We start from the raw sequence: 57,671 nt of genomic DNA on the forward strand, positions 1-57,671 counted from the left end.
ATAAATCTGTTGATTCTACAATAGGGAAACGTATTTCTTGATAACCAAATGAAGCTACTGTTTCACGTAATGTTGCTTCTAGTTTCTGCCAAATTTGTGTATCGCCTGGCAGACAATCGTTCATACCACGTACTGCTTGGATTTGTTTAGCCACTGTCGGTCCTAATTCATTTGTTACTGATAAATAATAAAACGCTGAAAATAATAATACGCGTTAAAAACAAAAGAGCCGAATTATAAACCAAATTCGCCTCTTCTTCTAGCTAGTGATCACAAGCGGAAGTTATTACTCAACTATTTTCACGTCAATAAGCGCTTGCTCATCTTTTGCTTTTACAAAATCACGTATTTGCGCTTCTAATTGCTCAGCAATATTTGCATTATCGATACGTGTTTTTTGACGTTCACCGTTAATGTATAAACCTGAACGTTTATTTGCACCAGCCAATCCTAAATCACTTACAAGTGCTTCACCTGGGCCATTTACAACACAGCCTATCACTGAAACACTAATTGGTGTGATGATATCTTCTAAATTTTCTTCTAGTTGATTCATTGTTTTAACAACATCAAACTCTTGTCTTGAACAACTTGGGCAGGCAATAAAGTTAATACCGCGAGAGCGAATTCGTAGTGACTTTAAAATATCAAAACCCACTTTTATTTCTTGTACTGGATCAGCAGCAAGTGAAATACGTAAAGTATCACCGATACCTTCAGATAATAACATGCCTAAACCAACAGCCGATTTCACGGCGCCAGCTCTAAAACCTCCGGCTTCTGTTATACCTAAATGTAAAGGTTGGTCTATTTCTTTAGCAAGTAATCTATAAGCACCCACAGCTAAAAATACATCTGATGCTTTTACTGAAATTTTAAATTTATCAAAGTTAAGACGCTGTAATATTTCAACATGTCGCATTGCTGATTCTAATAATGCTTCTGGTGTGGGTTCTTTATACTTTTCTTGAATATCTTTTTCTAGAGAGCCGCCATTTACACCAATTCGAATTGGAATATCATGCGTTTGTGCGGCATCAACAACTGCGCGAATACGATCTTCTGAACCAATATTTCCCGGATTAATACGTAAGCAATCAACACCGTATTCAGCGACTTTTAATGCGATACGATAATCAAAATGAATATCCGCAACTAATGGCACATCCACTTGCTGCTTGATGCTTTTAAAGGCTTCTGCTGCAGCCATAGTAGGCACTGATACACGTACGATATCTGCACCTGCATTTTGGATATCTTGGATTTGTTTTACAGTGGCATCAATATCCATGGTATCTGTATTTGTCATTGACTGCACAGCAATCGGTGCACCATCACCAATTGGCACATCGCCTACATAAATTCGGCTGGATTTTCTTCTTTTGATAGGTGTTTCAGAAAACATAATATACTCAGTCTATTTATAGCGATAAAGGAAGTTGGAATTTAGCTAAACGGTTAGTAGGAAAACTAGAGGTATCTACAGTTTCACCATCTAATTCTATTTCTACTAATTGATGTTTGCCTAATACCACTGAAAAAGGTGCAACACCATTAACAGTCATAACATAACCCGATTTTTTAACGCCAAAAGCAACACGCTCACTTGTTGCATCAAAAATCTCAACCCAACTATCTCCAGAGAAGCGCATAATGATTTTACTTACGATAAGTTCATTTTTAACTTCTTCTTGATTAACTTGCTCTGTAGTAATAGCTGTTTCAGGTACTATCTCTGAAATACTCTCATCTTTTTTTTCTTCTGAAATTGAATCTGTAGCAGGGGTACTTACTTTTGCAATCTTAAAATCCATTACAGGGTTATGTGCTTTTACTGCTGTGATCTCTTCTTTAGTCGGAATAACATTGCTTTGTTCAACTATTGAAGTTAATTTTGGCTCTGTCGTAACTGAAACCGCATCCGTTACTTCCTGAGTATTCAAGTTCATATCCACTTCAGGAGAATTAATGACAGCTTCATCTTTAGAGTTTTGATTTTGCCACCATAAAATGCCTGAAGACCCAAGAACGATGCTTAAAACGATATAACTTACTATCATTAAGCGACTATCATGGGTTTCTTTTTCAAAGCGGTTAGAAAAGCTCTGCATTTCCTTTTCTTTTGAGTTATGTGTACTTGATTGATAACTCTGCATCACTTCATTTTCGTCTAGGTCTAACAGTTTGCAGTAAGATTTAATATAACCTTTTACAAAAATTTCAGGCCCTAAGTTTTCATATTGATTATTTTCTAAATCAATTAATTGAGATTCATCTAAATTTAATTGGCTTGCCAAAGACGCTATGGAGATATTAGCCGCTTCACGGCCTTTTACTAATATATAGCCTAAATTTGGTTTGGCTTGCTCTTGATCCTGCTCTATTGTTTTATCTGTCATAATATGTAAGTTTTTGGATCCACTAATAAAATTTTATTGCTTGGTGCTAAATATACATTTTCTTCTAAAGCATTCCATTCTAGTAACTTCTTCATCAGAATATTGTATTTTACTGAAATGCTAAACAAAGTATCACCTTCAATCACTTGATGATATATGTTTGGATTGTTCAAATAGATTTTGGTTCCTTTATAAACCTGATCTGACTCTGATAATTTATTCCAATGTAATAAACTTTGTAATTTAACGTTATATTTCACTGAAATACTAAATAAGTTCTCACCACTTTTTACAATGTGAAATGGTATTTCAACTTCAGTGATACTGCGATTTTTAAAAGCGACTTGCTGCTTTATTAATTTTGCTTTGTTTGTATTTTCTGCTTTAGTCGGCTCAACTGATGCTGTTGATTCATCAATCTTTAACTTTTCAACTAATACTACAGCCTCAGGTTTAATATTCGAACGCTCTTTTTTTATTTCAGCAATTAAAGGCATCGACTTTTGAGTTGGTGCCTTATTTGTAAATTTAGTCTCTTGATTAGGCGTTTGTTTCACTTGTGCTGTATTAGGTGCTTTTTTCTTCTTAATAATTTTTATTTTTGGTTTGTCTTTTCTAGATAGAATATCTTTTTGTAATTTTCTTAACTCACTTTTACGGTATTGCTCTTTTAATTGCTCGAATTCACTAGATGATGTTTTACGTTCACGTAAAATTCTAGCTTCTAATGAAGTTGTATAAGTTTGTTCAATTGTTTGCGATAAAGTGCGTGCTTGCTCAATATGCCCCATACTCGACTCTATTAGATAAGATAATAATAAAGATCGAGATGATATGCGCCCTGCTGCACCATAACGTTTGAGCGTCATTTGTGCTTTATGTAAATCACTTTTAGCATAATAAAAAGCAGATAAGTTAATTAATGAAGAGCCTCTCATTGGGCTATGTTTTACAGATGACTCTAAGTATTCTTCTACGTTATCAAAATCATCGGCTTTAATTGCACATAAAGCTAAATTTTCATAACTTTCTGCCACTCTTAAGTAACTTGGAATTTCAATGGCACTTAAAAAATTGTCAACAGCATGATCATACTCACCAATATCACATAAAAAAACACCATAATTATTAAGTGTATTTGCATCATTGGGTGCTAAGGTGAGTGCTTTTTCGTATGACTCTTTTGCTTTGTTAGGTTCACCTACTGATTGATAGAAATAAGCGGTTGTATAATGCACTTCTGGTAAATTTGGAGAAAATAGATTGGCTTTTTCTAAATTATATTTAGCTTGGGCGCTGTCACCCATCGATAGGTATTTTAAAGCTAAAGATATGCGTGTACGTGCTGCTTGAGTATTATCTACTTTTTTAGTGATAACTGGTTTTTTACTGCCATCGTATGTGTTTTGAGTCACACACCCCGATAAACAAAGTAAAATCACTGTATATAATGAAACTTGACGCATATAAACTTCCTTATTAATAAACAAGACGATCAAATCAATCTAAACTGGCTAAGGTAAACGATTGAGGTTGGCTCGTTTATCAAAAAATACTTATAAGTAACCATTTCTTATAATGAAAGCATAGTTTACAGAAAAGTACCTTAACTGCATTACTTTTTGTCATTTAGTTAACACCAAATAGCGCTACTAAATGACTAAAAATAGTTTTCTATATTATTTTGCTGGCATTACCTTAACGGCAATACCGTTATCATTTTGCATTCTCTTTTTCATGATTCGTTTAGTACGATCTTTTACATCACCCACTAATTGACCACATGCTGCATCTATATCATCACCACGTGCACGACGAACAATACAGGTTATACCTGCTGCCTGTAGTACTTTAGAGAAACGGTCAATTCGACTATTGCTCGAACGACCATAATCATTACCTGGGAATGGGTTGAACGGAATTAAATTAACTTTTGAAGGCGTACCTTTAAGTGTTTTAACTAATTGATGTGCCTGATCTGTACTATCATTAATATGATCTAGCATAACGTATTCAATCGTTACGTCTTTATTTGCTTTTGAACCATCAATATAACGACGACATGCAGCTAAAAATTCATCAATAGGATATTTTTTATTGATTGGTACTAATACATCACGTAATTCATTATCCGGCGCATGCAATGAAATCGCTAAAGCAACATCAATTTTTTCTTTTAAGATATCAAGAGCAGGGACAACACCTGAAGTACTGATAGTCACACGGCGTTTAGATAAACCAAAACCCCAATCATCCATCATCAATTCCATTGCTGGCACTACATTGTTCAGATTAAGTAATGGTTCACCCATGCCCATCATAACAACATTCGTTACAGGTCTATTTGTGCTATCTGCGTGTAAACCAACATCTTTAGCAACACGCCATACTTGACCGATAATTTCAGATACTTTTAAGTTTCGATTGAAACCTTGTTGCGCAGTAGAACAAAAAGTACATTCCAGAGCACAACCAACTTGTGAAGAAACACAAAGCGTTTTACGTTCCTTTTCAGGTATCCAAACAGCTTCAACTTCTTGGCCGCCATCTAAAATTAACGCGTATTTAATTGTGCCATCGCTTGCAACTTGCTTCTCTGATATTTCAGGTGCACGAATTTCACACTCTGCTTTTAAGCGTGCTTTAAGCTTTTTATTGATATTGCTCATTTCATCAAAGTTATCAACACCAAAATGGTAAATCCATTTCATTACTTGATCGCCACGGAATGGCTTTTCGCCGTATGATTCAAACAGCTCACGCATGCCTTGTCGGTTTAAATCAAGTAAGTTAATTTTAGCTTTTGTGGTATTCATGAAGACCTCTACCATAATGACGACTTTAATGTTTTTAATGAGTAAATGTATAAAACTTATCTACTTTATAAATAACTCAAAACCAATAATTTATTTATAAAAAAGACAAGAAAAGGGCATAAAGCCCTTTTCTACAATCCGTGTAGTGTATTGCAACCTAAGCTGCTACTACAAAGAAACTATCTAGTGCGAGCACAAATTTCTTCGTCAGCGAAGAAGTAAGCGATTTCACGAGCAGCAGATTCTAAAGCGTCAGAACCGTGAGCAGCATTTTCGTCGATGCTATCAGCAAGATCTGCACGGATAGTACCAGCTAGTGCTTCAGCTGGGTTAGTAGCACCCATGATTTCACGGTTTTTAAGAACAGCGTTTTCGCCTTCTAAAACTTGAACCATAACTGGACCTGAAGTCATAAATGAAACTAAAGCGCCAAAGAAAGGACGTTCTGAATGCTCAGCGTAGAAACCTTCAGCTTTCTCTTGAGAAAGGTGAACCATTTTAGAAGCTACGATTTTAAGGCCAGCAGTTTCGAAACGGTTATAGATTTGACCGATTAGGTTTTTTGCTACTGCGTCAGGTTTGATGATTGAAAAAGTACGCTCTAAAGCCATCTTATTTGCTCCAATAAATTAAAAGAATATGGTTTATACAAATGGAAGACCATCCGTATATTAGTGGGCGCGAATTATACGCGATAAAATGCAAAGATCCTATCTTAATTGTCGAAATTATATTCAAATAGCACTATCTCATAGAAATATTTAAAAAATATGACGACTAAAGGTTTTAATCTAATTCTGTTTTGCTCAAAAACATGATCCAGATCAAAAGCAGCTTGTTGCTGTTTTTATAAAATGCCGCGTTTTTATCATTATCAATTAAATAATCCATGCAACTGGTTTGTACCCAGTTCTATGTATGAGGTTTTACAATGTCATCTATTCTTACTCCTGAAAACTCTCCAAGCTTATTTACCCCTGAACTTTTATCTCCAGCTGGCAGCTTAAAAAACATGCGTTATGCATATGCTTATGGTTCAGATGCAGTATATGCAGGACAGCCACGTTATAGCTTACGCGTAAGAAATAATGAATTTAATCTAGAAAATTTAGAGATCGGCATTAATGAAGCTCATGATTTAGGTAAAAAACTATATGTTGTTTCAAATATCGCACCTCATAATGCAAAAATAAATACATATATGCGTGATATTGAACCTGTTGTAGCAATGAAACCAGATGCACTTATTATGTCTGACCCTGGCCTTATCATGTTAGTGCGTGAAAAGTACCCTGATATGCCAATTCACTTATCAGTTCAAGCTAATGCAGTTAATTACGCCAGTGTATTATTTTGGGCAAAACAAGGTGTTGAAAGAATTATTTTATCTCGTGAGTTATCACTTGAAGAAATCGCTGAAATTCGTCAACAATGCCCAAATACAGAACTTGAAGTATTTGTTCACGGTGCTTTATGCATGGCTTACTCTGGTCGCTGTTTATTATCAGGCTATATTAATAAACGAGATCCTAACCAAGGAACTTGTACTAACGCTTGTCGTTGGGAATATGATGTTAAGCCCGCCAAAGAAAATGAAACAGGCGATATAGTACATAAAATTGATCCAAATGCTGTGATCCCAACGTTAGGTGCGGGTGAACCAACGAAAGAAATCTTCATGTTAGAAGAGCAAGGCCGCCCTGGTGAGTATATGCCTGCATTTGAAGATGAGCATGGCACTTATATCATGAACTCAAAAGATTTACGTGCAGTACAATATGTTGACCAATTAACTAAAATGGGTGTGCATAGCTTAAAAATTGAAGGTCGTACTAAATCCTTTTATTATGTTGCACGTACAGCCCAAGTTTACCGTAAAGCGATAGATGATGCTGTTGCTGGGCGCCCTTTTGATCCTAGTTTATTAGGTAATTTAGAAAATTTAGCGCATAGAGGTTATACGGAAGGCTTCTTGAAGCGCCATGCACATCAAGATTATCAAAACTACGATTATGGCCACTCTGTTTCAGAGCAACAACAATTTGTAGGTGAAGTAATAGGTCGCCATGATAATGGTTTAGTAGAAATTGACGTTAAAAATAAATTCTGTACCGGTCATTCATTAGAGCTTATGACACCACAAGGCAATGTCAGCTTTAAGTTAGATCATATGGAAAATAAAAAAGGTGAATCTATTGATGATGCAAAAGGCTCTGGTCATATCGTAAAAATTCCATTACCTGAAGATATCGATTTAGATAAAGCTATTTTATTAAGAAATTTAGATGAAGGCCAAGATACACGTAACCCATTTAAGCAGGCTAAAGCTGTTTAGGAGTACTTAAGGTGGCTTTATTAATAAATAACAAGTGCATCAACTGTGATATGTGTGATCCTGAATGTCCAAATCAGGCTATCACACTCGGAAAAGAGATCTTTGAAATAGATCCCGACAAATGTACTGAGTGTGTAGGCCATTACGATACGCCAACATGCGTAAGTGTTTGTCCAATTGATTGCATAAAAAAAGACCCTAATAATGTAGAGTCTTTAGATCAGTTAGCCGAAAAGTTTATTCGACTGACTCAAGGTTAAAAAGCCTAATTTATACGCGGAGTTATACCATTAACTCCGCGCGAGTAAACTCCCGCCTACAATTTGTTAATCTAATAGCGCTTTTAATTTATCTTCTTTTTTCAATAAATCTTGGTACAAAGCAAATTGATTTTTAGCCCGATCTAAATTATGCCCAGCACGTTTTATGCTGAAGTAATTATCACCATCGAGATAATCAGTTAAAAAACGTACACCTATCATTAAACACATCACTTTAGCACCAACCCAAAAGCTTTGTTTTTCAGCTTGAGTGATTAAGTTTTGTAATGGTGTGACATAGCCTTCAACAATCGCTGCAAAAATATCTTCACGAATAATGACATTATCTAAGTTTGTTGAATCTTCTTCTTCAGGCGAACAAAATGTACGTACCATATCGCCAAAGTCGAATAACCAATAACCGGACATGCAAGTATCTAAATCAATAACCGCTTTTGCATTGTGCGCTTTAGAGCAAAAAAGCATATTATTGATTTTTGTATCATTGTGACATGCTCTCAGTGGTAATTGAGACTTTAAAGTTTCAAGCTCATCAATTAATGCATTTTGACTCAAGCAAAAATCGACTTCTTCTTTTGCGCTCTTCAAACGATCACATTTATCTAAATTAGCGACTTCTTTTAAAGTGTCTACTCGCTTGGCTAAATGGTGAAAATCAGGAATAACTGAGAAAAGTTGTGTTGCATCAAAATCTTCTAATGCTGCTGCAAACTGCCCAAAAGCATTAGCAGCGATTTTGGCTTGCTGAACATTGGCAACAACATCTTCACTATAGCTGCCACCAATAAACTCTAAACCACGCCAGCTATCACCTTTTATATCAATCAAATAGTCTTGATTTACAGTTGCAACATGTTTGATGATTTCAAGATCGTAATTATTATCTTGTTTTTTATTTGTTAAGTGTTTTTCAATTAATCTCGCATTATTAACTAATTCATTTGGCTGTGGAAAAACATAAGTATTTAATTTTTGCACTACTACAGGCGCATTCGCGCTTTGAAGTAACAAAGTGGTATTAATATGACCATTGCCTATTGGCTTTATGGTAACTTGGCAATCTAAATTATTATTTAGTCCAAAATGCTCTGATAATATATTTGCTTGTTCTGTGTACATTATTTATTACTCTGGCAGCTGTCTATACTGCCTCCCTTGAAAATCTGATTAAGCTTTTTGGTGATATCACTTAGCTCAGAACGATAGGTCATTCCTAACCAAGACTCGTTAGCACGTAATACCGTTACTTTTTTTTGCTCAGTATCTATGGCTTTTTGTATTTGATTCGGTAAATAATACTCTTTTTGGACAGCGCTGTCATATTTTGATAGAAACTCAACAAAACCACGTTCTAAGTAGTCAAATAAAGTCTCATCAAATCCCCAAATTGTCATCGATGCTAAGCTTTCAGTTGATATGGCTTCTCTTACCTGAGTGTGATTTAATCCTGAAAGTTTATTTTCTTGATACGTGATCTCTAAAAATTCGTTTACTTGTTGTAAATGCTTATTTTCATCCACCTGACAAATACCACGATTAACACCACCATGCTCAGATAAAGTATCTAAAATAGGATAACCAACTAAGCTCCATTGCGAGTTATTATTTGGTCTATCGGCTAACAATTCATTTGCTAATAATTGATATGCCGATTTGCCATAATAATCATCCGCAGTGATCACAATAGCCTTACCGGATACATAAGGTTTAGCGGATAATAACGCATGACCCGTTCCCCAAGGTTTTATGCGCTCTACAGCTAAATGTTTAAAGTCTAGAGGAATATTATTACGATCTTGAATGGCTAATTTTACATTTAAGCCTGTTGGTAAGCGGGGTAACACATCCTGCTCTATTTCTGTTTTAATGTTTTCATTTATCACAAGTACAAGATGCGTAATACCTGCTTTTACTGCATCACAGATGCTCAGTTCCATAATTGTACGATCGAGCCCTACAATTTCAGCTAATTGCTTAGACCCACCAAATCGTGTGCCAAGCCCTGCTGCTAATATCACTAAGGTAAGTTTTTCTTGTTTTGTTGACATTCAAACATTCATCAAAAATATAAAATATAAGCTTTAATTTTACCTAGCTTTATTTTTGATTACTATGAATTCAATCAATCTATATTGTTTATTCTCTTACTTCGTCAATCCAAGCCTGCTGGATCGCTTCAAGCACCCTTTCACCACAATGTTCCGGGTCATCATCAAATTCATCTAAATTAAGTACTAATTGCCTTAACTCTGTAAATCTAATTTTAGTAGGATCTTGCTCTGCGTATTTATCACAAAGTGATTCAGCAATGCCAAAAGAATCAGTCCAATGTAAGCCCATTGTTTATGCCTTTTTGTTTCTAGCGCTTACTATAAAAGTAGTATTTTAAATACCTTAGAGCAATAAAAAAGCCAATAACATGACAATTATTGGCTTTTATTAATAATGTTTGCTCTAAAATTAAAGCTAATCTTTAAAAGTATTGCTTACTGTTTCTATATAATCTAGTGCTTCACTAATTTCATGGGCATTTTGTGCAACGATATTAGCATTATTTAGGCTCTCTTCACTCAGTTCGTTAACTGTACGTACATTATGATTAATATCATCTGCAACAGCACCCTGCTCCTGTGCAGCCGTTGCAATTTGAGATGAATAATCTATTACCTCATTCATCATTTCATTTATTTGAGCCATTAATTGTTGTGAACTTGATGTCGAGTCATTACATTCTTTGGCTTGCAATACGTTCTGCTCCATAACTGCAGTCCAATTTTCAATTGTTTTTACCATTGAGCTAATAGAGGATTGAATTTCTTCACTTGATTTTTGTGTTCTTGTTGATAAAGACCGTACTTCATCAGCTACAACCGCAAAACCTCTGCCTTGCTCGCCTGCTCTAGCGGCTTCAATTGCAGCATTTAAAGCAAGTAAATTGGTTTGTTCTGCTATGCCATTAATTTCATTCATCATGTCATTTACTTTACTAATTTCAACTTTTAAACCATCCGCAGAAGAAGCGGTAGATAATACATCTTCAGATAATTTTTCTATTTTTTGAGAACTAGTTTCTATCAATTGATTAGCTTCAACACATATACTTGATGTTTCTTCGACTTTATTTAGCGTTTCAGCAGAGTTTTGTGCGATTTCACTTGTTGATGCAGCCATTTGATCCATCGCTGCGGCGATTTGGTTTAATTCACACTTTTGATTTTCGATACTTTCTTGCGCTTGATTTGAAGTAGAATCTAATTTGTGCCCTACTTGTTGTAAGTTTTTGCTTAAATCGACAAATCGACCCAATATGGTTCTCACTTTTGCTTGATGTAACCCCAAGTGAAAATTAATCACAGAAGTCATGCCTTTACCAGAATATATAAAGCGACTTACACTATCAAAATCGTTTTGCAATTGTGATATTTTTTGCGGAGTTTGAACCAGTTCACCTCTGAAAATTATCGCTAATATAACTAAAGAAAATATAAACACTCCCATCGCTAAAAAACCGAACTGATAGGCAAATAAAAAGCTTAATAAACCTATAACACTTAAAGAGATTATCTGCTTTTTACTAGTAGTTAACTCTGAAACCCCACTTAAATCACCTTTATTAATTTTATCATATGCTTTTTGCGCTGTTTGCTTTAATTGCTCACTAGGTTTCACTCTGACGGACTGATAGCCTGTCACTTTGCCATTTTCAATAATCGGTGTTACATAAGCATCAACCCAATAATAGCGTCCATCTTTACATTTATTTTTTACGACACCACGCCAAGAATTACCTTGCTTAAGGTGATCCCACATATCTTTAAATGCAGCAGCTGGCATATCTGGATGTCTTACAATATTATGATTTTTACCTATTAACTCACTTTCTTCATACCCTGCTATTTGGCAAAAAATATCATTTGCATAAGTGGTAACACCACGTAAGTCTGTCGTAGATACTAATTCTTCATTATCTTTAAATAGAACTTCTTCATTAATTACTTCGCTATTTCGTCTATTTTGTTTCATTTTATATTCTTATTTTAAGCACGCTGGGCTTATTATAGTGTATTTATTAACAAGCAGAAAATTGAATTTTGTATTTTATATGTAGCTAATATCATATTTATAGAGGTTTTTTTATATTTAAATCTGTATTTATGAAAATCTTGCCTATGCTTATCAAGACACTGCTTAAGCAGTTTTTTAAATTAAACCAAAAACAATAAATTTAGGTGAGCTCTATGAATAAAGGTAATTTAAACGTTTCAATCACTAATTTAACTGGAGAAACAATTTTTCATGTAAGTTTTTTGCACAACTATAAAAACGATGCCTACAATGCAGGAAAAACATTACAAATAGAACCTGGTGAAACTATTGGTATTGGTGAAGTGACATTTTGGACACATGAACCAGAAGATCGCGCTAATTACTGGTGGGTTCAATTTGAGCACTTTGACACCTACTACGCGAGCATTTTAGGGGAGTTTAATTGTGAGTTGGATAAGAAGGATATTGAAAGTGGCGGTGCAGTTAGTGTTAAAGTGACTTTAGATACCATGACAGTGATTCCGCCGGTTTCAGAAACCCGTACGACAAAAATAATGGCGACTAAACGCTAAGTTAACGCAGACAATAAGTTAGTTTAGAAAACAAAAAGCCACTAACATGCGTTAATGGCTTTAAAACTTTCACTCTACTAGTTAATTGCTTTAATTAGTGATCTTCGTTAACGATATTTAAATTGTATTTTGGAATTTCAACAATTAAATCTTCATCTGCGATAATCGCCTGACAACCTAAGCGTGATTCAGGCTCTAAGCCCCAGGCTTTATCTAACATATCGTCTTCAAGTTCATCACTCTCTTCTAGAGAATCAAAACCTTCACGAACCACTAAATGACAAGTAGTACAAGCACATGACTTTTCACATGCATGTGGGATTGATATACCATTTTTTAGAGCGACATTTAGTAATGTTTCTCCCGTTTTAGCTTCAATTGCAGCGCCTTCAGGGCATAACTCTTCATGTGGTAAAAAAACAATTTGTGGCATTTTATTATAAACCTCGTCGATGTAAATCGGCTTTAAATCTTTTTAAAATAAATATCTTTAAACTTGATCAACTGATTGACCTGTTAGGGCCTTTTTAATTGAATCATCCATTCTGCGAGCAGCAAAGTCTGAACTTGCATTATCAAGCTGCGTAATGCCTACTTTAAGCTGCTCAGGCGTTGTTGCTGTATCACGTAGCTGCATTAGCTTATTAATTTCAGCTTCTAATGTTGCAAGCTCATCTTCTGATAATAAACCTTTTGCTTCAGATAATGATGCATTAATTGCTTCAATAACACGTAACGCTTCTACTTGTTGCTCTTTAAGCATACGCGCTTGCATATCTTCTTTAGCAAAACTCATAGAGTCTTTGAGCATTTGTGCAACTTGCTCATCTGATAAACCAAATGATGGTTTTACTTGGATTTCTGCTTGTACACCAGTTGATTTTTCCATTGCTGTTACACTTAAAAGTCCATCAGCATCAACCTTGAAAGTAACCAATATATGTGCAGCGCCTGCCGCCATAGGTGGAATACCTTTTAGACTAAATTTAGCCAGTGCACGACAATCATCAACTAACTCACGTTCACCTTGAAGAACAGTTAATACCATGCCTGTTTGGCCATCTTTAAAAGTAGTAAACTCTTGCGCTCTCGCAACTGGAATCGTGGTATTACGTGGAATAATTTTTTCAACTAAGCCACCCATAGTCTCTAAACCTAAAGACAAAGGTAATACATCAAGTAATAACATATCTGAGTCAGGTTTATTACCTACTAATATATCAGCTTGAATTGCTGCGCCGATAGCAACTACTTGATCAGGGTCGATTGAAGTTAATGGCAATTTATCAAAAAATTGACCTACTTGTTCACGTACAAGTGGCATACGAGTAGAGCCACCTACCATAACAACTTCTAATACTTCTTCATTTGTTATACCCGCATCTTTGACTGTACGACGACATGCGCGCAGTGTCTTTTTAACCAATGGCGTAGCTAATTCATTGAATAACTCTTTAGTTACTTCAACAGTGTGGCTTTGCTGTGCAAACTCTAATACAACATTTACTTTTTTATACTGGCTTAGTGCTTCTTTACATGCTTTTGCTTTACTCATAAACAAACGCAAAGTTGGGGCATCTAATTCATTGTGCGCAGTTTGCTGTTTAAAGTATTCAACTAATAAAGCATCAAAGTCATCACCACCTAGGCTAGCATCTCCGCCAGTTGCTAATACTTCAAATACACCTTTAGATAACCGTAAAATTGAGATATCAAATGTGCCGCCGCCCAAATCATAAACAGCAATAATACCTTCTTGCCCAGAGTCTAAACCATAAGCTACGGCTGCAGCAGTTGGCTCGTTTAATAATCTTAGTACATTTAAGCCAGCTAATTCAGCTGCATCTTTAGTACCTTGACGTTGTGCATCATCAAAATGCGCTGGCACAGTGATCACCGCCCCAGTTATATCATCGCCGCCAAAAGAGTCTTGGGCACGATTTTTTAAGGTTTTTAAAATTTCACTTGATGCTTGGATCGGGTTGATTGGGCCTTGACAAGTTTCAATATTAAAAATGCCATTTTGCTCTGATAGTTTATACGGTAATTGCGCATATTCAGCTTCGATATCTGCTTTTGATTTACCTAAAAAACGCTTCACTGATACTAAGGTATTTTCAGCATCTAAAGCAGCATTTTTAAATGCATTAGCACCCACTTCAATGCCATCTTGCGTATAGTGAACAACTGAAGGTAACATCACCTGATTATCTTTATCAGCTAAAGTTTTTGCTTCACCGCTTAAAACTGTTGCGACTAATGAATTGGTTGTACCTAAGTCAATTCCAATCGCTAACTTATGTTGGTGAGGTGCCGCGCTCTGCCCCGGCTCAGCAATTTGCAATAATGCCATTTAAAATACTGCCATTTTAATGTTATACGTTAATCATTAAATAAAGAGTCTTCAACCCTTTCAAGTTCATCACGTAATTTATAAATAAATTTTAGTTTACGCACTATATCTGCCGCACGCTCTAGTTCTGCTAATTCAGTTTGATTTATCAAAGCTTTTAGTTGCTGATGAAAATCGTTTTCAAGCGTTTTAATTTCTTTATCAAATGCTTCTATTGCTGCATCAGGATCATTTGCAGAACTAATATCTTCAAGTTCTTCTCTAAGCTCCATTTGCTGCATCAAAAACATTGGGTCTTGCAATGTTTGTTGCTCAGCTCGAATATCAACACCACGCTCGGCTAACATATATTCAGCGCGTTTTAGTGAATGTTTTAAGACATGTAATGCATCGTTAATTTCTGCTGATTTTTGCACTGCAAGTAATTGTTCTTTACTACTATTATGCGCAAATTTATCCGGGTGCACTGCTTTTTGTAATTGTAAATAAGCTTGGTTTAACAAAGCCAAATCAATATTAAAATCAACTGGTAAAGAAAATAGCTCAAAGTACTTCATTTAAAACCTTTAACTTAATTTAAAGCTGTATCAATAAAAACAGCAAAGCCTCAATATAAGTTGAGGCTCTTATTTCACTATCATATTTTACAAGAAATACTTGTCCACATATTAAATGTAGAATAAAAATATGCTAGTTTTGTGATATCACTATACGGTGAAGCTTTCACCACAACCACATTCGCCACTTTGATTTGGATTTACAAATTTAAAGCCTTCGTTCAAGCCTTCTTTTACAAAATCCAATTCAGTGCCATCAATATAAACAAGGCTTTTAGCATCAACAATAACTGTTACACCATCATGTTCAAATGTTTCATCGCCTTCAGCAAGTTCATCAACAAACTCCAGAACATATGCTAAGCCTGAACAACCCGTGGTTTTGATACCTACACGCAAGCCGATACCTTTGCCACGATTATCTAAAAATGATTTAACGCGCGCTGCTGCTGCGTCTGTCATAGTGATTGCCATACTAATGCCCTGCTTTTATTTGTTAACTTACTTATTGATTATGCTTAGTTTTATAATCTGTGATAGCTGCTTTAATTGCATCTTCAGCTAAAATAGAACAATGAATTTTAACCGGTGGTAATTCTAATTCAGCAGTGATATCAGTATTTTTGATTTCAGCAGCTTCATTAATTGTTTTACCTTTAACCCATTCAGTTACTAATGATGATGATGCTATTGCACTACCACAACCATAAGTTTTGAATTTTGCATCTTCAATAATGCCATCATCAGAGATTTTAAGTTGTAATTTCATTACATCGCCACAAGCTGGTGCGCCCACCATGCCTGTTGCTACACTTGGATCATTTTTATCAAATGCGCCAACGTTTCTTGGGTTCTCTACGTGATCTAATACTTTATCGCTATAAGCCATGCTTATTACCTCTATTACTATTCATTTCAGACCACTATTAATTGCTACGGTTAATAGTGGCTAGTGGGCATTCACCCATTAATGTTCTTTTAAATTAGTGACCAGCCCACTCAACAGTATCTAAATCGATACCGTCTTTAAACATTTCCCATAGAGGAGACATATCACGTAACTTACCAATTGAACTATTTAATAATTTAATTGTGTAATCAATTTCTTCTTCAGTTGTAAAACGACCAATACTGAAACGAATTGAGCTATGTGCCAACTCATCGTTACGACCAAGTGCTCTTAAAACATAAGATGGCTCAAGGCTCGCTGAAGTACATGCAGAACCTGAAGAAACAGCGATATCTTTTACAGCCATTAATAATGACTCACCTTCAACATAGTTGAAGCTAATATTTACAATGCCTGGTACTGATTGATCAGGTGTGCCATTAAAGTAAACTTCTTCAAGTTCACTTAACATGCCATCAATTAAGCGTTTACGAAGCTTAGATATATGAGCATGATCAGATTCAAATTTTTCTTTTGCTACGCGGAAAGCTTCACCCATACCAACAATTTGATGTGTTGCTAAAGTACCTGAACGCATACCACGTTCATGGCCACCACCGTGCATTTGTGCTTCTAAACGCGCACGTGGCTTACGACGCACATATAATGCGCCAATACCTTTAGGACCGTATATTTTATGTGCTGAGAAAGACATGAAATCAACTTTTAATTCTTTTAAGTCAATTGCAACTTTACCCGCGCTTTGTGCGCCATCTACGTGGAACATAATTTTGCGTTCGCGACACATTTCACCAATAGTCACGATATCTTGAATAACACCTAGCTCATTATTAACATGCATTACACTTACAAGTACTGTGTCATCACGCATTGCATCTGCTAGCTTTTGTAAATCTAATAGGCCGTTATCTTCAACGTCCATATAAGTTACTTCAAAACCTTGGCGTTCTAATTCACGACAAGTATCAAGTACCGCTTTATGCTCTGTTTTAACTGTAATGATATGCTTACCTTTACTTTTTGAGTAAAAGTTTGCAGCACCTTTAATTGCAAGGTTATTTGACTCTGTAGCACCTGATGTTAATACGATTTCACGTGGATCTGCATTGATTAAAGCAGCAATGTCGTGACGTGCTTGATCAACAGCTTCTTCAGCTTGCCAACCAAAACGGTGAGAACGCGATGCAGGGTTACCAAAATTTCCGTCCATTGTAAGACATTCAATCATTTTTTCTGCAACACTCGGATCTACCGGTGTAGTTGCTGCGTAATCTAAATAAATTGGTAACTTCATTTTTTATCTGCTCCGGTCCTGCTTATAATTGATAACTAATTTGAATATTTTCTAATTGTGCAATGGCCTCACTCAAATGTGAGTCTTGGCGCATTGAAACTGCTTGAACATCACTTTGGGTTACTAATTCGCCCAAAGTAATATTATCTAAAAATTCTTTAATTCTACTACTTAACTCTAACCAAAGATTATGTGTTAAGCATTGTGACCCACCTTGGCAATTTCCTTTACCTTGGCATTTTGTTGCATCGACAGATTCATCAACGGCCGAAATCACATCGCCAACCGAAATAGTTTCGGCTTCTTTACCTAATAAATATCCACCGCCGGGACCTCTAATAGAGCGTACTAAGCCATGTTTTCTAAGGCGAGCAAATAACTGCTCTAAATATGAAAGTGAGATTTCTTGACGTTCTGATATATCAGATAGCGATACGGGACCCACTTGAGAATGTAATGCAACATCAAGCATTGCAGTAACTGCATATCTGCCTTTTGATGTTAATTTCATTTGAGCCCCCAGAATTAAACAATTTTGAATGGCGAATTTTAATTACCTGACTAACATAGTCAAGTATTATATTACCATTACGACTAAATACCCGACTAATTTGCTCAGGTATTGTTACATTCTAAATACCTGAGTAAATTAGTCAAGTATTATCCTCATGATTAAATTTCAGGTTTAAACTGTTTAAACCTTAATTTGGAGCTGTAATATTTGTAATAAGAATTGGAATCTTTGTTATAAATTTTGGGCCGGTACTCATAGTCACTATTCTATAAATTACTCAACCCTCAATGTTTTCCATCAAGGGCCAAGTATGTTTATTAGAATAGTCAGGCTATTTAAATATGAGTTTAAAATGAGCTATAAAGACAGCTAAGCAGATCTATTTTTTTATCGTTTTACCAATAGAAGATAAAATTCCACGCAAAATATTTAGCTCTACTTCTTCAGGGCGTGCACGATTAAATAAACGACGTAGTTTAGTCATAACAATACCAGGATGCTGTTTTATAATAAAACCAGTATCATTTAATGTTGTTTCTAGGTGATCGTAAAATAATTCCATTTGCTTTGAACTTGGGTAGTTACTTTCATCTTCAACAACTGCTTCAGTTGGATTATCAATTTCTTGTGATGCTAAATATGACATACGCACTTCATAACATAATGTTTGCACAGCCATAGCTAGATTCAATGAGCTATATTCAGGATTAGCTGGAATACACACATGATAATTACACAGTTGCAATTCTTCATTTGATAAACCACTGTTTTCACGACCAAAGACTAAAGCAACAGGACCAGACTTAGCGCCTTCAATCATTTTTTCACCACACTCTCTTGGCTCAACCATAGGCCAAGATAATGTACGTGAACGAGCACTTGTGCCGATTACTAAAGAACAATCAGCTATTGCCTCTTCTAAAGTATCAACGACAACTGCATTACCTAATACATCGGTTGCCCCTGCAGCTAATGCGGAAGCATGACTGTCAATTTCATTAACAGGATCAACTAAATATAATTTAGACAACCCCATAGTTTTCATTGCTCTAGCTGCAGAACCTACATTTCCGTTATGTGATGTATTTACTAATACGACTCTTACTTCATTTAAAAGCATGATTTAAGTTATTCCGAACAATTCATTTAATTACGTAAATTCTACCATAATTAATAAAATCGTCAGCTATTAGATTTCTTTTAAAAAATAATCGGTTTAAATTATTGATTAAATGTTAAACAATGCAATAATTCAAAAATGCTATTTACTTTAGTATAAAAATCGCTAAAATAGCGCGGCTAAATCACAGTGTGATTTATTGTTCTTTTACATACATAATCCAAAGGTATACTTATGCATCCTATGTTAAACATTGCGATCCGTGCTGCGCGTAACGCTGGTAAAGTTATTGTTCGTGCTTTCGAAGAGCCAAACAAAATTGAAGTACAACAAAAAGGTAGCAATGACCTTGTAACAAACATAGATAAAGATGCTGAAGCAGTTATCCGTGAAACTATCTTAAAATCTTACCCTGATCATAGCATCGTAGGTGAAGAGCTAGGAGAGCATAAAGGTAAGAGCACTGAATACCAATGGATTATTGACCCAATTGACGGCACTTCAAACTTCGTTAAGGGTATCCCACACTTTGCAGTTTCTATTGCTCTTAAAGTTAAAGGTCGTTTAGACCAAGCCGTTATTTACGATCCAATTCGTGGGGAGTTATTCACTTCTTCTCGTGGTCAAGGCGCACAATTAAACAGTAAGCGTTTACGTGTTTCAAAAGCAAACGAGCTTATGGGCACTATTATAGCTACTGGTTTCCCTTGTAAGCATAAGCATCATTTAGAGGCTTACACTAAAAGTTTCCAAGCATTATTCACACAAACTGCAGATATGCGTAGCTCTGGCTGTACAGCACTAGATTTAGCTTATGTTGCAGCTGGTCGTGTTGATGCATTTTATGCTATTGGAACTAAACCATGGGAAACTATCGCTGGTCAACTTATTGTTAAAGAAGCTGGCGGTCTATTAATGGACTTTACAGGCGGCAATAACTACAACGAAAGCGGTAACTTAATTTGTGGTTTCCCTAAATTATCACAGGCTATCGTTAAAGAAATTCGTCCACATTTAACAGATACATTATTACGTTAATTGAAACGATAAAAATAGATATTAAAAAAGGAGCCTAAGGCTCCTTTTTTGTTTTAATTAATACTATTCCAGTTAATTAGCTGGTCACTTAATTATCAGAATTAAAACTCTTTTAATTGATTTCTACGATAACCAATAGCTATCAACAAAATTAAAATCCAATATAAACTACCACCACTACCTCCTTTTTCAGGATCTGGTGAAGGAATAGGTTCTGTCACTTCTTTTTCTGATACCGTTACTTTTATTATACCAATAGCTTGTGCGTTAAAAGAGTCTTTAATGGTATAGCTAATTTCATCTACGCCAATAAAGTCATTATTTGGAATATACGTCAGCGTATTATCAGTATTAATAGCCACACTACCGTTTTGCGCTACCCCAGATACAAGATTTAGTTGATCATCTTCAGGATCACTGTCATTTTCAAGTACCTTAATTATTACAGATTCACCCTTAAATGTTGTTGCAACATCATCGACTGTTAATGGCGCTTTATTAGCGATAACATCAATGATTACTTCAGCAAAGTCAGCACCGCCTTTACCATCTGAAATTGCATAAACAAGGGTTTCAGTACCTACAAAGTCATTCATAGGTTTATAATACAATTGATTTTCAATGATGGATACTTCTCCTAACACGGCATTCGCAGGATTAATAATTAAAGCATCATTATCTCTATCGGTATCATTAGCTAAAGCATTTATCGTGATAGCTGTATTAACTCTAGTTTGAGCTGCATCATCTACAGCTACAGGCTGATGATTACCATCATAAATAACCGCAACACCGCTAGGATCTACAATCGTACCATTAACTAATTGATCAACATCGTTAGGCCCACCATCTGATATCTGAACTTGCACACACCAATAACCTGCAATTAACCCTAACTCCCAAATCTCAGAGCCTGGAGGAGGACAATATCCATAATCACCTGAAGTAGAAAACACCTTATCTTGACTTGTTATAACAAAGTTTTGCCAATCTCCACTCGCAAGTTGTTTACGGTATAAAGCGTTTGCAGGAATGGGATTAAGTTGTGGAAAAACAATTTTATAACTTTGATCTGTAGGTGATAATCCCTCAACAATAAAGTCATAAACACCACCTGTATTTAAAGCATCGATATCATCAACAGCACCGTTTTCAATCAAAGCACCCGTAATATCGCCATCTATTGCTTTATCACCTAAACGCAAGCAGCCTGCACCTTCACCTTCGATTAAGAAATTACCAGTACTTTTTAAATTTGAAGGTAAAACATTACACTCATTTATCGAATCTAAATAATCAACAATACCATCGCTATCACTGTCATTTAGCCCTTCAACATTATCAGGAATACCATCTAAATCAGTATCTGAACCATCTAAGTCAGCAGCCTCAGGCTCTAATTTGACTGTAATATGCTTAGTCAAAATACTTTCTTGTGTACTTGAATCTATTAAAGTTAAATTAAGCTGATAATTTCGGGTATTTAGTTGGCTAGGATCGAAACTAAAAGTAAAGTCTGAATTATCTGTATCAGTTAATAACAACTCAGTATTAGTCCAGCTATATTGATATTGTTGATTATGATCTGGATGTTCAACTTCAGCACTTATCACTATTAATCCATTTTCTTTATTCACAATGGTACTTTGAATATTATCTTGTTCAACTTTAAGATTAACCAGAGGCAAAATATCATCTTCAGTAATGGTAATAGTGTGTGAAGACTGAACACTTCGATTAACACCATTACCTAACGAAATAATAACCGTCTCATCCTCTTCATCTAATTCATCTTCAAAAACATTAAACGATATTTCACCTACAGTACCTGACTCTATAAATAAAGTGCCATTAGATAAATCATGATCGATATACGTTTGGGCTGTACCACTGACTTTATAGGGAATTGCGAGTGGGTAGCTAGCCGATAGGCCATTCAACTTCACTTCAACAGTAACAGCAAAACCTTCCTTTGCATTTTGCTCTTTAGGTAAAGATATTAAAGGTGCTACAGTTACTTTTTGACTAGTAACCGCTATTTGATTATTACTATCAATTGTTTGCCAAAAAACAGTGCTAACACCCGGTTTAAAGAAAACGTTTTTATCTTTTAATGTAACAGGTAAAGAGCTGCCATTTTTATCTACCGCAGTTGCTGTGCCTAGTTCAACTTCAGTAAAGAGACCTGAAGCATCAACTTCAATATCGTTAGGCTTAGTAATTACTGGTAACTCATTTTCTGGCATATTGATATCAACTAAAACAAGTGCTGAATCTTCACCACCTAAACTATCAGAAACCTGATATTCAATAACCGCTGTACCATTTAAGCCCTCTAGTGGGGTGTAAGTTAAAATACTATCAACCCAAGATACTGAACCTGTTTGTGCATTGGCACCTATAATTTTCAGATTATCACCATCAATATCACTATCATTATTAAGTACCATGATATTAAATGTCTGCCAATTACTTCTAGATACGCGATCGTTATTAGCTAATGGCGCATCGTTTACGGGGTCAACCATAACATCAATTATGATAGGTTCTGATTTTGCAATACCGTCTTGTACTTCAAAAGTGAAACTGTCATCGCCATTAAAGTCACCATTTGGGGTATAAGCTAAAAATGGAGGTTGACCACTGACTATACCATTCGGTGGGTTTTTTATAATTTTGAATATCAAGTCTTGGCTATCAATATCACTACCTGTTAATTTAAATGATATAGATTCATCTTCTAATACTTGTAAAGATTGCTTATCTCCAATCGGAATATCATTAACAGCTTTAACATCCAAATATGTCGTTATAATATCTGAATCCAAATCACCATCACTTGCTTTAAAGGTAAAGCTATCTTCGCCAAAATAGTTTGCAATCGGTGTATAACTTAAATTAGGTAATTCTCCCGTTAAAACCCCATTTTTAGGCTGAGAAATCAGCGTGTAACTAATATTATCACCTTCAATATCTGTTGCTGATACTGTGAAGTTTGTAATTTGATCTTCTATTGCAAAAATAGTTTCTTCGTTGCCAACTGGCGCATCATTAACGGCTTCAACATTAATAGAGATAGTTGCATTAGTTGAATCTAAAACACTATCATTGACTTTAAAAGTAAAGCTATCTTCACCAAAATAATCTTCATTGGGTTGATAAACAACATTAGGGGCATCCCCCGTTAAAGTACCATTTGTAGGTTCTGACATTAAGGTATAAATTAAATTATCTCTATCGGGATCAGTTCCTTTTAATTCTATTGCTAATGCCTTATCTTCTTTAGTAGATACAGTTTCAGCTACAGAGACCGGAGCATCATTAATATTATTAATTTGAATATAAACAGCAGCTGTTGATTTACCATCTTGATCGTCACTGACCTGATACATAAAGAAATCTTCTCCAGCATAATCTAATTGCGGTGTATAAGTGACTTTTCCACTAGCACTAACCTCAGTAGTACCAAATTTTGCTGCAGTCGTAACAATCACAGAGTGAAGTACCAATTGCCCATCTATGTCTTGATCATTTTCCAAGACATCAATTACAACAGCGACCTCTTCATCAGTTTGTGCTTCATCATCATTACTTAAAGGGTTATCATTCACAGTTTCTACAGTTAAAAGCACCGTAGCTATATTTGACTCTGCATTTAGGTCATCTGTTATTTGATACGTAAAACTATCACTACCAAAGAAATTTTCATTTGGGCTATAGGTCAATTGTAATGTTGAAGTATCAATAATCACACTACCTTGAGTGGGTGCTTCTAAAACCTTTATTGATTTAATAGTACCATCTACATCTGAATCATTGCCTATTGCGTTAATATCTAGCGGAATATCTTCTTTGAGTACTACAGTGTCATTAACAGCTATTGGTGCATCATTTATGCTAGTAACGCTTACATTCACATCAGCTTCACTAGATAATGCATTTTCAGTATCTTTAACTGTGTAGGTAAATGTATCTAAACCAAAATAGTCTTTATTTGGGGTATAAATCACACTGCCATCTGATTGAACCTCTACACTACCATTTTTTGGCATTACCACTAATGCAACGCTAGTGATATCCATAGAGCCATCAATGTCTTCATCATTATCAAGCACTTTAACTCTTACACTTGTATCTTCTTCTGTGGTTACTTCATCATTAACGGTTCGAGGCGCATCATTATTGCCTGAAATATTGATACTAACACTTGCTGTATTTGATACCGCACCATGAATATCACTGACAGTATATTCAAAAATATCACTTCCAAAATAGTCATCATTCACTTTATACGTGATTAAACCATTGCTATTCACTGTCGTACTACCAAAAGCAGCCTGAGTAGTCACTGCAACTGTACTGCTACTAATTTCTGCGATGTTATCAACATCTGTATCATTAGTTAAAACCGCTATCACTACCGTATTGTCTTCTGTTACGCTTGTCGTATCATTAACCGCAATCGGTGCATCATTCACACTATTAACCGTTATAGTTACTGGCGTTGCACTGGAAACTGTTCCTCTTAGATTTGTTACAACATAGCTAAATGTATCTAAGCCAAAATAATTATCATTTGGCGTATAAGTCACAATTCCATTTACAGTATTTACAGTAGTTGAGCCATTGGTTGGAGCAGTAACCACAGTAACACTGGCAGGGTTTAAGTCATTACCTAAACCATCATCATTACTCAGTACATCAATTAAAACTTGGTTATCTTCGTTAACAGAAACGATATCTGCTTGAGTTTCATTATCATCATCAAGAATAAATACAGTTTGTTGCTGTACCCCACTTTCGACACCACCATTAACACTTGTGATATCAATGATAATGCTTTCATCTGATTCTTCATTAGTATCTTGAATAGCAGTTAAATTAGTTGAGCCAGTTGTTTGGCCTTGGGTAATTGTAATAGTTGAATTTGGAGTTATATAATCGCTACCGCTTGTTGCTGTACCAGAGTAAGTTAAAGTTATTGTGACGTCTTCAAATGTTGCTTGGTTCAAGGTTGCTGTAATTTCTGTAAAACCTGTCGCTTCAGCAATTGAAGTTGCATTAACATTTAAACTAACATTAGCGGTTTCATCATCTACTAATGTAACTGTTTGCTGTTGTACACCACTTTCACTACCACCAATGACACTCGCAATGTCGATAATAATCGTTTTATTACCTTCTATTGTGGCATTATCTATCGCAGTAATACCTGTATCCGCATTTGCAGATAAAGCGCCGGCTTGAACTGTGATAGAGCTACTTGGTGTATTGTAATCGACAGCTCCTGAAGCTGCTGTTCCTGAGTAAACTAAATTAACAATCACATCTGCATAGGTTTCATTACTTAAAGTAGCAGTGATGTTTGAGGAGCCATCTAGTTCAGATACCGTATTTGAAGCGACTGATAATAGAACAACTGGTGCTGACTGTGCATCAGTGATAGTAACTGTTTGCTGAACGGTTGTGCCAACGGTACCTTCAGATACACTATCTAAAGTTATAATTACCGTTTCATCAACAGCTGCATCATGTAGGTTATCGACTCTGCCGGTAATGGAAATTGATGATGAAGTACTCAATTGAGGAATTAAAATACTGTCTAACTTTGTATAATCCACATCTACCGTTGCAGTTCCTGAAAATGACAAACTAGCATTTATTGATGCTGGCCATTGATTATTTAAACTGCCACTCAAAGTTGCTACGGCATTAGATACGCCGCTATTTTCTAAAATAGAATTTGAAGAAACACTTAAGTTCACTTCTGGATAATTTGCATAAATCGCATCTGCGTTTTGTGCAATAGCTGTTGTATATTGATTACTTTGAATATTACCACTATCTTGTAAAATCACATCGACCGAAATATCTGCACCACTAATGACATCATTACCACCATCAGCAATAACATAAGCAGCAGAATAGTTATTATTTCCTAGATCAGCGAAATTAGTTAAACTCACACCGTTAACCGCGCCTGACACAAGCGTTAAACCAGTCTGATCTGCAAAAATTGTTACAGTAACACTATCGCCAACTTTATGAATGGAATTAGGTAAAGAAACACCTGTAACAATAGGGGCAGCATTAACCGATTGAGAATTAAAACCAGATAATAATATGATTAACAAAATCGTAAATGGCAGTATTTTCATAGTTTTCACTTTTAGATGAAATAAGTAATTAGCTTTCGTTATTAACTTTTAAAATATAATTTTAAGTGCTATTGGCTAAATATATGAGTCTGAATTTAAATTATCACCTCATAACCAAGCTTTCAATCGAAAACGATAAGCTATAAATCATGCAAGAAAGAAACCAATAAAAGTAATTACTGCCAATATCTTATATATTAATTAATAAAAAATTTAGATATTGAAAGGATTTAACACTCTATATTTCGGGGCTTAAGTAAAGTTAAGCACTCTTTGGTAATAATTTATCAACATTAAATATAGGGAAGTCGGGTGGTGTTTGAGGGAGTTTTATTGGCCTTTGCAATAAATAGCCTTGCATTAGATTAATGCCTAAGGTTTTCAATAATAATAGCTCTTCATCTCTTTCGATACCTTCAGCAATCACTTGTGTACCAGTTTCCTTTGCTAATTCAATAATCATTTTCAAAAAGGTTTTTTTTACAAAACTCTGATCGCAACGATCTATGAAATACCTGTCAATCTTCACAATATCAGGTAATAACTCTGACCACTGCTTTAATCCAGAGTAACCTGCACCTAAATCATCTATGGCAATGGCAAAACCTAACTCCCTATAATGCTGAATTGTTTGTTTGAATAATGCATCATCGGCAACTTTTTCTTGTTCTGTCACTTCAATAATTACACGATTTGTAGCGAGATCATTTTGCGCTAACAGATTTAGTGTTTCTCCTTTCGGGTGAGCGGGATCTAATAAAACATTAGGACTTACGTTTAAAAGAAGCTTGCCCTCTAGCTTTAAATTAGCAAAATTTACTATCGCTTTTTTACGACATAATAGCTCTAGTTCTGATATTTTTTGCTCTACTGATGCGAGTTTGAATAATGCTTCAGGTGATTCTAATACTGAATTTTCAGGACCTCGACTTAATGCCTCATATCCTAAAATAGTTTTATTACCAAAATCAAAAACTGGTTGAAATACAGTTGTGATCATTTCGTTTTTAATTATCTCAGTAAAAAAATCTGCATCAGAGCGCATAACTATGTACCTAATTTATTTGATGCTATGATTGTATGAAATTTACATGACAGTTTTATTGCAAAAAAAAGCGACTCAATTGAGTCGCTTATAAAAGGTCGATAAATTTAGAAATGCTTATGGCATTTCATCAAATTCAGCACCTTCTTTTTCAACTACTTCAGGTATCATATCGTGTTTACTTACACCTAGTGCTACTGCTACTGCACTTGCAACATAAATAGAAGAATAAGTACCAACAAATACACCAAATAATAATGCTGTAGCGAAACCATGAATGATTTGGCCACCCCAAACAAATAAGGCAATTAATACAAGTAATGTTGTGATTGATGTAACTAATGTACGATTAAAAGTTTGCGTTAGAGACATATCAATAATTTCTAACGTATCGTCAATACGCACTTTACGGAAGTTTTCACGAATACGGTCAGATACAACAATCGTATCATTCAATGAATAACCAATTACCGCTAAAATCGCCGCTAATACCGTTAAATCAAACTCTAAACCCAGTAATGAGAACAGACCAACAGTCAAAATAACATCATGCGCAAGTGCTGCAACAGCACCTAAAGCAAAGCGCCATTCAAAACGCATAGCAACATAGATTAAGATACAAATAAGCGCAGTCAGCATAGCTAAGCCACCTTGCTCTTTTAAATCTTCACCTACACTTGGACCTACAAACTCAATTCGACGCATTTGTGCATTTTCATCAACAAGCATCATCGCATCCATCAATTGATTACCTATGACTTCTGCTTTTACGTCTTTTCCACGCTCTGCTAATCGAATTAATACATCCGTACTAGTACCGAACAGCTGTAATGATGCATCAGGGAAACCATTTTCAGATAATACTGTACGGATTTTATTTAGATCGGCTGGTTGTGAAAAACCAACCTCTACAGATGTACCGCCTGTAAAATCTAAGCCAAGCTCTAATCCTTTACCAAAAAATATACCGATTGAAGATATCATCAATATGGCCGAAAATATCATGGCGATTTTACGTTTCGCCATGAAACCTATCGTGCCTTTAACATTTAATAATTGCATGTATATTCTCTCTTATATCGACAGCGTATCTAGGCGTTTTCCACCCCAGATCAAGTTAACAACGGCACGAGTACCTACTATCGCAGTAAACATCGACGTTAGAATACCTATTGCAAGTGTCACAGCAAAACCAGCTATCGGACCAGTACCTACAGCGTACAAAATCACAGCTGCAATTAATGTTGTAATATTGGCATCTAAAATTGTACTAAAGGCACTGTTATAACCTTCATGAATAGCTTGCTGTGGACTACGCCCTTCAGCTAACTCTTCACGTATACGTTCGAATATAAGCACGTTAGCATCAACGGCCATACCAACTGTCAGTACAATACCTGCAATACCTGGCAAAGTTAACGCGGCATCAGGAATAAGTGACATTACACCAAATATCAGAACAAGATTTGCAGCTAGCGCTAAGTTAGCCACTAAACCAAATTTACGGTAATACATAAACATAAATGCAAGTACTAAAGCAAAACCTAATACAACAGCTGTCATACCTTTTTCAATATTTTCTTTACCTAAGCTTGGACCAACAGTACGCTCTTCAACAATTTGAATTGGCGCTACAAGTGCACCGGCACGAAGTAATAAACTTAAAGTATGTGCTTCAGCTGGATTATCTAAACCTGTAATACGGAATGAACGGCCTAAGCGAGCTTGAATAGTTGCGACATTAATAACTTCTTCAACCTTGATAGGTGGCAATGCTTTGCCATTTTTATCTTTTTTACCAGACGGTTTATATTCGATAAAAACAGTTGCCATGCGCTTACCTTGAGCTGTTTTAGTAAAGGCTGACATTTTATTTCCGCCCTTACTGTCTAACTGAATATTAACCTGTGGGCGACCATTTTCATCATTACCAGACTGTGCGCCAGTAATATGAGAGCCACCTAAAATAATACGTTTTTTCAGTAAAACAGGGTAACCTTGACGATGCATGATAATTTCAGAACCTGGTGGTACACGACCTGCAGCTGCGTCACGTACATCTGAATTTTCGTCAACTAAGCGAAATTCTAGAATAGCTGTAGCGCCTAAAATCTCTTTGGCACGTGCAGTATCTTGAATACCTGGTAATTGTACAATTATGCGTTCAGCACCTTGACGCTGTACATTTGGTTCAGCAACACCAATTTGATTTACACGATTACGAATAATTGTTTCATTTTGCTTGATTGCATAAGTTTGTATTTCTTTTAATTTGATATCACTTAAGCTAACAACAAATGCTAAATCATTACTGCGATCATCAGTAAATATGTAATCTCTATAACTATCTTTTAAGAATCTTTCCGCTTTATCTTTTAGCTCAGCAGTACGCATTACAACTTGTACTTTATCTTGGCCACTTACACGACGGATCGTTCTATAACGAATTTTTTCACCACGTAAGTCACTGCGAAAATCTTGAACCATAGTTTCCATAGATTTATTAACGGCAGTTGCCATATCCACTTCCATCGTGAAATGAACACCACCGCTTAAATCTAGACCTAGCTTCATAGGTGAACCACCTAAACTTGCTAACCATTTAGGTGTATCTGGTATCATGCTAATTGCAGATATATAACCATCACCCAAAACATCCCTTAAAACATCTTGTGCTTTAAGCTGTGAATCTACATCTTTAAAACGGATTAAAACTTGATCTTTAACCAGTTCAGACGATTTTAATTCTATATTATTATCAGTCATCGTTTTAGATACAGTATCTAAAACAGCTAAATCGGCTGTTGCGCCTTTTGCACCTGATATTTGTATTGCCGGATCACGACCATACAAGTTTGGAGATGAGTATATTAAACCAATAATCACTATCGCCAATACCATCAAGTACTTCCATAATGGGTACTTATTCACCTGTTGTATCCTTCTTATTTTTTATAAGTAGGCTATAAATAAAAATTTATAGCCTAAGTTAAACTATTGTTTAACACACAAATCATCTTATAAAGATTTCATTGTGCCTTTTGGTAACACAGCTGAAACTGCTGATTTTTGTACAGTAACTTGTGTTTGGTCATTTAAAGCAATTACTACAAAATCTTTATCATCAGCAACTTTAGAGATTTTGCCTACTAAGCCACCTTGCGTAAGTACTTCATCGCCTTTACCAAGTGCGCTCATTAATGATTTATGCTCGTTAACACGCTTAGCTTGTGGGCGATAAATTAAAAAATAAAATACTAAGCCGAAAAGCGCTAGCATAATTAACATTTCGTAACCGCCACCTGGCGCTGCTGCTGGCGCATCAGCTGCGTATGCATTTGACATAAAAAAACTCATAAAAACCTCTTTAGTATTACTATTTTTGAATATGTTATAGATTGGGCTTGTGCCCATAAATTACAAGGCAGCAAAGCTGCCTTGTCGCTTAATTAAGTATTTTCTTTTAGTTCTGGTACTTCTTGGCCTCGAATGGCATAAAAGTTTTCAACAAATTCAGTTAATTTACCTTCACTGATTGCATCACGTAAACCTTGCATCAGGCGCTGATAATAACGTAAATTATGAATTGTATTCAATCGCGAACCTAAAATTTCATTACATTTGTCTAAATGGTGTAAGTATGCACGAGAGTAATTTTTACATGTATGACAGTCACACTCAGAATCAACTGGGCCTGTATCAGTTTTATGCACCGCATTACGGATTTTTACGATACCATCTGTAATGAATAAAAAGCCATTTCGTGCATTTCGTGTTGGCATAACACAATCGAACATATCGATACCACGACGAACTGCTTCTACTAAGTCTTCAGGTTTACCTACGCCCATTAAATAACGCGGTTTTTCTTCTGGCATTTTATAAGCACATTCATCAAGAATATTGATCATGTCTTCTTTTGGCTCACCAACAGATAAACCACCTAATGCATAACCATCAAAACCGATTTCTTCCAAACCCTTTTGAGATTGCGCTCTAAGCTCTGGATACATACCGCCTTGAATAATACCAAATAACGCAGCTGGACTTTTACCGTCTTCAACATTGTTATGCTCAGCTCTAGAACGCTTAGCCCAACGCTGAGATAATTCCATTGAATCTTTAGCTTCTTTTTCAGTTGCAGGGTACGGCGTACATTCATCAAATATCATTACAATATCTGAACCTAAATCACGCTGAACTTGCATTGATTTTTCAGGTGTCAGCATGATTTTGTCACCGTTTACCGGAGAGCTAAACATGACACCTTCTTCAGTGATTTTTCTCATTTTACCTAGGCTGAAAACCTGAAAACCACCTGAATCGGTTAAGATTGGCTTATCCCAGTTCATAAAGTCATGTAAATCACCGTGCTGTTTAATGATTTCAGTACCAGGACGAAGCATTAAGTGAAAAGTATTACCTAGACAAATATGCGCACCAGTTTCTTTTACTTCATCTGGCGTCATGCCCTTTACAGTACCGTATGTACCCACAGGCATAAAAGCAGGGGTTTCTACTACGCCACGATCAAAGATCAGGCGACCACGACGGGCTTTACCGTCAGTACGGTCTAATTCAAATTTCATTGTTACCTCGTTTGCCGGAAAAACAGTCCAACTAATTTAGGGATTATACGCTCAAAACATACCAAGATGCTTGAGTATAAACGCGCGATTTTACATGGTTTAGGGGGGCTGGTGCAAGTTAGATTCTATGAGTAGGTCAGTTAAAGGGTTTGAGTGTTTTATGCAAAAGATAAGTTACCGATAAATCGCTAACTTATCTTTAATGATTTTAATTTGGATTATTTTGTTTTTGGCTCTAAAAACATCGCATCACCGTATGAGAAAAAACGATATTTTTCATCTATCGCCACTTGATAAGCATGTTTTATATTATCAAAACCAGAAAATGCACTTACAAGCATTATTAATGTAGATTCTGATAAATGGAAGTTAGTGATCATCGCATCCACTAATTTAAATTCATAACCTGGATTAATGAATATATCTGTATCACCATAAAAACTAGTCAGCTCACCTTCTGACTTCATTGCTGCTGATTCTAAAGATCGTACTGAAGTTGTACCTACAGCAATAATACGTCCACCGCGTTTTTTAGTTGCTTTAATAGCCTCAACAACTGAATCTGGCACTTCAATATACTCAGAATGCATTACATGTTCGTCTATTGTTTCAACTTTTACAGGCTGAAAAGTTCCCGCTCCAACATGTAAAGTCACAAAGGCCATATCAACGCCTTTATCTTTTAATTTTGCCATTAAAGCATCATCAAAGTGTAAACCTGCAGTAGGCGCAGCAACAGCACCCGGCTTTTCACCGTAAACTGTTTGATAGCGCTTTCTATCTTTTTCAGTATCGGGACGGTCAATGTAAGGCGGTAAAGGCATATGCCCGATTTTATCTAGAATATCTAATACGCTTTCTTCCCCACTAAATTCAAGTTCAAATAAAGAACCTTGACGCTGAACCATAGTCGCCTTTGCAATGCCCTCTAAAATCAGTTCATTGCCAGGCTTAGGTGATTTACTTGCACGAATATGTGCGAGCACGCGATGTTCATCAAGCACGCGCTCAACTAACACTTCCACTTTACCACCTGAAGCTTTTTGGCCAAACATTCTTGCAGGGATCACTTTAGTATTATTAAAAATTAATAAATCATCTTTATTAACAAAATCTATCATGTCACTGAATACATGGTGAGCAAGTTTGCCAGTGTTACCATCAAGTTTTAATAAACGACTACTGCTTCGATCTTCTTTTGGAAATCTAGCGATCAGTTCATCGGGTAATTCAAAGCTAAAATCAGCTACACGCATCAGGTTTTATATCCTATCAATTAAAATGACTAAAATTTATTACGACTTACTCAAAGGAAATCTCATGCAAGCTATTCATCAGTTAACTCAAAGCTAAAATCAGCTACACGCATCAGGGTTCATATCCTATCTATTAAAAAGGCTCTTCTCAAAATTTCCGTTACTAGAAACAATCAGAGTAAGTAGATTAAAAATCGCGCCAATTTTAGAGATTCCCTTGCTTTAAAGCAACCTTTCATCGTGTTGCTCTTTTAAATTAGTTTCATTAGCATTATGCTAATTATCGATATAACTTCACTTACTAGAGGCTGCCAAGTATGGCTGTTCAGCTTAAACTATTGATCTTAGATACAAGCTTGAAACAACGAAATATAATAAAAAATGCGCTTGCGCACCTCAATGTATTTAAAGTATTAGAAGTAAAAAATAGTGACGAAGCACTATCTTTGTTAAAAAAACAGGCTGTCGACTTAATAATCACAGGATTAAATGTTGGTAACATAGATGGCTGGCGATTTGCTCGCATGATCCGATCAGGTCTATTAAGAACCCCTAAAAATACGCCTATCGTATTAACTGCCTCCAATCATTTTGAACGTATTGCTGATACTACAGCCCGAAGTTATGGTATTGATGCTGTGGTTACAGAACAAAAAATGCAGCAGTTGCCACAGATTTTAGCCAATGTACTTTCTAGTCATTTAGAAAAAAGTAGTCGATTAACCCTTCTATTAATAGAACCCAACCAACTTCAAGCTGATGAAATCTCACTTTACTTAAAAGATACTTTTATAGTTAGCCAAGTCACCAATGCTAAAGATGCAATGGCATTATTTCAGCAAAATACATATTCAATTATATTAATAAATTCAATAGCACAATTAATACCTTGCGCAGAAGATTTAGTTTCCTCATTCTTAACCGCAAAAGCAAACCAAGCAATTGTAACCATCATAGATACTGATGATGCTAATGTGGCAGAACAGCTTTTATTATCTGGAGTAAGTGATTTTATTCGCGTGCCATATAGCCAGCCTTTATTAAATAAAGTATGTGATCAAGCTGCTCGCCGAGAAGACTTTATGGTAAGTTATGCTGAGTTTGCTTCAAAGGTAGAGCAGTTAAGCCAAAGCCAGCAAAGATATAAAGATTTATTTTCAGCACACCAAAGAATATTGCATCATTTAAATACCGTAGTAATAGAATTAGATGGCCAAGGCACGATTCGATTTATCAATCCTGCCTGGGAGGCATTATTAGGCCATGACTTTAAAAGCAGTCTAACAAAAGATTTAAGCCAATTTTGTATCCAAGAGTTTAAAAATACATTACAAAATAGTATTGCAGCCATTTTAAGTGGACAGTTTGCTCAGCAAACTCTGCAGTTACAACTACAACACAAGTTAGGCCATCCTATTTGGGTTGAATGTCGTTTACAATCAATTAAAAGCGATAAAACCCGCACAAGCATTACAGCAAGCATAGATAACATCCATGAGCGTAAACAGGCTGAGTTTCAGTTACAGCATTTGGCTTTACACGATACATTAACGGGTTTACATAATCGTCACTACTTTGATTTATCACTTAATCAGTTATGCAAAGATACATTAGATAACAAACAACATGCATTACTCTATATCGATTTAGATCACTTCAAAGTTATTAATGATTCTTTGGGCCACCAACAAGGTGATATTGTACTTAAAAAAGCAGCTAAATTATTTCAACATGTGATAACTGAAGGTCATATTTTATGCCGTATTGGAGGTGATGAATTTGCAGTCCTGTTACAAGATATCGAATTATTAGATGCTTATGCGATTGCAGAAGACCTATGCCAATCTATCGAAAAATATCAATTTAAAACTCTAGATCGCGATTATTCTATGAGCTGCTCAGTTGGTTTAACGATGATTTCTAATTATAACAAAGATGCCAATGAATGCCTTAAACAATCTGATATTGCTTTATATGTTGCTAAAAATAGAGGCCGTAATTTAGTTCATTGCTTTAGTGCAAGTGACGATGATAGCGAAAAAATGATGTCAAAATTAGCTTGGACTCGCCAAGTAAGATTAGCATTAGAGCAAGATCAAATTGAGCTACACTTCCAACCTATTTGGGATTTTAAACAACATAAAGTTGCCTATTTTGAAACCTTGCTAAGATTAAGGATTAACGACGAACTAATATATCCAAATCAATTTATCCCTCCTTTAGAGCTTATATCTGATATGAACTTGTTAGATCACAGTGTTGTAAAAACTGCTATCTCAAATGCAGCACATCACCCTATACTCAATAAAATTGCAATTAACTTATCAGCGCAAGCATTTTCAGATGAAGGGCTACTCCCTTTAATTGAAGATACACTTAAGCACTATAAAGTTGATCCAAAAAGAATCGTTTTTGAAATCACTGAATCTGCAAGTATTAGTAACTTAACTGCAACGCGCACTATGATTGAACATTTAAAAATATTAGGCTGTGGATTTTCAATTGATGATTTTGGAACTGGTTTCAGTACTTTCAGTTATTTAAAACAACTACCTGCAGATCAGGTTAAAATTGACGGTTCATTTGTAAAAGATATGCTTAACGATCCAATAGATCTTGCCTTAGTAAAAGCAATTAAAGATATAAGCCACTCATTAAATAAAACATGTGTTGCTGAATTTGTCGAAGACTTATCAACTTTCAATGCTTTAAAAGATATTGGAGTTGATTATGCACAAGGATACTTAATTTCAAAACCCTTAAAGGCACAAGATATAGCTGAGCACTTAAAAAAAATAACACTTTTAAAAACAGCTAATTAAACTATTTAAAACATATTTTTTCATTTTTAAACCTTCTCAAATTGATACCTAGTCTATACTAAGTTGCAAAGGATATGATTTAATAATGAGGAGTCAGGAATGACAATGTTTATAGTATTACTATTGTTAGCTAACGGATTAATAGCCTATTACTGTTACTTAAACGCGAAACTTAAAGGGTACCCCGTCATTACCTTTTTAGTTTTAGGCACTTTACCCTATTTTAATTTAGTTGTATTAGTGTATTTACTTTTCTTACCTAATCTAAAAAACCATCCTGATATTGAAGAAAATAGCATTATAAGTTAATCAAAATTATCAGTATTTATAAAATCTGTACTATAAAACAACCCACCTTTTATCTTATAAAGATGGGTTGTTTTATATTATCAACTTAATATCACCAACCTAGATTACGCTATACTCTTCTCACTAATCTAAAAATGATAGTTAACTGATTTTTCTAGTAACTGAGCAGCATTAATATCGCCTACAACACATGATTTAATATCTTTTTTAGTAAAAATATAAATTGCATCACTTTTATTACTCCCTGCGTTTTTCAAAACAAAATTGACACTTTCACTATTTGGTAAATTTCTGAGTCCTGCACCATAGTCACATAAACTGATTGATAATGTTTTTTTAATCGTGGTTAAAGCTAATTGCTTTTTCTTTTGTGCTTTCGCTTGATTTTTGGTTTTGTTTTCACGAATAGTCTTTTTTAGCTTTTTCTGTTGTTTGTCTAGTTGCTTCTTTTGCTCTTTTAACTCTTTGACTTGAACTTCTAATTTACTTTTACGCTGTTCGAGTTCAGTTATATCTTCCTGATCAGCATTACGTCGCTCAAAGCTGATATCTCGCGCTTCTCTTTCTGTAGAGCGGATCTCATGATCAACATCTCGCTCTCGCTCAGCCAGCTCACGGATATGCTCACCAGTTTCAGCAATTGCCTCTAGCGCTGAGCTATAAGCCTCCCTTGAAATAGACAGTGCCTGCTCTCTTATCTCTTCTATTTGTGTATCATCAAAATCAAAGTCTATTGGCGCAACAGGTGCTACAGGCAAAATATTCGACCAACTAAAATTATTTTTACCAAAAGATCGTGCATCAAGCTTAAAAGTAATGCCTTGTGAAACCAAGTACTGTGATTCTATATGGCGCAAACCTAAGTTTTTATCTTCGGCAAACGATGCTTTTAAAATATTACTCATGATATTGATTTCTCTTTTGATTTTTTCTAAATCAACTGAAACCTCTTTTGAGTTCACTGTTGTGCTAAAAAGTGCAACAGCGAGGCCAGATAAGATAAACTTTTTCATATTATTGCTCCAATATTATATTTTGTGCGACTGCTGTTGAATCTTGATTTTCAACTTGCTCAGCCAAATCATTAAGTTGTAACTTGATCAGGGTTTGATCTTGATTTCTTTGTTCTTTCAAATAAGTAATCAAGGTATTAATATCTTCTCTGCGTTCAATACGTCCCGTATCAATTGCTTGTTGCGCCATTTTCCAAGCTTGTTGCGAATTGTCTTTTTGAATTTGACTCAGCATGTGTTTCAATTCATTAAATTGAAGTGCTTGCTTATCTGCTTGATTAAAAGTAATTGAAACTCCTTCATTTGAAATATCTAACTGTGCCTGAGTGACAACTAAAGTACACAAAACAAATGATATGGCTAACATCGCACCATTAAGCCAATTGAGGTTAAAACCAGTACCTTTAGCTGAAGGTTTTTCAAAAAAAGTCTGCTCTTTATTCCATTGAGGTACTTCAGTTTCTTTATATTCAATCTCTTGCGAATGCCATTGCCTCGCATTTTTATACATCTGGCTAAAAACAGGATCTTGTTGTAGCAACTTTTCATTACTCGCAGACAGCTCTCCCGTGTCTAACCAAGTATCAAATATTGTATTTAAATCAGGCATTAACTCACCTCCAAATGCGGCTTTAACTTATTAAGAGCACTATATAATCGAGACTTAACTGTATTACTTGAAACATCTAACTGTTGCGCTATTTGCTCAAAGGTATAATTTTGAAAAAACTTTAATTCAATCACATTTCTTTGTTCCCAAGGTAATTGAGACATCGCATTAATCACTTGTTCATTACTTTGAACTTTAAATAATGAAGCTTCTGGGCAATCTTTATCAGAGTCATTTATCAGTTCAGGTAAATCATCTAGTTGTTGGCAAACCTTGCGCTTTCGATAAAATTCTATGCAACGAAAATGTGCAATTCGTATTGCCCAAGTTTTAAAGCTACTATCAAAACGAAAACTATCTAAACTCTTGTAAATACTGATAAAAGCTTCTTGTAACATATCAACAGCATCATCAGGGTTTCCTAACATCCGTAAGCAGTAATGATAAATCGGCTTTTCAAACTCTTCGACTAACTTAAGCCAAGCCTTTTTATCTCCTTGTTTCGCTTTATTAATAAGCTTTTTTTCTGATTGAAAAAACACGTAGCTCCTAAGTTTTTTTCTTATTAGTCGACTTGCTAATAAAAAAAGTTTGGAAAAAAATAAAAAAAATTAAGATTGCACTAAACTTCTATTTAGCACCATGAACAAAATTGCCAGTAAACAAGGAGTAAGTATGTCATTAACACTCGACATGAGCCGAATAGATAGCGCATTAGAGGGGTTTACCATACCACCTAGGCCTGACATGTTAAAACAAGTTCAGGAAGAAGTTGAAAAAGATGAGCCTAATTTAAAGGCCATCTCCCAATATATAAATCAAGATATTGGCATTGCAGGATTTACACTTAAAGTAGTTAACTCGCCACTATTTAGTTTACCAAGGAAAATATCAACAATAGAACATGCTTGTATGTTTTTAGGTTTAAAAAGGCTTATTAAATTAGTTAATAGTATCGTTTTAAGGTTTACGCTCAGTGCTGGCAGTGAAGAGATATTCACTGAAAAGTTATGGAATAGTTCAATGAAAATAGGCAACGCAAGTCTAATACTAGCGCAACACTTTGAGTTAGAAAAAGACTTTTCTGATGATTGTTATACCGCAGGATTATTCCACAATGCAGGCATGGCGCTTATTTTTTCACAAAGCGCTAATTATCCAAAGCTATTAAAACAAGCATACTTAGATAGCGCCATTATCGGTGAATTTGAAGAAGCTAACTTTGATACTTCTCATGAAGTTTTAGGATTTTTAATTGCGCAATCATGGGGGTTAAATAGTGAAATAAGCAATGTAATTGCTTATCATCATAGTCCTAATATTATGCTGGCAACAGGGGAAGCATCAGAACAACAAATGTTTGCCATTTTAAAGCTTGCCGAACATATGACTAATTCAACTGAAATCCTCACTGGCGTAAATCCTGATAATGAATGGGAGAAATTCTCCACTCAAATCTTAGATGTTTTACATTTAGAGGATTTTCAATTATTAGATTTAGGCGAAACCTTATTTAATGCAGGTATAGATAACATTTATCATGTTTAATTTTTAAAGACATTTATCTTTGATAAATGGTGCAACTTTATCACTGAACAGTCTAAAATCACGGATCCGACCTGTAGTTTTTCGCCACAGTAGCCCTATCTCACGATAGGCATCATCTTGTGCAGACATATAACGCATGTTTTTATGATCTAGAATACCCGCATTAATTGCCATTTGCGGTAAAAAAGTCACGCCTAACTTATTTTCAACCATGCTTAGTAAAGTATGTACATTAGTTGCTACAAATGGGTTAATACATTGGCTTTCACTTAAATGGCAGGCACTTAAAGCATGTTCTGTCATACAATGCTCTCGTGCCAATAAAAAGACACTCGATTTAGGCAATAAATTAAAATCGATTACCTCGCTTGGTGCGTCAAAATCTTGGTGCATCACTAAATTAAACTTATCTTGTGCTAAAATTTTGATATGAAACTTATTAGTATCATAAGGCAAGGCTAAAATTGTTAAATCTACCTGTCCTTTTTCTAATTTACCGAGCAAATTATCACTCGTATCTTCGATTAAAACCAGCTCTAAATCAGGAAATTCCGTTTGACAAAAATGATACAAATCAGCAGCAATAAAGCTAGCTATCGTTGGTATTAAGCCTAATGTTAATTTACCCGATAAAGGCGTTAAAAAACTTTTAGTAAGCTCTTTTACACTAATGGTATCATCTATGATTTTTTTAGCGCGCTCTACAACTTCTTCACCGATTGGAGTGAACATTAAGCTGCGATTTTCTCTTTCAATAAGTTGACAACCTAAGTTTTCTTCAAGGTTTTGAATTGCGCTACTTAGCGTTGATTGGCCAATAAAACATGCTTGCGCTGCTCGACCAAAATGCTGCTGTTGATGTACAGCTAAAAGGTATTGTAATTGTTTAATACTTGGTAAATTATTCAAAATTTAACCCTTATAAAGATATCGCGATACCAATGAAAATAATAAATCCAACATGGTGATTATTTAAAAATGCCTTAAAGCATAAACTAGGCTCTCTATTTTTAATTAGCCATTGCTGATACATAAATAGGCCACTTGCTAACATCAAGCAGAGATAAAACAGTTCAGATAATTTATATTCTAGAGCGATATAAACTGATAAAAAGAGCGTGACGAATTGTAATAACCCTATAATGAACTTATCGAACCGACCAAATAAAATAGCTGTAGATTTTATACCTATTTTCACATCATCATTTTTGTCCACCATGCCATACATAGTGTCATAGGCAACAGTCCAACATAGGTTTGCTAAATATAAAACCCAAGCTTGCATAGGAATATGTCCAAGCACAGCCATGTAAGCCATCGGAATAGACCAACTAAAAGCAGCTCCTAATATCACTTGAGGCAAATGGGTAAACCGTTTCATAAACGGATAGCAAAAAGCGAGCGCTAAACCACCAAAAGATAATAAGACAGTTTGCCAGCTCAATAATAAAACAATAGAAAATGCAGCTAATATTAAAACGATAAATAACTGTATAGCCTCTGCTGAAGTCACCTTTCCTGATGCTAACGGGCGCATTTTAGTACGTTCGACATGACCATCAACTTTACGATCAGCAAAGTCATTGATCACACAACCTGCACTTCGCATAATAAAAACACCCAAGCTAAATACAACTAAATGCAACCAATCGGGTATACCATCACTTGCCAACCATAAAGCCCAATAAGTTGGCCAAAGTAATAATAAAGAACCGATTGGCTTATCGGTTCTCATTAATTGTTTATAATATTTCCAGTTACTTAACTGTAAATGCCATTTCATCATGATTATTCTATTTTTTAAAAATTAAGTTTTAGTTTCAAGAAAAGAGCCTGGCAAAAATATTTCACAGACTAATAATTTTTGCGACTCTAAAGATAAAACACTTCGCCTTCCCCAGCTGTTAAGCTCATCTAAGTTGAGCATTTTAGCGACATTTGCGATTGGATGCATTGCATTAAACTTTGCTATTTCTATGATATCTCGATTAATGGAAGGATCTTTAAATATCTGCTCTCCTAAAGGTTTTGTTCCTAAAGTCCCTAAGTTATGATTTGATAATTGCTGTTCATCCAATGGAATCCAACTTTGTGCATACACTTGTGGTTTAGTATCACAATATAAAATCACTTCACGAAATAATGCGTTCTGGATATCTACTTTAAGTATATCTGCTTGTTCTAAAGTTAATTTCTGAACAATTTCACTTAATACTTTAACTTCAAAATATTGGCTATTTTGTTTTAGCCTGGCAGTCAGAGAGCTTGTTTCAAACAACCAGTTTATTTCAGTTTCATTTAACTCATCAATAACAGAATCAAACCAATTATTATCAAGTGTTAGGGGATAATCGAGCACGATACAACAACCAAAAAAATAAGACATGAGATCATAAAATAATTTATCCATATTTGATATGAATAAAATAGATAAAGCTATGAGATTATTTTTCAGAGTTTGTTATAATTCATAAAAGTTATTGTATTGTAGCTATTTAATTAAATATATTAATAATAATCAAAATTTATAGAGAGTACTTAATGCGTCCTTTGGCTTTGTTACTGTGTGCTATCACATTTTCCCTAATCAGCTTTACCAGTTCTGCTGCCTCAAACTTAGGTTATTATGGGTTTGAGCCAGATATAACAACAAATTATATTGGTACTTCTAATAAAAAATTAGGCTTTGTTCGTGTGACAGTTGAACTTATGTTGCTAGATATGAGCAACCTAGAAATAGTTGAACATCATACGCCTTTATTACGAGATGCGATTGTAGAGATCTTAAGTAAAGAACCTGAAGATAAAGTAAAGTCATTGGTTGGCCGAGAAGAAATTAGAAAAAAATGTGCTGAAGCAATTAAGAAATTATTAAAAGTTGAAACGGGACAAGAGATCATTCGTGACGTGCTTTTTACCAAATACCTATATAACTAGGTATTCTTGGAGAGAGTTATAATAAAATAGCTCTCCCCTATGCTTATTATAAGTTAGCTATTTATTTTTGCCTTCAAAAAAGCAAAAAGCATACCGGTTAATAAACCAAATAAATGTGCCCAATTAGCCATACCCACAAATAAAACATCGGCAAAACCCAGTAACATCCAAACTAGCATAAAACCAACAATCGGCTTTGCGATAACAATGCCAGCGCTCGGTTTAAGCCAGCCATAAATCCAACAAAATCCTAACAGTGCATATACAACACCTGATAATCCACCAAAATTAGGACCGACTAATAAGTATTGCGCCCAATTACTGACTATCGCACTGAATAAAAATATAATTAGTAACTGTGATTTTCCTAAAGATTTTTCAATTTGATCACCTAATTGCATCCACCACATTAAATTAAAAATAATATGAATTGCAGAGAAGTGAATTATCGCAGGTGTGATCCAATTTATTGGATTATATGGTTGAAACTGTAATAGAGTAAATAAAGTCTCAAAACCGCCAAACATAAAGGCCATATAAATAACAATCGAAGTAACCGTAATACTTTGATTAAACCAACTCAGCGCATTAAAGCGCTGCTTTATATTAAGTGAAGACCCTGTGTATTGAAATGGCGCATTCGACACTCCTGCATCCCATGATGCTGCAAGATACTTATCTTGATTCGGATCATCATCAAACTCTAACCATAATTGATGAGCCTGATCATAAACGTCTTCATTCACTAATATCGCAGCTTGTTTTTCCTGCCCTTTTACAAGTTGCGCATCAATATTTTGTGTTTTTAAGTAATCAATAAAACCTTGAGCAGCTCTAATATTATCTAGCTGAGCTAATAAAATCATAACCCTTACCTTAAGTTTGCGTTGCTTTTATAGCATGTTTAAAAAACTAAAGAGCTCATCCATATTAAGAATTTTAAGCCTTAGCGACATCACCAGGGAACTTAGATGCCCAATCAGTAAAACCACCTACTAAGCTATATACATCTTCAAAATCTTGACCTATAAGATAGTTCGCAGCACCTTGAGAGCTTATTCCATGATAGCAAACCACTATAATTGGTTGTTCAAAATCACGTTCCATCATAAATTGTGCAATATTTTCATTTGAAACATTTATTGAATTTGGAATATGCGCTTCATTAAACGAGTTAACATCTCTAATATCTGCGATCACTAAATTATCTTCCGATAAACGTTCTTTTAATTGTGCACAATCAATTGCTTTAAATGTCATGATTTACCTTTAACTGTTTTATACTTACTTTGCGAATAAAAAAGCGCAAATAAATTTGCGCTATCATTTTATACTTTCTATCGACTTAAGACTAATCCCAATTAAGGATCACTTTGCCTGATTGTCCAGAGATCATAGTATCAAAGCCTTCTTGGAAGTCATTTATATGGAATTCATGGGTAAGAATTGGATTTAAGTCTAAACCAGATTGAATTAAGCTGGCCATCTTGTACCAAGTTTCAAACATTTCACGACCATAAATACCTTTGATCACTAAGCCCTTAAAAATCACTTGGTTCCAGTCAACAGCCATATCTGAAGGAGGAATACCTAACATGGCAATTTTACCGCCATGATTCATGTTATTAAGCATAGAGTTAAAAGCTGATGGTACACCTGACATTTCAAGGCCTACATCAAAGCCTTCAGTCATATCAAGCTCAGCCATCACATCTTCAAGCTTTTCAGTTGCAACATTAACAGCACGAGTCGCACCCATTTTACGCGCTAGCTCAAGTCTATATTCATTTACATCAGTGATCACAACATGGCGAGCACCAACATGTTTAGCAACCGCAGCCGCCATAATACCAATTGGACCAGCACCAGTAATTAATACATCTTCACCCACTAAATCAAAAGAAAGCGCGGTATGAACAGCATTGCCAAATGGGTCAAATATTGCAGCTAGCTCATCTGAGATATTACTTGGAATTTTAAAAGCATTAAAAGCAGGGATCACTAAATATTCAGCAAAAGCACCTTCGCGGTTAACACCAACACCAGTAGTATTACGACATAAATGTACACGACCTGCGCGACAGTTACGACAATGACCACATGTAATATGACCTTCACCAGATACACGATCGCCAACAGTAAAGCCACGAACTTCTTGACCCATATCTACTACTTCACCAACATACTCATGACCTACAACCATAGGTACTGGAATGGTATTTTGTGACCACTCATCCCATTTATAAATATGTACGTCAGTACCACAAATAGCTGTTTTACGTATTTTAATTAATAAATCATTATGGCCAACTTCAGGTTTTGGCACATCTGTCATCCAAATCCCAGGTTCAGCCTTTAACTTTGATAATGCTTTCATGATTAGATCACTCCCATCTCTTTACCGATGCGAGTAAAGGCAGAAATCGCTTTATCTAGTTGTTCTTTAGTATGTGCAGCAGATATTTGAGTACGAATACGTGCCTGACCTTTTGGTACTACCGGGAATGAAAAACCAGTTACATAAATGCCTTCAGCTAATAATTTATCAGCCATATCAGAAGCTAATTTAGCATCACCTAACATTACAGGAATAATAGCGTGATCTTTACCGCCACATGTAAATCCAGCAGCTTCCATTTGTTCACGGAAGTAAGCAACGTTATCCCATAATGTTTTACGAAGTTCGCCGCCATCAGCAAGCATATCTAATACTTTAATTGATGCATTTACAATTGATGGCGCTAATGAGTTTGAAAATAAGTAAGGGCGAGAGCGTTGGCGTAACCATTCAACAATTTCAGCCGTTGCTGCAGTATAACCACCTGAAGCACCACCAAGTGCTTTACCCAAAGTACCTGTCACAATATCAACACGATCCATAACACCACAGTACTCAGCTGTACCACAGCCATTTTCGCCAACAAAACCGACAGCATGAGAATCATCTACCATAACTAATGCATCATATTTATCAGCTAAATCACACACAGCAGCTAAATTACAAATCACGCCATCCATTGAGAATACGCCATCTGTTGCGATTAATTTAGTTTTTGCACCCGCAGCATCAGCAGCGATTAACTGCTCTTCTAATGCAGCCATATCGTTATTTGCGTAACGGAAACGCTTTGCTTTACATAAACGCACACCATCAATGATAGAGGCATGGTTTAAAGCATCTGAAATAATCGCATCATCAGGGCCTAATAAAGTTTCAAATAAACCCGTATTTGCATCAAAACATGAAGAATATAAAATTGTATCTTCTGTTTTTAAGAAGTTGCTGATTTTTTGCTCTAGTGTTTTATGTATATCTTGGGTACCACAAATAAAACGCACAGAAGCAACACCAAAACCATGCTGATCTAAACCTTGCTGCGCTGCTGCAATTAAATCAGGATGATTTGCTAAACCTAAGTAGTTATTCGCACAAAAGTTAATAACCTGTTCACCAGAACTTACAGTGATCTGAGCTTGCTGTTGAGAAGTAATAATACGCTCATTTTTATACAAACCATCAAGTTTTACTTGTTCGATTTGTTGCTTTAACTGATCATAAAATGCAGATGCTCTCATCTGTTTCTCCAAAATTTGAACGGATAATTAACTAAATTGCATACTTTATGCAAATTAACTGTTTTAATAATAAATTCGGCCTAGTTTAAAAGTTTAGCCTGTTAAATGCACTCTCTATTGATATGAGTAAGATCAATGTAATACATTAAAATTATTTATGATTTATCTAATCGACAAGCTTTGCCATACTTCATCGGCTATCGCTTTACCTTCATCTGTAACAGCCTTTCCAGATTTAACTAATATTTTAGTCTTAATTCCAGCAGCTTGCGCAGCTTGAAGGTCTGATATTTTATCACCCACCATAATGCTTTGGCTAACATCTATATCAAACCGTTTAATAGCTTGATTTAGCATGCCCGGCATAGGTTTTCTGCAATCACATTCTTTTAAGTACTCAGGCAAAGCCTTTTTAGGATGGTGTGGACAAAAATAAACCTCTGTAATCGGTATTTGGTGTTTGTTAAATTCAGACTTCATCCAATCTGTTAGTACATTAAAGTCTTGTTCTGTATAGTAGCCTCGACCAATACCTGACTGATTTGTCACAACTATGATCATAAAGCCTTGTTTTATAAACTGCTGACACGCATCAAAAACACCATCAATAAATTCAAAATCTTCAATTTTAGATACATAGGCATGGTCATGATTAATCACCCCATCCCTATCCAAAAATACTGCTTTATTCATTATGCAGACTCCAGGATGTCTTTTTCACTTACAATGCGATCAAACATTTCTACAACATCTTTTATTTGAATTTGAGACATCAAATCCTTACCTTTACAACGCTTGCCCCAAGGTAGTTGTGCTGCTGTTTTACCAAACTGTGCTTTTAAGTTTTTATGATAAACTTCAACAGCATAGCCTTGGTAGTTATAAGGACCTGTGCGCTTAGGGTTTGAGTGCGCATATAAACCTATCACTGGCGTATTCACAGTAACAGCCATATGTGCAGGGCCAGTATCTGGTGCCAGCACTAAATCAGCTTGCTTTAAAATGCATAACAATTGTTTTAAGTTGGTTTTGCCGACTAAATTTAATATGCCAAAATCACAATGACTTTGAATATCACTCGCAAGCGCTTTTTCCATATCAACAGGGCTACCCGTTAATACAACTTTAAAACCTTTTTTATACGCATGTTGTGCCAAAGCTGCGTATCGTTCAGGCAACCAGTTTCTTTCTTTTTTACTGGCAGCAGCTGATATCACAAATATTTTTTTATTTGGCGTATCAAAATCGCCTAATGTTTTATTAGCGAAAGCTAAATCATTCTCACTATATGGCATTTGCCAACTCGGTTCATAATGCGGCACGCCAATCGCTTTAGTAAAGCCTTGAAAACCCTCTAAAACATGAGGCTCCGATTGTGCAGCAATGCGTTTATTGGTAAAAATAGAATGGCCCTCTTTACATCGAGACCAATCAAAACCCATTTTTACTTTTGCAGGAATATAAGCCGCTGCGATATTAGCTCTTAGTGCCACTTGCATATGTAATAAAACATCAAACTTTTTGCCTTTAAATTCAGATTTCAGCTTTTTATAAGCGACTTTACCTTGTTTTTTATCAAAAATAACAAATTTAATACCAGGTAAATCAGCTAATAACATCGCTTCGACTTTACCTAAAACCCAAGTAATTTGTGCTTTTGGATTATGTCGCTGAATTGCTTGAACAGCCGAAACTGCATGACATACATCGCCAATAGCAGATAACCTAAGAATACATATATCTTGATACTGATTGGTTTGAACCACAATTCACCTTTAAATTAAGAGCACAGCAAAAATACGAATGCTAAGATTTTAAATGACTTAATGCAACAAACCAAGTTTCCATCTACCTACAACAGCGGTAAACTAGTAATATCTTGCATTGCATATCCTTTTAAATGAATACTCAAATACAAAAAAACAACAATCAGTATTTACTCAGCTGGCAATTTAACACAAGTGATTTATCAAATGACTGGTTCAGATCTGAGTACTGGCGTGAACAAGATAAAATTTATGCGCAAAAAAAAGGACGAGCAAGTGTTTGGTTTTTTAACCACCACAATATTAAAGGTGTATTACGCCATTATTGGCGTGGGGGTTTAATTGGCAAGCTTTTACAAGATCAGTATTTCTATTTAGGTTTAGAAAAAACGCGTGTTTTTCAAGAGTTTGAATTGTTAACTCAACTTAAACAAAAAGGTTTAAATGTGCCAGAACCTATTGCAGCTCAAGTTACCAAAAGCGGATTAATTTACCGTGGTGATATTATTACTTCAGCAATAAGTGGTGCGCAAAGTGTACTTGATATATTAAAACAACGAGAGCTAACAAAACACGAAAACACACAGGTTGCACAGTGCATTGCTACATTTCATCAATCAGGTGTATATCATGCAGATCTGAATATCAATAATATTTTATTTGATGATCAAGGAGAGGTTTTTTTAATTGATTTTGATAGAGGTGAATTAAGAGAGCCTAAACTGAACTGGCAGAAAAGTAATATCTCACGATTACAACGATCTTTTGAAAAAGAAAAAAATAGAAATTCTGATTTTTATTGGCAAGATAAAGATTGGATGGAATTACACAAAATATATAAAAAATGCATGGCTTAATTTTGTTAAATTATACCATGCACCTTTTACCACTCAGCTTTAAATAGTTATTAAATTAAAACTGCTGAATTTTTTTAATCACATTTGAAGTTGAGCAGCCATTTAAAAATTCAAGCACTTCAACTTTACCGCCATTAGCTAAAACAAAGTCTGCACCCGCTATTTGCTCAACGGTATAATCGCCTCCTTTGATCAAAATATCAGGTTTAACCTGCTCTATAAGCTTAGCGGGTGTATCGTTATTTTCTAATTTACCAAACGGGATCACCCAATCAACAGAGCCAAGTGCTGAAATCACCATAGCACGTTCTTCTAATGGGTTAATCGGACGCTCAGGGCCTTTTAATCTAGCAATTGATTCATCATTATTTAAACCCACTACTAAACGGTCGCCTTTCGCTTTAGCTTGCGCTAAATAACGCACATGACCCGCATGTAAAATATCAAAACAACCATTTGTGAAAACAATCGTTTCACCATTTTGACGTGCAAATTCAATATGCTGTAAAACATCATCAAATGGCGCTTGGTAATGCTCGCCAGTTTCTACTAGATACTGACTTAACTTATGGCCTAACTCTTCAGGAGAAACAGTGCCAGCACCTAATTTACCCACAACAATTCCCGCAGCTAAATTAGCAACTTCAACTGAATTTTTTGCGGGCATACCTGCAGCTAGCATCACTGATAAAGTTGCGATTACTGTATCGCCTGCACCTGTTACATCTGATACTTCCAGAACTTGTGCAGCAAAGTCATGTTTTTCATCTTTTGTAATTAAAGACATGCCCTGCTCTGAACGTGTCAGTAGCATAGCGCCAATTTTTGCAGACTTAATAATTTCACGGGCAGAATCAGCAATAATCTCTTCTGAACCAACTTGACCACCCGCAGCTGAATATTCAGTCAAGTTAGGTGTAATATAATCAGCACCTGCATATTGGCTTAAATCTTTCGATTTAGGGTCAACTAAAACAGTTTTATTAGCAGTTTTCGCAACCGATATCATTTCTTTGATTAAGCTTAAAGAGCCTTTGTTATAATCTGAAAATACTACGAAATCATATTCATTGATTATATTTTTTAATTTATCTAATAATAACTGGCTATGCTTTTGCGTGAAGTTTTCTTCTAAATCAAGTCTAACAACTTGTTGGTGACGACTGATAATACGCATTTTAGCAATTGTTGGGTGATCTTTTTGAACTACTAATTGTGACGCTATATTTTCATCAGTTAATAAACTATTTAAAGTACGACCATACTCATCATCACCAATAATACCTAATAAACTCACTTGACCATCTAAATGCGCAATATTTTTAGCTACGTTTGCAGCACCACCGGCTTTATCTTCCAGTTTATTTACCTTTACTACAGGTACTGGCGCTTCAGGAGAAATACGCCCAGTATCGCCATACCAGTATCGGTCAACCATCACATCACCAACAACTAATACTTTAGCTTGTGATAAGTTCTTTAAAAAAGATAAATCCATTAAGCTTTACTCTCTGTTATTTCGTCACAAATTAAATCAAGTGCTTCACATAACCAGTGACCAATAAACATATGTGCTTCTTGAATACGAGCTGTTTCATCATTTTCAATAATAATAGGTAATTTTGCGATGTTTTTAACTTCGCCACCATCACGGCCAGTTAAGGCAACTGTAAATGCACCAATTTCATTAGCAGCACTGAGTGCTAAGTTTATATTGTTACTAGTACCTGATGTTGTCAGGCCTATCACTAAATCATCACTTCTACATAAACCTAAAATTTGACGTTCAAATACAGAGTCAAAATGATAATCATTAGAGTGTGCTGTTAAAATAGAAGTATCAGTTGTCAAAGCGATTGAGGCCAAAGGCGCGCGTTCTTTTTTATAACGCACCATAAACTCTGCTGCTAAATGTTGTGAATCTGCTGCACTACCACCATTACCGAACCAAATGACCTTACCGCCATTTGTTAGTGTTTTTTTACATTGTGCTAAAAGCGCTAATGCTTGCTCTTGATAAGCCTCCATAGTCTCGAATGCTTTACGATGTCGTTCTAAGCTTTTTAAATAGCTATTCGAAACACAATTTTGAGAGCTCATAGGAGTATCCTTTATTTTTTCATAATGAAACCATTATATTTGATGCTTATTATCCATAATTTTCAATTATATTTCGAGTAACTAGCAATAATTAATTGAAAAGGAGATAAAAACCAACTCAAACTAGGATTTTTTTCCCTATCAATGATATCTTTACACTTTAAATTAAACTTTGAATTACAAAGGTTACAGTTCACTTGTCCCAGCTCATTTCCAAAGCACAAATAAAGCAAGCTAAACGCATTTTATATATGACACATTTAGCAATCGGGGACTTTGTATATCAGGGCGCTTTTTTAAAGGCATTTAAAGAACAAAATCCACATATTGAACTAGATATTTGGATTGATGATAGTAGGGAAAAACCTAAACCTTGGCACGTTGATAGAAATAAAACTTTGTGCCAATGGCTAAATGATGAAAGTTACATCAATCAAATTTACCCAATCGTTAAAACACAAAATGAACGTAATGAGTTTATAAAAAAAGCACAAGTACAAAATTATGACGTGATATTTTTTATAGCAACTACACGGTCAGAAAGTTATGCAAAAATTGCCAGAAAAATTTCAAAAGCAGCGACTATAACAGGCATTAAAAGTGCACCATTTAAAAGTCCATTTAAAAGTTGGTGGCATTTTAGAGCGCTTGATAGTTTTTATTTTGAAGATTCCAAACAACACAAAAATCACAACCATATTACTGATCTTTACCAAACTCGTTTTCAAAAATTGATAGGCTTAGACGTTGCTGAAAGTAAAAGAGCATTAGAGATAATACCTGAAAAGAAATACTTACTTTCAGCCCAATATGCCCTGAGTGAGCTTAAAAGTGCATATGATTTAGTAAATACACAAACTATTTTCATCAATCACTTATCAACTACCTATAAGCGTGACTATCAATGGGCTCAAGTAAAAGAGTTACTTGTTCAATTATCTGCCTTAAATAATAAATTAAGTTTTATAATCAATAGCTCACCTGCACAACTTGAAAATATTGACAAGCTCATAAATGATGATATTCAACTAAATAAACTGCCAATTAAAACATTTAGCGCAATAGGCCATTTTTATGAATTACCAGCAATGATCAAATCCTGTGATTTTGTGATTTCAGTTGAAACAGCCATTATGCACTTAGCATCAAGTGTCGGTACCCCTCAAATAGCATTAATACGAGAATCGGCTCGTCACTGGCGTCCTTTAGGTAAAGGTACTGTTTTATTTGGTAAGGGCAGAGTAGATATGATCAATCCTGATCAAATATTAGAAGCTTATAAAACCTTAACCCAACAAGATAAACTCGTTGAGCCAAGTATTTAAATTAAATTACTACCAAAAATAAGAAACTGATAAGTAGCTGTATTTTTCATCATACACATCTTTTCCATAAGTAAGCTGAGTCTCTACTCTTTTACCTTGCCAATCACGGCTATTTAACACTTGAATTTCCATGCCTTTAACATACTTGTCAACATCTTCACTTTCATTATCAATGACAACAAATTTTGTTTGCCACAATGATTGTGTATCAGAAAAATAATCAATACTTAGTGCGTGAACTTGAGCAGGAACACCATCACCATTATCTCTTTGATCAGCAGCAAAGTGACCATATACATTGCCATTATTTGTATTACCAAGTTTATACAAATGATTGGTATACCATTTGGTTTTCCAATCATTAAATTCATAACGTAATGCTATATTATTTGTCAATTTTGGTAAATGAACACCTACAGAATATACTTGATTACCAAAACTATAATTACTGCCACCTTGTGTATCTTCGCCGCCATATTCAAAATAAAGCTCAACAGGCATGCCCCAGTTAAAAGCAAATAAACTTGTGACAGAGGCTAATTGGTCGCCAAGTTCATCATCTTTACCTAAGTCTTCACTATTATTATCATTGCTAGCGGGATCAAAATAAGCCTTCATCACATCACTAAAGCTAACTTCTCTGGGTCCTCCACCAAATTGCATCAAACGGTTAAAACCTAATTTCCAACCATCCATTGGCTCTATACTGATATGCGTACCCGCTAACCTTGGACGACCATCATGCCACTCATTTTGGTAAAGAATGCCCTGTTCTACTTTTTCTAATTGTGAGTAATACAATTCGAAATCGAAATTCCACCAATTTTTTAATGGCTCAGCAAAGCTTAACGAGATAGAAGGTGATGATTCCGCATTGGTTGAAATTAACTGTGATGACATTTTAAATGGAGAAAACCAATGTTCTTTATAACCCATATCTAACTGTAAGTTATCTCCTGCAATACTGAAAAAAGTATTGTAGTTAACTAACTCAGAGCTATTAATCCGATAATCAAGTCCTACTTGCAATAAAGTTGATTCACTTGGGCGCCAAATACCTTCAAAAAAGCCTTGTCCCCACTCATCAGAAGTTAGCCCTCTTTGATTGGCAACAGACATTTCTTTATCATTGCTTAAAGTAAATTTAACACCTGTACGACTAATATCATCACTACCGCGGTATCGCTTTAATTTAATACGTACTGAGTCATACAATCTATTATCAATTCTTTTTAACTGCCTTAAAGCAATATCAATTTCACGTAATGCATAAGGCTTACTCATAGGTGATCCTGTCGTTAATGCAAACATACGATCTATTTGTTGCTCTAATTGCGCATCCATAGCAATAGGTAAGTATGCCGTTGGTTTTGCTTGAGTACCAAAAGCACATAAAGCAAAAACTAAAGATGATAAGGTTTTTAATTTCATAGTATTGATTAATTTTTAGTAAATAAAATTGGCGAGTAAATAGTAACAGATCTTAAAAAGCCTTAATACAAAGCTGCTGTGTAAAAATGTAAGTAAAAGTGGTTTTGATATATACCCATTCACGCTAAAATAAACTTTCACTTACAGCCTTTAATTTAAGATCTCATTTATGGCACGTTTTTGTTACTCTGTAACCTTATATTTTTTAAGCCCGCTTATTATACTTCACTTATGGCTCAGAGGTAAAAAAGCACCCGCTTACCGTAAACGCTGGCATGAAAGATTGGGTTTTGTTAAATCACACAATATAAAAAAAAATGCAATTGTTTTTCATTGCGCTTCTGTTGGTGAAGTTGTTGCTGCCACACCTTTAATAAAAAAACTACAATTAACGCACCCGACTAACCCAATTGTGATTACCTGCAATACACCAACAGGCACGGAGCAAATTAAACGCAGTTTTTTAGATACTGTTGAACATGTGTATTTACCATTAGATTTTCCTGGCGCGGTTAACCGTTTCATAAAAGCCCTGCAACCAAAAATGATTTGTATATTAGAAACTGAACTTTGGCCAAATTTAATTGCAATGAGTAAAAAAAAGAATATCCCCGTACTTTTACTTAACGCACGCTTATCTGAAAAATCTTTAATTGGTTATAAAAAGATAGCGCCATTAAGTAAATCAATTATGCAAGGTATCACACTACTAGGTGCCCATGATGAAACCGATGCATCCCGCTTCATAGAGTTAGGCTTAGATAGAGATAAAGTTGTTACTACAGGCTCTATCAAATTTGATATTACAATAAACAAAAAGACATTAGATCAAGTATCAAACATTAAACAAAAACTAAGCGATAAACAACCTATTTGGATTGCAGGTTCAACTCATCCAGGAGAGGATGAACTATTGCTAAAAACACATCAGAATTTATTAAAGTCTCATCCTGATGCGTTATTAATTTTAGTACCCAGACATCCTGAACAATTTAATACAGTAGCTACTTTAATTACAGATGCCAAATTAACATTTGAACGTAAATCATCATTATCAAATCAAAGTCGTGCTCAAGTATTACTTGGAGATACGATGGGTGAACTGGGTATTTTATATGGTGCAGCGCAATGCGCCTTCATTGGGGGGAGTTTAATAGAGCGCGGCGGACACAACCCTCTTGAGGCTTCAGCATATGGCATCCCTGTTATAACCGGACCACATATATTTAATTTTTTACATGTTTATCCAGAGCTAATTGAAGCTAAAGGGTGTTTAAAGGTTAATTCTAGTGAGCAAATACTCTCTACACTACTGCAAATATTCAATGATGAATCTTATCGCAACAATATAGGGCAGCAAGGTGCATTATTCGTTGACAAAAACCAAGGCGCGATCAAAAAAACCATTAATATTATCGCAAAAAATTTGAACTAATTACTGAGAAAATATATGCCACAAAGTAGTGACGCTACGACAGAAATGAAATCCTGGGTTGCCAATGTCATTGTTAAATACAACTTTTGTCCATTTGCACGTAAAGAAGTAGAAAACAACAGTATTCATTATCATGTATGCGATACTTTAAATATTGAAGATGCTGTATTAGAAATGATAGAGCAATGTATTCATCTTAACCAAAATCCAAATATTGAAACTACGTTATTAATACTAGAAAAAGGATTTAAAGATTTTGACGCGTTTTTAGATTTGGTTGATTTAGCCAATGCCATGTTAGTAGCACAAGGTTTTGAAGGCCAATATCAGCTTGCCAACTTTCATCCTGACTATGTATTTGCGGATTCGGATGAATCTGATGCGGCTAACTACACCAATAGAGCCCCCTTTCCCACTCTGCATATAATCAGAGAACCAAGTATGGCACAAGCATTAGAAAGCTATGATGACCCAGACTCGATACCTGAAAATAATATTCAACTAGCCCGTAGAAAAGGCATTGATTTTTGGCAACAACTATTAGAAAACTGTCATAAAAATAGATAGCTAAAATAGCTCTACTCAAATTTTAGTAGAGCTATTTCTGATTCTAATTAATATTATTCAGAATCAAGGATCATTGCACGGTATTTATTTTGCAGAGCTGCAATTTTATCGCGACCATTATCTGTACTATAGGGCTTAAATAAAAACAGTACTTTTAAAACACCAGTATAAATATCAGATAAAACCAGCTTACCTTCAGGTCTTTGTGTTTCTACATATGGCGTCCAAAAACTAACTGTTAATTTAACCATATGTGCTAAATCAATAATATCTTCATCATCTATATCAATGATATTAAAATGTTTTAATCCAGTAATGACACTTTGTGCTTGCAGCAATAACTTATCTTGTAAAGCAAGATAATTTACTTTTAATGTTTCATCTCGAGATAAAATATCAGCTAAATTATCGTAAAAGAAATGATACTGCCACATCAATTCAAAAATTGAATCTAGGTAATTAACCATTTGTGAAACAACATCTTCATTTTCATTCACAATTGGAAAATTAGTTTCTAAATGTTCGCGATATAATGCAAAAATATGCTGTAATATATCTTCTTTATTTTTAAAGTGATAATACAAATTACCTGGGCTGATCCCCAATTCTGCAGCAATATGATTAGTACTAATTGCACGTTCACCATGTTCATTAAACAAAGCGATACTTGTTTGTATTATTTTATTCTTAGTACTCATTCAGCTTTCCAGACATCCATTTATAACAAAAGTATATAACAAAACAGGTGTTCCTTTAAAGGCTGATATTCATGATAATTACTGATAAACTAGCAAACAATTAACAATTTACTCAGCTTAAAGAGTTTATTAGATATTTTCATAAGGTTATTTAAAGCGACATGAAAGTTAAAGCTATCTACCCAGGCACCTTTGATCCAATTACCAATGGGCATACTGATTTGGTTGAACGCGCTGCAAAAATGTTTGATAAAGTCATTGTTGCTATCGCCTTTAATCCAAATAAAAAACCTTTTTTTGAATTGGATCATCGCGTGCAACTAACAAAAGATATTTTGTCTCACTTAGATAATGTTGAAGTTATTGGTTTTTCAGGTCTATTAGCTGACCTAGCTGTAGAGCAAGATGCAAATATTTTAGTGCGAGGGTTACGTGCAGTATCTGACTTTGAATATGAATTTCAGCTAGCAAATATGAATCGCAGATTAAACCCAGATCTTGAAAGTGTATTTTTAACACCCTCTGAAGAAAACTCATTTATTTCATCAACACTTGTAAAAGAAGTTGCCATTCATAAAGGCGATGTTTCTCAATTTGTTCATCCTCTTGTTGCACAAGCTTTACAGGAAAAGTTACAAGGATGAAATTTACAAAGCTAAGCCTAATAATATTAGGCACTTTAGGTTTTAATCAGGCTGTTAAAGCAGAACCTTGGATTGGCACTGATGATGTATATCTTAGAAATGCGATTGAGTTATTAGTAAGCCAAGGCTTAATTAATCGACCAGTGAATACCTACCCTTTAATGTGGCAAGGTATCGCTCAAGATATCAATAAATTAGATATCGCTGAAGTCCCTAACAATGCTTTATTTGCTTATACCCATATTCAATATGCTTTAAAATTTGCAAAAAAACAGGCGCTTTCTGGTATAAAAATAAAAATGAATAGCGAACCAAATACGCTGCAAAGCTTTGGCGAACGTTACCAAGAAGAGTCTGCTATTCAAGGCTATAGCATTTTAATGGGTGATAAAGTTACCACAAAAGTAAGCGTACAATATGCTACTGATGCCAATAACAATAAAAAGTTAAGTTACGATGATAGCTACTTAGCTGTATTAATGGGTAACTGGAGTATCAGTGCTGAACAAGTAACTCATTGGTGGGGCCCAGCCAATGATAACGCCCTATTATTATCAAATAACGCAACGCCTATGCCTGGGATCAGAGTTTCACGATTAAATACAGATTATTATGGACCAAGTTGGTTATCATTCATTGGTCCTTGGAATATAACCACTTTAATCTCACAACAAAAACACCCTAAAACTTTAGATAAGCCCAAAACTGAAAACCATTTTTACGGTATGCGATTTAGTTCAATGCCTTTA

At 35.2% G+C, this 57,671-nt stretch carries 54 protein-coding genes and 1 pseudogene (2 of these 55 running past the window's edge); 14 read left to right on the forward strand and 41 right to left on the reverse strand.

Annotated elements, in window-relative coordinates; genetic code table 11:
- The 6 genes from hisS to ndk all read right to left on the reverse strand — a co-directional run.
- Positions 1–154: the start of a histidine--tRNA ligase gene (hisS, locus tag KO527_RS11190; protein ID WP_042152895.1), read on the reverse strand. 1,124 nt of this gene lie to the left of the window's left edge; 154 of the gene's 1,278 nt are visible here — the first part of the coding sequence; the start codon lies at positions 152–154; its stop codon lies off the left edge, out of view.
- A gap of 132 nt (positions 155–286) precedes the next feature.
- Positions 287–1,405, reverse strand: a complete 1,119-nt coding sequence (ispG, locus tag KO527_RS11195) for a flavodoxin-dependent (E)-4-hydroxy-3-methylbut-2-enyl-diphosphate synthase (protein WP_216040385.1) — start codon at positions 1,403–1,405, stop codon at positions 287–289.
- Positions 1,406–1,421: 16 nt separating this feature from the next.
- The gene (locus KO527_RS11200; RefSeq protein ID WP_216040386.1) at positions 1,422–2,399 is read right to left on the reverse strand and encodes a RodZ domain-containing protein; all 978 of its coding nucleotides are present in this window, start codon (positions 2,397–2,399) and stop codon (positions 1,422–1,424) included.
- The gene (gene pilW / locus KO527_RS11205; protein WP_216040387.1) at positions 2,396–3,865 is read right to left on the reverse strand and encodes a type IV pilus biogenesis/stability protein PilW; all 1,470 of its coding nucleotides are present in this window, start codon (positions 3,863–3,865) and stop codon (positions 2,396–2,398) included. The genes KO527_RS11200 and pilW overlap by 4 nt, the downstream gene beginning before the upstream one ends.
- A gap of 213 nt (positions 3,866–4,078) precedes the next feature.
- Positions 4,079–5,215: a bifunctional tRNA (adenosine(37)-C2)-methyltransferase TrmG/ribosomal RNA large subunit methyltransferase RlmN gene (locus KO527_RS11210; RefSeq protein WP_216040388.1), complete on the reverse strand. Its 1,137-nt coding sequence runs from the start codon at positions 5,213–5,215 to the stop codon at positions 4,079–4,081.
- Between the two features lie 179 nt (positions 5,216–5,394).
- A complete protein-coding gene (gene ndk / locus KO527_RS11215) occupies positions 5,395–5,826 on the reverse strand; it encodes a nucleoside-diphosphate kinase (protein ID WP_042152911.1) in 432 nt (143 codons plus the stop codon).
- A gap of 320 nt (positions 5,827–6,146) precedes the next feature.
- Here ndk and yegQ point away from each other — a divergent pair, with 320 nt between their 5' ends.
- Together yegQ and KO527_RS11225 are read left to right on the forward strand one after the other, a co-directional pair.
- Positions 6,147–7,550 carry a tRNA 5-hydroxyuridine modification protein YegQ gene (gene yegQ / locus KO527_RS11220; protein ID WP_216040389.1) on the forward strand — a complete coding sequence of 468 codons (1,404 nt, stop codon included), beginning with the start codon at positions 6,147–6,149 and terminating at the stop codon, positions 7,548–7,550.
- Positions 7,551–7,561: 11 nt separating this feature from the next.
- Complete coding sequence (locus KO527_RS11225) at positions 7,562–7,810, forward strand: YfhL family 4Fe-4S dicluster ferredoxin (protein WP_216040390.1); 249 nt, start codon at positions 7,562–7,564, stop codon at positions 7,808–7,810.
- 66 nt (positions 7,811–7,876) lie between these two features.
- Here the strand turns inward: KO527_RS11225 and KO527_RS11230 are convergent, their stop codons facing one another.
- From KO527_RS11230 to KO527_RS11245, 4 genes are all read right to left on the reverse strand, one after another.
- Entirely contained in the window at positions 7,877–8,950 is a 1,074-nt protein-coding gene (locus tag KO527_RS11230) for an aminoglycoside phosphotransferase family protein (protein ID WP_216040391.1), read from the reverse strand.
- A complete protein-coding gene (locus KO527_RS11235; RefSeq protein ID WP_216040392.1) occupies positions 8,950–9,879 on the reverse strand; it encodes a sugar phosphate nucleotidyltransferase in 930 nt (309 codons plus the stop codon). Before KO527_RS11235 ends, KO527_RS11230 begins: the two co-directional genes overlap by 1 nt.
- An 88-nt stretch (positions 9,880–9,967) precedes the next feature.
- A complete protein-coding gene (iscX, locus tag KO527_RS11240) occupies positions 9,968–10,171 on the reverse strand; it encodes a Fe-S cluster assembly protein IscX (RefSeq protein ID WP_042151826.1) in 204 nt (67 codons plus the stop codon).
- A 126-nt stretch (positions 10,172–10,297) separates the two neighbouring features.
- On the reverse strand, positions 10,298–11,854 hold the full coding sequence (locus tag KO527_RS11245) for a methyl-accepting chemotaxis protein (protein ID WP_216040393.1): 1,557 nt from the start codon (positions 11,852–11,854) through the stop codon (positions 10,298–10,300).
- 215 nt (positions 11,855–12,069) lie between these two features.
- On the opposite strand from KO527_RS11245, the gene KO527_RS11250 reads away from it, so the two are divergent.
- Positions 12,070–12,450 carry a hypothetical protein gene (locus KO527_RS11250; protein WP_216040394.1) on the forward strand — a complete coding sequence of 127 codons (381 nt, stop codon included), beginning with the start codon at positions 12,070–12,072 and terminating at the stop codon, positions 12,448–12,450.
- A gap of 94 nt (positions 12,451–12,544) precedes the next feature.
- Here the strand turns inward: KO527_RS11250 and fdx are convergent, their stop codons facing one another.
- The 8 genes from fdx to trmJ all read right to left on the reverse strand — a co-directional run bounded on the left by fdx (position 12,545) and on the right by trmJ (position 19,198).
- Positions 12,545–12,883 (reverse strand): ISC system 2Fe-2S type ferredoxin, encoded by a 339-nt coding sequence (gene fdx / locus KO527_RS11255; protein WP_042151819.1) that lies wholly within the window; start codon positions 12,881–12,883, stop codon positions 12,545–12,547.
- A gap of 57 nt (positions 12,884–12,940) precedes the next feature.
- Entirely contained in the window at positions 12,941–14,803 is a 1,863-nt protein-coding gene (hscA, locus tag KO527_RS11260; protein ID WP_216040395.1) for a Fe-S protein assembly chaperone HscA, read from the reverse strand.
- Positions 14,804–14,832: 29 nt separating this feature from the next.
- Complete coding sequence (hscB, locus tag KO527_RS11265; RefSeq protein WP_216040396.1) at positions 14,833–15,360, reverse strand: co-chaperone HscB; 528 nt, start codon at positions 15,358–15,360, stop codon at positions 14,833–14,835.
- Between the two features lie 150 nt (positions 15,361–15,510).
- Entirely contained in the window at positions 15,511–15,834 is a 324-nt protein-coding gene (iscA, locus tag KO527_RS11270; RefSeq protein WP_042151810.1) for an iron-sulfur cluster assembly protein IscA, read from the reverse strand.
- A gap of 31 nt (positions 15,835–15,865) precedes the next feature.
- Entirely contained in the window at positions 15,866–16,249 is a 384-nt protein-coding gene (gene iscU / locus KO527_RS11275) for a Fe-S cluster assembly scaffold IscU (protein ID WP_042151807.1), read from the reverse strand.
- 94 nt (positions 16,250–16,343) lie between these two features.
- A complete protein-coding gene (locus KO527_RS11280) occupies positions 16,344–17,564 on the reverse strand; it encodes an IscS subfamily cysteine desulfurase (protein ID WP_216040397.1) in 1,221 nt (406 codons plus the stop codon).
- Positions 17,565–17,586: 22 nt separating this feature from the next.
- Positions 17,587–18,075 (reverse strand): Fe-S cluster assembly transcriptional regulator IscR, encoded by a 489-nt coding sequence (gene iscR / locus KO527_RS11285; protein WP_216040398.1) that lies wholly within the window; start codon positions 18,073–18,075, stop codon positions 17,587–17,589.
- 382 nt (positions 18,076–18,457) lie between these two features.
- Positions 18,458–19,198: a tRNA (cytosine(32)/uridine(32)-2'-O)-methyltransferase TrmJ gene (gene trmJ / locus KO527_RS11290; protein WP_042151799.1), complete on the reverse strand. Its 741-nt coding sequence runs from the start codon at positions 19,196–19,198 to the stop codon at positions 18,458–18,460.
- Positions 19,199–19,432: 234 nt separating this feature from the next.
- Between trmJ and suhB the strand changes: the two genes are divergently transcribed.
- A complete protein-coding gene (suhB, locus tag KO527_RS11295) occupies positions 19,433–20,236 on the forward strand; it encodes an inositol-1-monophosphatase (protein ID WP_216040399.1) in 804 nt (267 codons plus the stop codon).
- Between the two features lie 101 nt (positions 20,237–20,337).
- Here suhB and KO527_RS11300 read toward each other — a convergent pair whose 3' ends face one another.
- The 7 genes and pseudogenes from KO527_RS11300 to queA form a co-directional block, all read right to left on the reverse strand.
- Positions 20,338–26,394, reverse strand: a complete 6,057-nt coding sequence (locus KO527_RS11300; protein ID WP_216040400.1) for an Ig-like domain-containing protein — start codon at positions 26,392–26,394, stop codon at positions 20,338–20,340.
- Between the two features lie 334 nt (positions 26,395–26,728).
- Positions 26,729–27,439, reverse strand: a pseudogene (locus KO527_RS11305) (EAL domain-containing protein); the annotation flags it as partial.
- Positions 27,440–27,556: 117 nt separating this feature from the next.
- Positions 27,557–28,501: a protein translocase subunit SecF gene (secF, locus tag KO527_RS11310; RefSeq protein ID WP_216040402.1), complete on the reverse strand. Its 945-nt coding sequence runs from the start codon at positions 28,499–28,501 to the stop codon at positions 27,557–27,559.
- A gap of 12 nt (positions 28,502–28,513) precedes the next feature.
- Complete coding sequence (gene secD, locus KO527_RS11315; protein WP_354668615.1) at positions 28,514–30,370, reverse strand: protein translocase subunit SecD; 1,857 nt, start codon at positions 30,368–30,370, stop codon at positions 28,514–28,516.
- A gap of 87 nt (positions 30,371–30,457) precedes the next feature.
- On the reverse strand, positions 30,458–30,796 hold the full coding sequence (gene yajC / locus KO527_RS11320) for a preprotein translocase subunit YajC (protein ID WP_216040403.1): 339 nt from the start codon (positions 30,794–30,796) through the stop codon (positions 30,458–30,460).
- 92 nt (positions 30,797–30,888) lie between these two features.
- Positions 30,889–32,028: a tRNA guanosine(34) transglycosylase Tgt gene (gene tgt, locus KO527_RS11325; RefSeq protein ID WP_216040404.1), complete on the reverse strand. Its 1,140-nt coding sequence runs from the start codon at positions 32,026–32,028 to the stop codon at positions 30,889–30,891.
- 218 nt (positions 32,029–32,246) lie between these two features.
- A complete protein-coding gene (gene queA, locus KO527_RS11330; RefSeq protein ID WP_216040405.1) occupies positions 32,247–33,284 on the reverse strand; it encodes a tRNA preQ1(34) S-adenosylmethionine ribosyltransferase-isomerase QueA in 1,038 nt (345 codons plus the stop codon).
- Positions 33,285–33,601: 317 nt separating this feature from the next.
- On the opposite strand from queA, the gene KO527_RS11335 reads away from it, so the two are divergent.
- Together KO527_RS11335 and KO527_RS11340 are read left to right on the forward strand one after the other, a co-directional pair.
- A complete protein-coding gene (locus KO527_RS11335; protein ID WP_216040406.1) occupies positions 33,602–36,106 on the forward strand; it encodes an EAL domain-containing protein in 2,505 nt (834 codons plus the stop codon).
- A gap of 99 nt (positions 36,107–36,205) precedes the next feature.
- Positions 36,206–36,415 (forward strand): hypothetical protein, encoded by a 210-nt coding sequence (locus tag KO527_RS11340; RefSeq protein WP_216040407.1) that lies wholly within the window; start codon positions 36,206–36,208, stop codon positions 36,413–36,415.
- Positions 36,416–36,543: 128 nt separating this feature from the next.
- On the opposite strand, the gene KO527_RS11345 is transcribed toward KO527_RS11340, so the two are convergent.
- The 3 genes from KO527_RS11345 to KO527_RS11355 are packed head-to-tail and all read right to left on the reverse strand — an operon-like array spanning position 36,544 to position 38,580.
- Complete coding sequence (locus KO527_RS11345) at positions 36,544–37,428, reverse strand: hypothetical protein (protein ID WP_216040408.1); 885 nt, start codon at positions 37,426–37,428, stop codon at positions 36,544–36,546.
- Position 37,429: 1 nt separating this feature from the next.
- Entirely contained in the window at positions 37,430–38,038 is a 609-nt protein-coding gene (locus KO527_RS11350; RefSeq protein ID WP_216040409.1) for a hypothetical protein, read from the reverse strand.
- Entirely contained in the window at positions 38,038–38,580 is a 543-nt protein-coding gene (locus KO527_RS11355) for a sigma-70 family RNA polymerase sigma factor (RefSeq protein ID WP_216040410.1), read from the reverse strand. The genes KO527_RS11350 and KO527_RS11355 overlap by 1 nt, the downstream gene beginning before the upstream one ends.
- A 133-nt stretch (positions 38,581–38,713) precedes the next feature.
- Here KO527_RS11355 and KO527_RS11360 point away from each other — a divergent pair, with 133 nt between their 5' ends.
- The gene (locus KO527_RS11360) at positions 38,714–39,586 is read left to right on the forward strand and encodes an HDOD domain-containing protein (RefSeq protein ID WP_216040411.1); all 873 of its coding nucleotides are present in this window, start codon (positions 38,714–38,716) and stop codon (positions 39,584–39,586) included.
- A gap of 3 nt (positions 39,587–39,589) precedes the next feature.
- Here the strand turns inward: KO527_RS11360 and KO527_RS11365 are convergent, their stop codons facing one another.
- Genes KO527_RS11365 through KO527_RS11375 form a run of 3 tightly spaced genes read right to left on the reverse strand, consistent with a single transcriptional unit; the run spans position 39,590 to position 41,945 of the window.
- Positions 39,590–40,495, reverse strand: coding sequence for a hydrogen peroxide-inducible genes activator (locus tag KO527_RS11365; RefSeq protein ID WP_216040412.1), 906 nt, complete (start codon positions 40,493–40,495; stop codon positions 39,590–39,592).
- Between the two features lie 10 nt (positions 40,496–40,505).
- A complete protein-coding gene (gene ubiA, locus KO527_RS11370) occupies positions 40,506–41,372 on the reverse strand; it encodes a 4-hydroxybenzoate octaprenyltransferase (protein ID WP_216040413.1) in 867 nt (288 codons plus the stop codon).
- A 21-nt stretch (positions 41,373–41,393) separates the two neighbouring features.
- On the reverse strand, positions 41,394–41,945 hold the full coding sequence (locus KO527_RS11375; protein ID WP_216040414.1) for a chorismate lyase: 552 nt from the start codon (positions 41,943–41,945) through the stop codon (positions 41,394–41,396).
- A 182-nt stretch (positions 41,946–42,127) separates the two neighbouring features.
- Here KO527_RS11375 and KO527_RS11380 point away from each other — a divergent pair, with 182 nt between their 5' ends.
- On the forward strand, positions 42,128–42,523 hold the full coding sequence (locus KO527_RS11380) for a flagellar basal body-associated protein FliL (RefSeq protein WP_216040415.1): 396 nt from the start codon (positions 42,128–42,130) through the stop codon (positions 42,521–42,523).
- Between the two features lie 53 nt (positions 42,524–42,576).
- Here KO527_RS11380 and glpG read toward each other — a convergent pair whose 3' ends face one another.
- The 6 genes from glpG to KO527_RS11410 all read right to left on the reverse strand — a co-directional run bounded on the left by glpG (position 42,577) and on the right by KO527_RS11410 (position 47,865).
- Positions 42,577–43,389, reverse strand: coding sequence for a rhomboid family intramembrane serine protease GlpG (gene glpG / locus KO527_RS11385; protein ID WP_216040416.1), 813 nt, complete (start codon positions 43,387–43,389; stop codon positions 42,577–42,579).
- Between the two features lie 73 nt (positions 43,390–43,462).
- A complete protein-coding gene (glpE, locus tag KO527_RS11390) occupies positions 43,463–43,783 on the reverse strand; it encodes a thiosulfate sulfurtransferase GlpE (protein ID WP_042151760.1) in 321 nt (106 codons plus the stop codon).
- 91 nt (positions 43,784–43,874) lie between these two features.
- Positions 43,875–44,900 (reverse strand): L-threonine 3-dehydrogenase, encoded by a 1,026-nt coding sequence (gene tdh, locus KO527_RS11395; protein WP_042151757.1) that lies wholly within the window; start codon positions 44,898–44,900, stop codon positions 43,875–43,877.
- Positions 44,901–44,902: 2 nt separating this feature from the next.
- Positions 44,903–46,099: a glycine C-acetyltransferase gene (locus KO527_RS11400; RefSeq protein WP_216040417.1), complete on the reverse strand. Its 1,197-nt coding sequence runs from the start codon at positions 46,097–46,099 to the stop codon at positions 44,903–44,905.
- A gap of 162 nt (positions 46,100–46,261) precedes the next feature.
- Positions 46,262–46,792, reverse strand: a complete 531-nt coding sequence (gene gmhB, locus KO527_RS11405; protein ID WP_216040418.1) for a D-glycero-beta-D-manno-heptose 1,7-bisphosphate 7-phosphatase — start codon at positions 46,790–46,792, stop codon at positions 46,262–46,264.
- Positions 46,792–47,865, reverse strand: a complete 1,074-nt coding sequence (locus KO527_RS11410; RefSeq protein WP_216040419.1) for a glycosyltransferase family 9 protein — start codon at positions 47,863–47,865, stop codon at positions 46,792–46,794. Before KO527_RS11410 ends, gmhB begins: the two co-directional genes overlap by 1 nt.
- 134 nt (positions 47,866–47,999) lie before the next feature.
- Here KO527_RS11410 and KO527_RS11415 point away from each other — a divergent pair, with 134 nt between their 5' ends.
- Entirely contained in the window at positions 48,000–48,722 is a 723-nt protein-coding gene (locus KO527_RS11415) for a 3-deoxy-D-manno-octulosonic acid kinase (RefSeq protein ID WP_216040420.1), read from the forward strand.
- 55 nt (positions 48,723–48,777) lie between these two features.
- Here KO527_RS11415 and hldE read toward each other — a convergent pair whose 3' ends face one another.
- A complete protein-coding gene (hldE, locus tag KO527_RS11420; RefSeq protein WP_216040421.1) occupies positions 48,778–50,220 on the reverse strand; it encodes a bifunctional D-glycero-beta-D-manno-heptose-7-phosphate kinase/D-glycero-beta-D-manno-heptose 1-phosphate adenylyltransferase HldE in 1,443 nt (480 codons plus the stop codon).
- Complete coding sequence (locus tag KO527_RS11425; RefSeq protein WP_216040422.1) at positions 50,220–50,822, reverse strand: SIS domain-containing protein; 603 nt, start codon at positions 50,820–50,822, stop codon at positions 50,220–50,222. The genes hldE and KO527_RS11425 overlap by 1 nt, the downstream gene beginning before the upstream one ends.
- Positions 50,823–51,019: 197 nt before the next feature.
- Here KO527_RS11425 and KO527_RS11430 point away from each other — a divergent pair, with 197 nt between their 5' ends.
- On the forward strand, positions 51,020–52,147 hold the full coding sequence (locus tag KO527_RS11430) for a glycosyltransferase family 9 protein (protein ID WP_216040423.1): 1,128 nt from the start codon (positions 51,020–51,022) through the stop codon (positions 52,145–52,147).
- 9 nt (positions 52,148–52,156) lie between these two features.
- Here KO527_RS11430 and KO527_RS11435 read toward each other — a convergent pair whose 3' ends face one another.
- A complete protein-coding gene (locus KO527_RS11435; protein ID WP_216040424.1) occupies positions 52,157–53,578 on the reverse strand; it encodes a capsule assembly Wzi family protein in 1,422 nt (473 codons plus the stop codon).
- Positions 53,579–53,747: 169 nt separating this feature from the next.
- Here KO527_RS11435 and waaA point away from each other — a divergent pair, with 169 nt between their 5' ends.
- Both waaA and KO527_RS11445 read left to right on the forward strand, forming a co-directional pair.
- On the forward strand, positions 53,748–55,013 hold the full coding sequence (gene waaA, locus KO527_RS11440; protein ID WP_216040425.1) for a lipid IV(A) 3-deoxy-D-manno-octulosonic acid transferase: 1,266 nt from the start codon (positions 53,748–53,750) through the stop codon (positions 55,011–55,013).
- Between the two features lie 15 nt (positions 55,014–55,028).
- Positions 55,029–55,580: a DUF1415 domain-containing protein gene (locus tag KO527_RS11445; protein WP_216040426.1), complete on the forward strand. Its 552-nt coding sequence runs from the start codon at positions 55,029–55,031 to the stop codon at positions 55,578–55,580.
- A gap of 53 nt (positions 55,581–55,633) precedes the next feature.
- Here the strand turns inward: KO527_RS11445 and KO527_RS11450 are convergent, their stop codons facing one another.
- Positions 55,634–56,278, reverse strand: coding sequence for a TetR/AcrR family transcriptional regulator (locus KO527_RS11450; protein WP_042151720.1), 645 nt, complete (start codon positions 56,276–56,278; stop codon positions 55,634–55,636).
- Between the two features lie 161 nt (positions 56,279–56,439).
- On the opposite strand from KO527_RS11450, the gene coaD reads away from it, so the two are divergent.
- Positions 56,440–56,922 carry a pantetheine-phosphate adenylyltransferase gene (gene coaD, locus KO527_RS11455; protein ID WP_042151717.1) on the forward strand — a complete coding sequence of 161 codons (483 nt, stop codon included), beginning with the start codon at positions 56,440–56,442 and terminating at the stop codon, positions 56,920–56,922.
- Positions 56,919–57,671: the 5' portion of a capsule assembly Wzi family protein gene (locus KO527_RS11460; protein WP_216040427.1), read on the forward strand. The gene runs 702 nt beyond the window's last position; 753 of the gene's 1,455 nt are visible here — the first part of the coding sequence; the start codon lies at positions 56,919–56,921; its stop codon lies off the right edge, out of view. The genes coaD and KO527_RS11460 overlap by 4 nt, the downstream gene beginning before the upstream one ends.

Source organism: Pseudoalteromonas sp. C2R02 (genome assembly GCF_018860845.1).
In the GTDB taxonomy this organism is placed as follows: domain Bacteria; phylum Pseudomonadota; class Gammaproteobacteria; order Enterobacterales; family Alteromonadaceae; genus Pseudoalteromonas.

Bases quoted from the DNA above. Each gene is read 5' to 3' on its own strand.
- ispG (WP_216040385.1), bottom strand. From the start codon at position 1,405: ATGTTTTCTGAAACACCTATCAAAAGAAGAAAATCCAGCCGAATTTAT.
- KO527_RS11200 (WP_216040386.1), bottom strand. From the start codon at position 2,399: ATGACAGATAAAACAATAGAGCAGGATCAAGAGCAAGCCAAACCAAAT.
- pilW (WP_216040387.1), bottom strand. From the start codon at position 3,865: ATGCGTCAAGTTTCATTATATACAGTGATTTTACTTTGTTTATCGGGG.
- KO527_RS11210 (WP_216040388.1), bottom strand. From the start codon at position 5,215: ATGAATACCACAAAAGCTAAAATTAACTTACTTGATTTAAACCGACAA.
- ndk (WP_042152911.1), bottom strand. From the start codon at position 5,826: ATGGCTTTAGAGCGTACTTTTTCAATCATCAAACCTGACGCAGTAGCA.
- yegQ (WP_216040389.1), top strand. From the start codon at position 6,147: ATGTCATCTATTCTTACTCCTGAAAACTCTCCAAGCTTATTTACCCCT.
- KO527_RS11230 (WP_216040391.1), bottom strand. From the start codon at position 8,950: ATGTACACAGAACAAGCAAATATATTATCAGAGCATTTTGGACTAAAT.
- KO527_RS11235 (WP_216040392.1), bottom strand. From the start codon at position 9,879: ATGTCAACAAAACAAGAAAAACTTACCTTAGTGATATTAGCAGCAGGG.
- iscX (WP_042151826.1), bottom strand. From the start codon at position 10,171: ATGGGCTTACATTGGACTGATTCTTTTGGCATTGCTGAATCACTTTGT.
- KO527_RS11245 (WP_216040393.1), bottom strand. From the start codon at position 11,854: ATGAAACAAAATAGACGAAATAGCGAAGTAATTAATGAAGAAGTTCTA.
- KO527_RS11250 (WP_216040394.1), top strand. From the start codon at position 12,070: ATGAATAAAGGTAATTTAAACGTTTCAATCACTAATTTAACTGGAGAA.
- fdx (WP_042151819.1), bottom strand. From the start codon at position 12,883: ATGCCACAAATTGTTTTTTTACCACATGAAGAGTTATGCCCTGAAGGC.
- hscA (WP_216040395.1), bottom strand. From the start codon at position 14,803: ATGGCATTATTGCAAATTGCTGAGCCGGGGCAGAGCGCGGCACCTCAC.
- hscB (WP_216040396.1), bottom strand. From the start codon at position 15,360: ATGAAGTACTTTGAGCTATTTTCTTTACCAGTTGATTTTAATATTGAT.
- iscA (WP_042151810.1), bottom strand. From the start codon at position 15,834: ATGGCAATCACTATGACAGACGCAGCAGCAGCGCGCGTTAAATCATTT.
- iscU (WP_042151807.1), bottom strand. From the start codon at position 16,249: ATGGCTTATAGCGATAAAGTATTAGATCACGTAGAGAACCCAAGAAAC.
- KO527_RS11280 (WP_216040397.1), bottom strand. From the start codon at position 17,564: ATGAAGTTACCAATTTATTTAGATTACGCAGCAACTACACCGGTAGAT.
- iscR (WP_216040398.1), bottom strand. From the start codon at position 18,075: ATGAAATTAACATCAAAAGGCAGATATGCAGTTACTGCAATGCTTGAT.
- trmJ (WP_042151799.1), bottom strand. From the start codon at position 19,198: ATGCTTTTAAATGAAGTAAGAGTCGTATTAGTAAATACATCACATAAC.
- suhB (WP_216040399.1), top strand. From the start codon at position 19,433: ATGCATCCTATGTTAAACATTGCGATCCGTGCTGCGCGTAACGCTGGT.
- KO527_RS11300 (WP_216040400.1), bottom strand. From the start codon at position 26,394: ATGAAAATACTGCCATTTACGATTTTGTTAATCATATTATTATCTGGT.
- secF (WP_216040402.1), bottom strand. From the start codon at position 28,501: ATGCAATTATTAAATGTTAAAGGCACGATAGGTTTCATGGCGAAACGT.
- yajC (WP_216040403.1), bottom strand. From the start codon at position 30,796: ATGAGTTTTTTTATGTCAAATGCATACGCAGCTGATGCGCCAGCAGCA.
- tgt (WP_216040404.1), bottom strand. From the start codon at position 32,028: ATGAAATTTGAATTAGACCGTACTGACGGTAAAGCCCGTCGTGGTCGC.
- queA (WP_216040405.1), bottom strand. From the start codon at position 33,284: ATGCGTGTAGCTGATTTTAGCTTTGAATTACCCGATGAACTGATCGCT.
- KO527_RS11335 (WP_216040406.1), top strand. From the start codon at position 33,602: ATGGCTGTTCAGCTTAAACTATTGATCTTAGATACAAGCTTGAAACAA.
- KO527_RS11340 (WP_216040407.1), top strand. From the start codon at position 36,206: ATGACAATGTTTATAGTATTACTATTGTTAGCTAACGGATTAATAGCC.
- KO527_RS11345 (WP_216040408.1), bottom strand. From the start codon at position 37,428: ATGAAAAAGTTTATCTTATCTGGCCTCGCTGTTGCACTTTTTAGCACA.
- KO527_RS11350 (WP_216040409.1), bottom strand. From the start codon at position 38,038: ATGCCTGATTTAAATACAATATTTGATACTTGGTTAGACACGGGAGAG.
- KO527_RS11360 (WP_216040411.1), top strand. From the start codon at position 38,714: ATGTCATTAACACTCGACATGAGCCGAATAGATAGCGCATTAGAGGGG.
- ubiA (WP_216040413.1), bottom strand. From the start codon at position 41,372: ATGATGAAATGGCATTTACAGTTAAGTAACTGGAAATATTATAAACAA.
- KO527_RS11380 (WP_216040415.1), top strand. From the start codon at position 42,128: ATGCGTCCTTTGGCTTTGTTACTGTGTGCTATCACATTTTCCCTAATC.
- glpG (WP_216040416.1), bottom strand. From the start codon at position 43,389: ATGATTTTATTAGCTCAGCTAGATAATATTAGAGCTGCTCAAGGTTTT.
- glpE (WP_042151760.1), bottom strand. From the start codon at position 43,783: ATGACATTTAAAGCAATTGATTGTGCACAATTAAAAGAACGTTTATCG.
- tdh (WP_042151757.1), bottom strand. From the start codon at position 44,900: ATGAAAGCATTATCAAAGTTAAAGGCTGAACCTGGGATTTGGATGACA.
- KO527_RS11400 (WP_216040417.1), bottom strand. From the start codon at position 46,099: ATGAGAGCATCTGCATTTTATGATCAGTTAAAGCAACAAATCGAACAA.
- gmhB (WP_216040418.1), bottom strand. From the start codon at position 46,792: ATGAATAAAGCAGTATTTTTGGATAGGGATGGGGTGATTAATCATGAC.
- KO527_RS11415 (WP_216040420.1), top strand. From the start codon at position 48,000: ATGAATACTCAAATACAAAAAAACAACAATCAGTATTTACTCAGCTGG.
- hldE (WP_216040421.1), bottom strand. From the start codon at position 50,220: ATGGATTTATCTTTTTTAAAGAACTTATCACAAGCTAAAGTATTAGTT.
- KO527_RS11425 (WP_216040422.1), bottom strand. From the start codon at position 50,822: ATGAGCTCTCAAAATTGTGTTTCGAATAGCTATTTAAAAAGCTTAGAA.
- KO527_RS11435 (WP_216040424.1), bottom strand. From the start codon at position 53,578: ATGAAATTAAAAACCTTATCATCTTTAGTTTTTGCTTTATGTGCTTTT.
- waaA (WP_216040425.1), top strand. From the start codon at position 53,748: ATGGCACGTTTTTGTTACTCTGTAACCTTATATTTTTTAAGCCCGCTT.
- KO527_RS11445 (WP_216040426.1), top strand. From the start codon at position 55,029: ATGCCACAAAGTAGTGACGCTACGACAGAAATGAAATCCTGGGTTGCC.
- KO527_RS11450 (WP_042151720.1), bottom strand. From the start codon at position 56,278: ATGAGTACTAAGAATAAAATAATACAAACAAGTATCGCTTTGTTTAAT.
- coaD (WP_042151717.1), top strand. From the start codon at position 56,440: ATGAAAGTTAAAGCTATCTACCCAGGCACCTTTGATCCAATTACCAAT.